Genomic DNA, 56,979 nt, shown 5'->3' on the forward strand with positions numbered 1-56,979 from the left:
TGAGTACGGCGGAACACGTGAAATTCCGTCGGAATCTGGGAGGACCATCTCCCAAGGCTAAATACTCCCTAGTGATCGATAGTGAACCAGTACCGTGAGGGAAAGGTGAAAAGCACCCCGGAAGGGGAGTGAAAGAGATCCTGAAACCGTGTGCCTACAAATAGTCAGAGCCCGTTAATGGGTGATGGCGTGCCTTTTGTAGAATGAACCGGCGAGTTACGATCCCGTGCGAGGTTAAGCTGAAGAGGCGGAGCCGCAGCGAAAGCGAGTCTGAATAGGGCGTTTAGTACGTGGTCGTAGACCCGAAACCAGGTGATCTACCCATGTCCAGGGTGAAGTTCAGGTAACACTGAATGGAGGCCCGAACCCACGCACGTTGAAAAGTGCGGGGATGAGGTGTGGGTAGCGGAGAAATTCCAATCGAACCTGGAGATAGCTGGTTCTCCCCGAAATAGCTTTAGGGCTAGCCTTAAGTGTAAGAGTCTTGGAGGTAGAGCACTGATTGAACTAGGGGTCCTCATCGGATTACCGAATTCAGTCAAACTCCGAATGCCAATGACTTATCCTTAGGAGTCAGACTGCGAGTGATAAGATCCGTAGTCAAGAGGGAAACAGCCCAGATCGCCAGCTAAGGTCCCAAAGTGTGTATTAAGTGGAAAAGGATGTGGAGTTGCTTAGACAACTAGGATGTTGGCTTAGAAGCAGCCACCATTTAAAGAGTGCGTAATAGCTCACTAGTCGAGTGACTCTGCGCCGAAAATGTACCGGGGCTAAATACACCACCGAAGCTGCGAATTGATACCAATGGTATCAGTGGTAGGGGAGCGTTCTAAGTGCAGTGAAGTCAGACCGGAAGGACTGGTGGAGCGCTTAGAAGTGAGAATGCCGGTATGAGTAGCGAAAGACGGGTGAGAATCCCGTCCACCGAATGCCTAAGGTTTCCTGAGGAAGGCTCGTCCGCTCAGGGTTAGTCAGGACCTAAGCCGAGGCCGACAGGCGTAGGCGATGGACAACAGGTTGATATTCCTGTACCACCTCTTTATCGTTTGAGCAATGGAGGGACGCAGAAGGATAGAAGAAGCGTGCGATTGGTTGTGCACGTCCAAGCAGTTAGGCTGATAAGTAGGCAAATCCGCTTATCGTGAAGGCTGAGCTGTGATGGGGAAGCTCCTTATGGAGCGAAGTCTTTGATTCCCCGCTGCCAAGAAAAGCTTCTAGCGAGATAAAAGGTGCCTGTACCGCAAACCGACACAGGTAGGCGAGGAGAGAATCCTAAGGTGTGCGAGAGAACTCTGGTTAAGGAACTCGGCAAAATGACCCCGTAACTTCGGGAGAAGGGGTGCTTTCTTAACGGAAAGCCGCAGTGAATAGGCCCAAGCGACTGTTTAGCAAAAACACAGGTCTCTGCGAAGCCGTAAGGCGAAGTATAGGGGCTGACACCTGCCCGGTGCTGGAAGGTTAAGGAGAGGGGTTAGCGTAAGCGAAGCTCTGAACTGAAGCCCCAGTAAACGGCGGCCGTAACTATAACGGTCCTAAGGTAGCGAAATTCCTTGTCGGGTAAGTTCCGACCCGCACGAAAGGTGTAACGATTTGGGCACTGTCTCAACCAGAGACTCGGTGAAATTATAGTACCTGTGAAGATGCAGGTTACCCGCGACAGGACGGAAAGACCCCGTGGAGCTTTACTGTAGCCTGATATTGAATTTTGGTACAGTTTGTACAGGATAGGCGGGAGCCATTGAAACCGGAGCGCTAGCTTCGGTGGAGGCGCTGGTGGGATACCGCCCTGACTGTATTGAAATTCTAACCTACGGGTCTTATCGACCCGGGAGACAGTGTCAGGTGGGCAGTTTGACTGGGGCGGTCGCCTCCTAAAGTGTAACGGAGGCGCCCAAAGGTTCCCTCAGAATGGTTGGAAATCATTCGTAGAGTGCAAAGGCATAAGGGAGCTTGACTGCGAGACCTACAAGTCGAGCAGGGACGAAAGTCGGGCTTAGTGATCCGGTGGTTCCGCATGGAAGGGCCATCGCTCAACGGATAAAAGCTACCCCGGGGATAACAGGCTTATCTCCCCCAAGAGTCCACATCGACGGGGAGGTTTGGCACCTCGATGTCGGCTCATCGCATCCTGGGGCTGTAGTCGGTCCCAAGGGTTGGGCTGTTCGCCCATTAAAGCGGTACGCGAGCTGGGTTCAGAACGTCGTGAGACAGTTCGGTCCCTATCCGTCGTGGGCGTAGGAAATTTGAGAGGAGCTGTCCTTAGTACGAGAGGACCGGGATGGACGCACCGCTGGTGTACCAGTTGTTCTGCCAAGGGCATAGCTGGGTAGCTATGTGCGGAAGGGATAAGTGCTGAAAGCATCTAAGCATGAAGCCCCCTCAAGATGAGATTTCCCATAGCGTAAGCTAGTAAGATCCCTGAAAGATGATCAGGTTGATAGGTTCGAGGTGGAAGCATGGTGACATGTGGAGCTGACGAATACTAATAGATCGAGGACTTAACCATATAATATGTAGCAATGTTATCTAGTTTTGAAGGAATATGCCTTCATAGTTTGGTGATGATGGCAGAGAGGTCACACCCGTTCCCATACCGAACACGGAAGTTAAGCTCTCTAGCGCCGATGGTAGTTGGGACCTTGTCCCTGTGAGAGTAGGACGTCGCCAAGCAACTAAAAACACGAGTCATTTGATTCGTGTTTTTTTGTGTTTTCTTTTATAATCTATAGTAATAAAAAAATGTGTTTAAATAATTATTATTTTGATTAAATACAAGGGACTGTGGCTAGGATAGTGAATAAGCAAAAGAGTTGCAAATTTTATTAATACGTATATAATTAAAGTCAAAGATAGTCAAAGTCAATAAAGGTGGCGGATAAATGAGAAATATATCTGATATCATTGAGCAATATCTAAAGCAAGTTATTGACTTAAGTAATAATAATGTGATTGAAATCAAAAGAAATGAGATTGCGGATCGATTCGAGTGCGTACCATCTCAAATCAATTATGTAATCAATACCCGCTTTACGTTAGAAAGAGGATTTGTAGTAGAAAGTAAACGTGGTGGGGGAGGTTACATTCGCATTATAAAAGTCAAACTGCATGACGATATAGACATTATTGATCAAATGCTTCATATGATTGATCATAGTGTTGCGCAAGGGAATGCAGAGAGTATGATTATACGTTTAATAGAAGAGGGAATCATAACAAATCGTGAAGCTAAACTTATGTTAAGTGTACTAGATCGTTCTGTGTTATCAATGGATGTTCCTTCTCGAGATGAACTTAGGGCTCGAATATTATGCGCAATGTTAAGAACACTGAAATATAAATAAATACGGCTTTTGTAAAAAAATAACTAAGAGATAATGCAGTTAAATATTGTAGAGGTTTTGAAAAAAGAACACGCACTTTTATTTAAACGAATAAAGGAAAGTGAACAATCTAGTAATGTATGAAAAGTACTATGAGATAGATCGTTCCTGTTGTAAAGGTGGGATAGTGATGACTTGTCAAAACTGTAATATAAGACCAGCAACTTTACATTATACAAAAGTAATCAACGAAAAGAAGACGGAAGTTCATCTTTGTGAGCAATGTGCAGAACAAAGTGGCTATACGTCTTTCTTTCAATCAACGCAGTCAAACTTTTCATTCCATGATTTATTTGCTGGGTTATTACACGGTGAATCAACAATGTTTGAAGAAGGACAAAAGGGGCTTTCGAATACAAGTATATTAAGGTGTCCAGATTGTAAGATGACATATGAGCAATTTACAAAGGTGGGACGCTTTGGATGTGCTTCTTGTTACGATACATTTAAGGAACATTTAAAGCCGTTATTAAAACGTCTTCACGGCGGACATACAGATCATTGTGGAAAAATTCCGGAACGTATAGAAGGAAATATTCACTTAAAGAAAGAATTAGATGAACTAAAACTCATTCTGAAACAATACGTACAGAAAGAGGAGTTTGAGAAAGCTGCTGAAGTAAGGGATAAAATTCGAGGTCTTGAAAATCAGCTTAGTGAGCATAGAGAGGGGGAATAGTTCTATGTCACTGGACAAAATTATGAATGAAGCGATTAGTCCATGGATGAAGGGGGATGGCCCTGATTCTGATATTGTTTTAAGTAGTCGAATACGTTTGGCTCGTAATTTTAAAAAATATCAATTCTCTACTATGCAAAACGAAGAAGAAGCTAAACAGATTCATGAATTATTTAAAAAGGAATTTATAAATAAAACGGTAGAACCTTTTGGAGAGTTTGAACTATTAAAAATGAATGAATTAACGCCTCTTCAAAGGAGAGTATTAGTTGAAAAGCATTTAATTAGTCCTAACCTTGCAGGAACAGAATATGGAGCATGCCTATTGTCAGAAAGCGAACATATTAGTGTTATGCTTAATGAGGAAGACCATATTAGGATTCAGTGCTTATTTTCAGGGTTGCAGTTATCAGAGGCCCTTCAAAGTGCCAATCAAATAGATAATTGGATAGAGGAAGAGGTTGAATATGCTTTTGATGAATCACTTGGATATATAACGAGCTGCCCTACTAACGTTGGTACCGGATTGAGGGCGTCTGTAATGATTCACTTACCGGGACTCGTTTTAACGAAAAGAATTAGCCGTATTATACAAGTAATTCAAAAATTAGGGTTAGTAGTAAGAGGAATATACGGTGAAGGTAGCGAAGCGTTAGGTAATATATTTCAAGTGTCAAATCAAATGACGTTAGGAAAATCTGAAGAAGATATTATTGCAGATTTAAAGAGTGTCATTCAACAGATCATACAGCAAGAAAAAATGGCTAGAGAATTAATTGTACAAAATTCAAGTATTGAGCTTGAAGATAAAGTTTATCGCTCTTATGGCATACTAGCAAACAGTCGGTTAATTCAATCTGCAGAAGCTGCTACTTGCTTATCAGATGTACGACTGGGTATTGATTTAGGATATATAAAAGGTGTATCGAGAAATATTTTGACTGAGCTAATGGTTCTTACACAACCAGGCATTTTACAACAATATGCAGGAGGACCTTTAGGACCAGAAGAAAGAGATTATCGAAGAGCAACCTTAATCCGTGAGCGATTACGTATTGAAAAAAACTAAGCGCAAGTAGGAGGCGATTTCTATGATGTTTGGAAGATTTACAGAAAGAGCACAGAAAGTATTAGCTTTATCTCAAGAGGAAGCAATTCGTATCGGGCATAATAATATTGGAACAGAACATATTTTACTTGGGCTTGTACGCGAAGGGGAAGGAATTGCAGCAAAGGCGTTAATTGCTCTTGGATTAAGTCCAGAGAAAGTTCAAAAAGAGGTAGAAGCGTTAATTGGACGCGGAACAGAAGCTTCTCAAACTGTACATTATACACCGCGTGCTAAAAAGGTTATTGAATTGTCCATGGATGAAGCTCGTAAATTAGGTCATTCTTACGTTGGAACAGAACATATCTTACTTGGTTTAATCCGTGAAGGTGAAGGTGTAGCAGCACGTGTTTTAAATAACTTAGGTGTTAGCCTAAATAAGGCAAGACAACAAGTATTGCAACTTCTTGGAAGTAATGAAGCAAGTTCAGGTCACCAAGGTGGTTCTTCAACAAATGCAAATACACCGACACTGGATAGCTTAGCGCGTGATTTAACAGTTGTTGCACGTGAAAATCGTCTGGATCCTGTTATCGGGCGTGGTAAAGAAATTCAACGTGTAATTGAAGTTTTAAGCCGTAGAACAAAAAACAATCCTGTATTAATTGGAGAGCCTGGTGTGGGTAAAACGGCAATTGCAGAAGGATTAGCACAACAAATTGTAAATAATGAAGTTCCTGAAACATTAAGAGATAAGCGTGTTATGACACTAGATATGGGTACAGTTGTAGCTGGAACGAAATATCGTGGTGAATTTGAAGATCGTTTAAAGAAAGTTATGGATGAAATCCGTCAAGCTGGAAACATTATTCTATTTATTGATGAACTTCATACATTAATTGGTGCAGGTGGAGCAGAAGGTGCAATTGATGCATCGAACATTTTAAAACCATCTTTAGCACGCGGAGAGTTACAATGTATTGGGGCGACAACTTTAGATGAATATCGTAAATATATTGAAAAAGACGCGGCTTTAGAGAGACGTTTCCAACCAATTCACGTTGATGAGCCAAGTCTAGACGAATCAATTCAAATCTTGAAAGGTTTACGTGATCGTTACGAGGCACATCATCGTGTATCTATTACAGATGATGCGATTGATGCAGCTGTAAAGCTTTCAGACCGTTATATTACAGATCGTTTCTTACCAGATAAAGCAATTGATTTAATTGATGAAGCTGCTTCAAAGGTTCGCTTGCGCTCTTATACAACACCACCAAATTTAAAAGAGCTTGAAGTAAAGCTTGAGGAAATTAGAAAAGAAAAAGATGCAGCTGTACAAAGCCAAGAATTTGAAAAAGCTGCTTCCTTACGTGATATGGAACAACGTTTACGTGAAAAGTTAGAAGATACAAAGCGTCAGTGGAAAGAGAAACAAGGACAAGAAAATTCAGAAGTAACAGTAGAAGATATCGCAAATGTCGTTTCCACATGGACGCGTATTCCGGTTTCTAAACTTGCACAAACAGAGACAGATAAATTATTAAACTTGGAATCAATTTTACATGATCGTTTAATTGGGCAGGATGAAGCAGTTGTAGCCGTAGCGAAAGCTGTTCGCCGTGCTAGAGCGGGATTGAAAGATCCGAAACGTCCGATTGGTTCATTTATTTTCTTAGGACCAACAGGTGTAGGTAAAACGGAGCTAGCAAGAGCATTAGCAGAATCTATGTTCGGTGATGAGGATGCAATGATTCGCATCGACATGTCTGAGTACATGGAGAAGCATTCTACCTCTCGTTTAGTTGGATCTCCTCCAGGATATGTTGGATATGAAGAAGGTGGACAGCTAACAGAAAAGGTTCGCCGTAAGCCATATTCAGTTGTTCTATTAGATGAAGTAGAGAAAGCTCATCCTGATGTGTTTAACATTTTACTACAAGTATTAGAAGATGGTCGCTTAACGGATTCTAAAGGGCGTACAGTTGATTTCCGTAATACAATTGTTATTATGACATCTAACGTTGGTGCCGATGCGTTAAAACGTAATAAACATCTTGGATTTAACGTACAAGATGAGAGCCGCGATTATTCAGATATGAAAGGTAAAGTAATGGATGAACTGAAAAAGGCATTTCGTCCAGAATTCTTAAACCGTATTGATGAAATTATCGTGTTCCATATGCTTGAGAAAAAACATATTCAAGAGATTGTAACACTTATGGTGAATCAGTTAGTGAAGCGCTTAAAAGAGCAAGAGATTGAATTGCATTTAACAGAAGGAGCGATTTCAGCCATTGCTGATAAAGGCTTTGACCGAGAATACGGTGCTCGTCCGCTTCGTAGAGCAATTCAGAAACATGTAGAAGATAGACTATCGGAAGAACTTTTAAAAGGTGCTATTGAGAAAGGACAAAAAGTTATCTTTGATGTTGAAGGGGAATCATTTGTCATTCATAGTGCTGAAAAGGTAAAATAAGTATAGACAAACTAAGAGGGCTACGAGATAGCCCTCTTTCTTATACGAGAAGGATAAAATGTTTATAGATGAAAGTGAAGTGAAATATAAAACGATATGGCTAAAAAGAAAACAAAATTCACATGTCAAGAGTGTGGTTATCAGTCACCAAAATATATGGGGAAATGCCCTGGTTGTGGTCAATGGAATACGCTTGTTGAAGAGATGGAACCGGTTGTATCATCAAGACGCCTTAATTATGCCAATGCAATTCAATCGGAAGTAACAAAACCAAGACGCCTAACAGAAGTAGAAACAAAATCCGAGGCACGTATTGAAACGAAATTCCAAGAGTTTAACCGTGTACTTGGTGGTGGGATTGTAGATGGATCCTTAGTACTGATTGGTGGAGACCCTGGGATTGGGAAATCAACATTGTTATTACAAATTTCATCGCAATTAGCAGATTCTTCATATGATGTACTATACATATCAGGTGAGGAGTCAGCAAAGCAGATTAAACTTCGTGCAGATCGTTTGCATGTAAAGGGTAGTAATCTATTTGTTGTAGCAGAAACTGATCTACAGCGAATTGCAGCGCACATTGAAGAGATGAATCCAGCTTTTGTTGTTATTGACTCTATTCAAACGATACATTTACCTGAAGTGACGTCAGCCCCAGGAAGTGTAGCGCAAGTACGTGAATGTACAGCGGAATTAATGAAACTTGCAAAAACGAAAGGAATTCCTATTTTTATCGTCGGACATGTGACAAAAGAAGGGGCAATTGCAGGGCCTCGTATGTTAGAACATATGGTCGATGCAGTTCTTTACTTTGAAGGAGATCGTCATCATACATATCGTATCTTGCGAGCTGTGAAGAATCGTTTTGGTTCCACGAATGAAATGGGTATTTTTGAAATGAAAGAGCTTGGTCTTGCGGAAGTCTTAAATCCTTCTGAAATTTTTCTTGAGGAAAGACCCGTTGGAGTCGCAGGATCAACAGTAGTTGCCTCAATGGAAGGAACAAGACCGGTTTTAGTAGAAATACAAGCATTAATCTCCCCTACTAGTTTTGGAAACCCTCGAAGGATGGCGACGGGAATTGATCATAACCGTGTATCGCTTATTATGGCAGTGCTAGAAAAAAGAACAGGTTTATTATTGCAAAACCAAGACGCATATTTAAAAGTAGCAGGTGGTTTGAAATTAGATGAACCAGCAATTGATTTAGCTGTGGCTTTAAGTATTGCTTCAAGTTTTAGAGATAAACCTACGACACCAACTGATGCAGTAATAGGAGAAGTAGGATTAACTGGAGAAATAAGAAGAGTATCAAGAATTGAACAACGTGTACAAGAAGCAGCTAAATTAGGATTTCAACGTGCTATTATTCCTAGAAAAAATTTGGGGGGATGGACAATTCCGGATGGGATTGAGGTAGTAGGTGTATCTAATTTAGGGGAAGCGCTTCGTTTGACATTAGGAGGCTAGGCTATGGAAGAAAACAAGCAACGTGTCAAAAGTATGATTAATATTTTACAGCTCGTGGCCCCAGGAACACCACTGCGCGAAGGGATAGATAATGTGCTTCGCGCACAAACAGGGGGACTAATTGTTCTTGGATATAATGAACAAATTAAAAGTATTGTTGATGGGGGATTTCACATTAATTGTGCATTCTCTCCTGCTAGTTTATACGAATTAGCAAAAATGGATGGGGCACTTATTTTAAATGAAACTGGAAGTAAAATTTTAATTGCAAATGCACAGTTAGTTCCAGAGGCATCTATTGATTCTATTGAAACAGGTATGCGCCACCGGACGGCAGAGCGTGTAGCAAAGCAGACAGGTAGTCTTGTTGTGGCTATTTCACAAAGACGTAACGTAATTACACTATATCAAGGAAATTTACGTTATACACTAAAGGATATAGGTGTTATTTTAACAAAGGCAAACCAAGCTATTCAAACGTTAGAAAAATATAAGGCTGTATGGAATGATGGTATTACGAATTTGGGCATTCTAGAATTTGAAGAAGTCGTTACAATGTCCGAGGTGGTTCATGTGTTACATAGTGTTGAAATGGTACTGCGGATTAAAAATGAAATATTGAGCTATATTCATGAGCTAGGAACAGAAGGTAGGTTAATCCGTTTACAACTTACAGAACTACTAGCTGATTTAGAGGCAGAGGCAGCGTTATTAATTAAAGATTATTATCAAGAAAAAACACAAGACCATCATCAAATTTTGAAAAAGTTACAAGATCTTGCGAATACACAACTTCTAGAGGATAGCGATTTAGTTAAATTGCTTGGCTATCCAGGACAAATGAGTTTAGAAGAAAGTGTGACGCCGAGAGGATACCGAATCACAAGCAAAATTTCGCGCGTTCCGCCACTTATCATTGAAAATTTAATTAATCGATTTAAGACTTTGCAAGGTGTTTGTCGAGCAACTATTAATGAATTGGATGATGTGGAAGGAATTGGAGAAGTCAGGGCGAAGAAAATACGAGAAGGCCTAAAAAGAATCCAAGAGCATCTCTATATGAGTAGACACAATTAAGAATATTACATTGATTCTATAATATAACGACACTAGAACATTTTTGGTATATGATATGGTATATTGGTAAATAAAACTATTTATAAAAAAACACGTCCGCTTTTGCATTCGGCGTTTTGATTAGCGAAACAATGGTTAATAATGAGTAGGAGGTGGTTGGATGTTAAAACGAATTGTACAGCTCTTCTTTCTAGTAATTGGCGGAGCGTTAGGGATTTACTTAATCCCAAAAGTTATTAATGTATTGGACATGGGTGCTGTTCCTTTATTGGAAGGATCATATGTTCGAGCAATTATTGGTGCAATTATTTTATTTTTAACAACATTTTGGCTTGTAGATTATATTGTTCAACTTATTAAGCATATTGAAGAGGCTCTTGTAAAGGCGCCTGTAGCGGATGTTTTATTTGGTACATTAGGGTTAATCTCGGGTCTTATTGTTGCATATTTAATTTTAATACCAATTCGTGAATTTACAATTCCAGTTATTAGTACAGTATTGCAAGTGTTCTTTACTCTTTTGCTTGGATATTTAGGATTCCAAGTAGGGTTTAAAAAGAGGAATGAATTGCTAGGATTATTTACATTACCACAACGTGGGAAGAAGAAAAATAATAATAGTGAGAATGAAGAAACTGAGGTAGAAGAATCTACAGCTCATTGGAAAATTCTCGATACGAGTGTAATTATCGATGGGCGTATTGCTGATATTTGCCAAACAAAGTTTTTAGAAGGAACAATTGTGATTCCACAATTCGTGTTAGAAGAACTTCAGCACATTGCCGATTCTTCTGATGCTTTAAAGCGTAATCGTGGTCGCAGAGGATTAGATATTTTAAATCGTATTCAAAAAGAGATGCCGATTCCGGTAGAAATTTATGAAGGCGATTTCGATGATATTCAAGAAGTGGATAGCAAACTTGTAAAGTTGGCGAAAATCACTGGTGGAACCGTAGTAACGAATGATTTCAACTTAAACAAAGTTTCTGAATTACAAGGGGTAACGGTGTTAAATATTAACGATTTAGCTAATGCAATTAAACCTGTTGTACTCCCAGGTGAAGAACTGAGTGTTTATGTTGTCAAAGATGGAAAAGAACAAAATCAAGGTGTTGCATATTTAGATGATGGCACGATGATTGTAGTAGAAGATGGTAGAGAATATGTAGGTTCACAACTCAATGTGCTTGTTACTAGTGTATTACAAACATCGGCTGGGCGTATGATTTTCGCCAAACGTAAATTATTAGAAAAAGCATTATAAGTAGAGGATTATTAATATGTATACATTAATTATTCCAGCAGCTGGTCAAGGTAAGCGGATGGGTGCTGGTAAAAACAAGTTGTTCTTACTTATTAATGAAGTACCGATTATTGTGCATACGTTACGTGCTTTTGAAAAAGATAAAGCGTGCAAAAGTATTATTATGGCAATTAACGAAGAAGAACGTCCGTATTTTGAAGAATTAATGCAGAAGTATCCGATTGAAAAGCCAGTACAATTTATTCAGGGCGGAGCCGAAAGACAAGATAGTGTATATAACGCCATTCAGCATACTAGTGATGTTGAGTATGTTCTTGTACATGACGGCGCGCGTCCATTTGTAACGAATAAAGTGATTCAAGATGTATTAACTGCAACGGAAAAATATGGAGCGTCCATTTGTGCGGTACCAGTGAAAGATACAGTTAAGAAAGTAGAGCGGGGTATCGTTGTCGAAACGGTAGAAAGATCTCAGCTTAAAGCTGTACAAACGCCACAAGGGTTCGCTGTTTCTCTTTTGTTAGAAGCTCATAGAAGTGCAAAACAGGGTTGTTTCCTTGGTACAGATGATGCAAGCCTCGTAGAACGTATCGGGAAGCAAGTAGGTGTAGTAGAGGGGAGTTACTATAATATTAAAGTGACGACTCCAGAGGATTTATTAATTGCTGAAAGTTTCCTTCATGTTCAAAAGAAATGACAGTGATGATTATAGCGAAGAAAAGCTCGGCAACAGCCGGGCTTTTCTTTATAAGGATAGCGATATAATATAGAATCATAAAGCTCTGTAGTTTAGCTTGAGGAGGATGTAAAAATGTTTCGAATTGGACAAGGTTTTGATGTGCATGAGTTTGCGGAAGGTAGACCGTTAATTATTGGTGGAATTACAATTCCTCACGAGAAAGGATTAATTGGTCATTCAGATGCAGACGTATTGTTACATACGATTGCGGATGCATGTTTAGGTGCAATTGCAGCTGGGGATATTGGAAAGCATTTCCCTGATACGGATCCTGCTTTTAAAGATGCTGATTCAGCTGTATTGCTGCAAAAGGTTTGGGAATTTGTACGTGAACAAGGTTACGAGCTAGGGAATCTAGATTGTACAATTATTGCTCAAAAGCCAAAGATGGCATCACATATTGAAAGTATGCGTAAACGTATTAGTGAACTATTAGAAACGTCTATTGACAATATCAATGTAAAAGCAACCACAACAGAAAAATTAGGATTTACAGGTAGAGAAGAAGGAATTGCTTCTCAAGCAGTTGTTTTATTACAGAAAAAATAATGGTTTTTAATTCGTAAGATGGATAATCACATTTTTTTGGTGTACAATTATAGAATGTGTTGACATTAAGAATGGAAGGTGTACCAATTATGGAAAAGCAAGTGAGAGTGCGCTATGCGCCAAGTCCAACAGGACACTTACATATCGGAAATGCGCGTACGGCATTATTTAATTATTTATTTGCTCGTCATCAAGATGGTAAGTTTATTATTCGTATTGAAGATACTGATGTGAAACGTAATGTTGCTGGTGGAGAAGAAAGCCAATTAAAATACTTGAAATGGCTCGGTATGGACTGGGATGAAGGTGTTGATGTTGGTGGTGAATTTGGACCATATCGTCAAACAGAGCGTTTAGATATTTATAAAAAATTATATGAAGATTTATTAGAGCGCGGTTTAGCTTACAAATGTTATATGACAGAAGAAGAGCTAGAAGCAGAGCGTGAAGGCCAAATCTCTCGTGGTGAAACACCGCGTTATGCTGGAAACCACCGTGATTTAACTGAGGAGCAAATGAAGGGATTTGAGGCTGAAGGCCGCATTCCGAGTATTCGTTTCCGTGTACCGGTTGATCGCGACTACACGTTTAAAGATATCGTAAAAGATGAAGTTGCATTCCATTCAAATGATTTCGGTGATTTCGTTATCGTGAAAAAAGATGGAATTCCAACTTATAACTTTGCGGTAGCAGTAGATGATCACTTGATGGAGATTACACATGTACTTCGTGGTGATGATCATATTTCAAATACGCCAAAACAAATGATGATTTACGAAGCTTTCGGTTGGGATATTCCGCAATTTGGTCATATGACTTTAATTGTAAACGAAAGCCGTAAAAAGCTAAGTAAGCGTGATGAATCTATTATTCAATTTATTGAGCAATATAAAGAGCTTGGATATCTTCCAGAAGCAATCTTTAACTTTATTGCACTATTAGGTTGGTCGCCAGTAGGAGAAGAGGAAATCTTCTCTCAAGATGAGTTTATCAAAATGTTCGATGCAGCTCGTTTATCAAAATCGCCTGCATTATTTGATTCTCAAAAACTAAAATGGATGAACAACCAATATATGAAAAAGCAAGACTTAGATATGGTGGTAGAGTTAAGTTTACCGCATCTAGTGAAAGCTGGACGTATAGGTGAAACTTTAAGCGAACAAGAACAAGGTTGGATTCGTGATGTAATTGCGTTATATCATGAACAAATGAGTTTTGGAGCTGAAATTGTAGAGCTTTCTGAAATGTTCTTCAAAGATCATGTTGATTATGAAGAAGAAGGACAAGAAGTATTAAAAGGTGAACAAGTACCAGAAGTACTTCGTGCATTTGCGGGTCAAGTAGAAGCACTAGAAGCGATGGAACCAGCAGCAATTAAAGCGGCTATTAAAGCAGTGCAAAAGGAAACAGGTCATAAAGGTAAAAACTTATTTATGCCAATCCGTGTTGCAACTACTGGTCAAACACATGGCCCAGAGCTTCCTAATGCTATTGCACTTCTTGGAAAAGAAAAAGTTTTAAATCGTCTTCAAAAAGTAATTGGTTAACATTTTCTAGATTTAGAAATATAATAAGTATACTTAAAACCTAATAAGGAAAAGCGACGAGAAGGAGAAGTAGAAAATCAGGCTTTTTACAGAGAGAACCACCTTTAGGCTGGAAGTGGTTTATAAGTGGATTTTTGAAATGCCCCTTCGAGTCTTCTGCTGAACAGCGAATTGTTTTGTGAAACGTCTTAGGGCGTAAAGTAAGCAGAAGCGGTGTACACCGTTATCAGAGATGAGTTTGAGGCTTTTTTTAGCCTAAACAGAGTGGAACCGCGCTTATAAGGCGTCTCTGTCAATATGACAGAGGCGTCTTTTTTTATACCGTAAAAGTGGATATGAGTATAAGTTTTATCCCTGTGTATAAAGATTTAGGGGGATAAGTAGGGAGTAAAGGGAGAGTTAGTTCACTCGAAAAAGCAGCCCATAAAGGGGAGGGAACATCGATGTTTAAGAGGCTTCGGGAAGATATTGAAGTCGTTTTTGAACAGGATCCAGCGGCAAGAAGTTATTTCGAAGTCATTTTGACTTACTCTGGATTACATGCAGTTTGGGCCCATCGAATTGCACATGCTTTTTATAAAAAGAATTTCTTCTTTATTGCACGTTGGATCTCACAAGTTAGTCGTTTCTTTACTGGTATTGAGATTCATCCAGGAGCAACAATTGGCCGTCGTTTTTTCATAGACCATGGAATGGGGGTTGTAATTGGAGAAACGTGCGAAATTGGTGATAATGTAACGATTTATCAAGGTGTTACATTAGGTGGTACGGGTAAAGAAAAGGGGAAGAGGCATCCTACAATTCAGGATAATGTATTAATTGCAACAGGTGCTAAAGTACTAGGTTCTATTACAGTTGGAGAGAATTCTAAAATTGGAGCAGGGTCTGTCGTATTAAAAGAAGTGCCTGCACATTCTACAGTTGTAGGTATACCTGGCCGAGTCGTTATTCAAAATGGAGTAAAGATCGGTCAAGAATTAAATCATTCTGACCTTCCAGACCCAATTTTTGATAAGTTAAAGGTCATGGAAGTAGAACTTGATAAATTGAAAAAACAACTTGAAGTAAAGGTAGAAAGGAAGGATAAAAATGACTATTCACATTTATAATACGTTAACGCGTCAAAAGGAAGAGTTTACTCCATTAGAAGAAAATAAGGTAAAGATGTATGTGTGCGGACCTACAGTTTATAACTATATTCACATTGGGAATGCAAGACCACCTATGGTATTTGATACGGTACGACGTTATTTAGAATATAAAGGGTATGATGTGCAGTATGTATCTAACTTTACTGACGTAGATGATAAATTAATTAAAGCAGCAAATGAATTAGGTGAAGATGTGCCTACAATTGCGGACTGTTTCGTTGAAGCGTATTTTGAAGATGTAACGGCACTAGGTTGCAAACATGCAACAGTTCATCCGCGTGTAACGGAAAATATGGATATCATTATTGAATTTATTCAAGAACTTGTGAATAAAGGATATGCATATGAATCAGAAGGTGATGTGTACTTTAGAACGAAGGAATTCGAAGGGTACGGTAAATTATCGCATCAACCAATCGCAGACTTACGTCACGGTGCGCGCATTGAAGTAGGAGAAAAGAAACAAGACCCTCTTGATTTTGCTTTATGGAAAGCTGCGAAAGAAGGAGAAATCTTCTGGGAAAGCCCTTGGGGGAAAGGTCGTCCAGGCTGGCATATTGAATGCTCTGCAATGGCACGTAAATACTTAGGAGATACAATTGATATTCATGCTGGTGGTCAAGATTTGGCATTTCCTCATCATGAGAATGAAATTGCGCAGTCTGAGGCGTTAACAGGAAAAACATTTGCACGTTATTGGATGCACAATGGATATATTAATATTAATAATGAGAAGATGTCTAAGTCACTGGGGAACTTCATTTTAGTTCACGATATCATTAAGCAATATGATCCGCAGCTAATTAGATTCTTTATGCTATCGGTACATTACCGTCACCCAATTAATTTCAGTGAAGAGTTATTACAAAGTACAAATAACGGACTAGAAAGAATTAAAACGGCTTACGGTAACTTAAAACACCGTATGGAAAGTAGTACTGAGTTAACAGATCATAATGAGAAATGGTTAGCAGAACTGGAAAAATTCCAGACTGCATTTGAAGAAGCGATGAATGATGACTTCAACACTGCTAATGCAATCACTGAGTTATATAATGTAGCAAACCATGCAAATCAATATTTACTGGAAGAACATACGTCTACAGTTGTAATTGAAGCATACGTAAAACAACTTGAAATATTATTTGATATTTTAGGATTAGAATTAGCGCAAGAAGAGTTGCTTGATGAAGAAATTGAGGTACTTATTCAAAAGCGCATTGAAGCACGTAAAAATCGGGATTTTGCATTATCAGATCAAATTCGCGATGATTTAAAAGACCGTAATATTATTTTAGAAGATACCGCTCAAGGTACAAGATGGAAAAGAGGATAAGAATGATTGATGCAAAGCAATTAAACAGCTTAGCGTTAGCATATATGGGTGATGCGGTATATGAACAATATATCCGCTATCACCTACTTCAAAAAGGTAAAGTTCGTCCTAATCAATTGCATCGATTAGGGACAAGCTTTGTTTCGGCAAAAGCACAGGCGAAAGTTGTTTATCATTTATTAGAGATAGCATTTTTAACAGAGGAAGAAGAGGCGGTACTAAGAAGAGGGCGTAATGCAAATTCAGGTACTGTCCCGAAAAATACGGATGTACAAACATATCGATATAGTACAGCCTTTGAAGCACTAATTGGCTATCACCACTTATTAAATAATCGTGAAAGATTAGACGAAATTGTATATAAGGCAATTGCTGTTTTAGAAGAGAAGGAAGGGGGCACATCATCATGAGTAGTGAATATATTATTGGCCGTAACCCTGTAATTGAAGCGTTACGATCAGGAAGAGATATTAATAAAATTTGGATCGCAGAAGGTGCTGCCAAAGGACAAGTACAAATTGTACTGGCACTAGCGAAAGAAAATAAGGTTATTTTACAACATGCACCAAAGAAGAAGTTAGATCAATTAGTTGAGGGGAACCATCAAGGTGTAATTGCTCAAGTGGCTGCGTATCAATATGCTGAGCTAGAAGATCTATTTAAAGTAGCGGAGAAGCGTAATGAAGATCCATTCTTCTTAATTTTAGATGAAATTGAAGACCCGCATAACCTAGGTTCTATTATGCGTACTGCGGATGCAACAGGAGCTCATGGAATTATTATTCCGAAGAGAAGAGCTGTGGGACTTACAGCATCAGTTGCGAAGGCATCGACTGGAGCAATTGAATATATTCCTGTTGCACGTGTAACGAATTTATCTCGTACAATCGATGAATTAAAAGAACGTGGACTTTGGATTGCTGGTACAGATGCAAAAGGGAAAACGGATTACCGTAATTTAGATGGTAAAATGCCGATTGGATTAGTAATTGGAAGTGAAGGAAAAGGTATGAGTCGTATTATTGGTGAAAAATGTGATTTCCTAATTACTTTACCGATGGTCGGTAAAGTTACATCCTTAAATGCTTCAGTAGCCGCAAGTTTGTTAATGTATGAGGTATATCGTAAGCGTCACGAAATTGGTAAATAAAAAATGAACGATATTTTAATCGTTGACGGTTACAACATTATCGGAGCTTGGGGAGATTTGAAGAAACTACGGGATGTAGATTTGCAATCATCAAGGGATGCACTGATTGATAAGATGGCGGATTACCAAGGATACACAGGTACAAAGGTAATGATAGTCTTTGATGCTTATACAGTCCAAGGTATTGAAAAAAAGATGAAACAATCGCGTGTGGAAGTCATATTCACGAGGAAGAATCAAACTGCAGATGAAAAGATAGAGCAGCTTGCGATTGAACTTAGAAATATAAATACGCAAATATATGTTGCGACTTCTGATTATACGGAACAATGGGTTATATTTGCGCAAGGTGCTCTTCGGAAATCTGCACGTGAATTAGAGTTGGAAGTACAAGCGATGGAGCAACAAGTAAGAAGGCGTACACAAGACACAAAAGAAAAGCAACCCGCCATGCGAAAGATATTTAGTAAAGATATTACAGAAAAATTAGAAAAATTAAGAAGAGGAGAGCGTTGAAGCATTGACGCTCTTTATCTTTTTACTGTATAATATTGCTAAATAAATAGCGGTCGGAGGGATCAAGGTGGAAGCAGGCTTCGTAAGTGTAGGCGACGTTACATTTCGTGATTTAGAGGATGAGGCAATCGTTGAGTTAGTTCGAAAAGGTAATACTGACGCTCTAGAATATTTGATTCACAAATATAAGAACTTTGTTCGCGCGAAATCAAGATCTTATTTCTTAGTGGGTGCCGATCGAGAAGATATTGTTCAAGAAGGTATGATTGGATTGTTTAAAGCGATTCGTGATTATAAAGAGGACAAGCTGTCTTCATTCAAAGCATTTGCTGAACTGTGTATCACTCGACAAATTATTACCGCTATTAAAACAGCAACAAGGCAAAAACATATTCCGTTAAATTCATATGTGTCTTTAGATAAGCCGATTTATGATGAGGAATCTGATCGGACATTATTAGATGTTATTTCGGAAGCAAAGGTAACGGATCCTGAAGAAATGATTATAAGTCAGGAAGAATATACAGACATAGAATCTAAAATATCTGAATTATTAAGCGATTTAGAAAGAAAAGTGCTTTCTTTATATCTAGATGGTCGTTCTTATCAAGAGATTTCGGAACAGTTAAATAGACATGTGAAATCTATTGATAACGCTTTACAGAGGGTGAAGCGGAAATTGGAACGATATATGGAAATGAGAGAGAGTACCACTTTAAATTCATAACAAATGCTACAGGTGTAAAAAATCACCTGTTTTCTTTTTGTAGAGAGTGCAAAAGGCATGTCATTGACATTGTCTTTTGTTGTATGATACATTTTTAGGGACATAATGTTACAAGGTTGGTGTAACTAATGAGGAAAAAAGTTGTACTCTCATGTGAAGAGTGTAAAAATCGAAACTACTCTACGATGAAAGATACGAGCTCAGTAGAGCGACTTGAAATAAAGAAGTTTTGTAAAACATGCAATCAGCATACAGTTCACAAGGAAACAAAATAAATAATTGAAATAATACACTGGAGGTCCCGTAGATGCGTTTAACGAACTTTTTCGGCGATGTAGGTCGCGAAATGAAAAAAGTAAGTTGGCCTAAAAAAGATGAATTACTCCGTTCAACAGCGACTGTTATCGCTACAGTTGTCTTCTTTGCGATTTTCTTCGCAGTGGTTGATATGGGCATTTCTTCTTTAATTCGGTTAATTCTTGGTTAATTCTTGAATAAGAAGCACTTATCCATGATATAATGTTATTTATAAGAACTGTGTAAAAGCCCGGTGAACGGGTTTTTTCATTTGCGCAAAAAAATGTACGTCAGGGAGGGAAGGACGCTCGTCCTAAATGAATGGAAAAAAGTTGGTATGTTGTCCATACTTATTCTGGATATGAAAATAAAGTAAAAGCAAACCTAGAGAAACGTGTAGAATCAATGGGTATGCAAGATAAAATTTTCCGTGTTGTTGTCCCGGAAGAAGTAGAAGTAGAAATGAAAAACGGTAAAGAAAAATTAATGAAAAGAAAAGTGTTCCCAGGTTATGTATTAGTAGAATTAATCATGACTGATGACTCTTGGTATGTTGTACGTAACACGCCAGGTGTAACTGGGTTCGTTGGTTCTTCTGGTTCTGGATCTAAACCATCACCTCTATTAGAAGAGGAAGTTGTTACCATTATGAAGCATATGGGAATGGACAATGAAGTGGTTGATTTCGACTTTGAACTTCATGAAACAGTGCGTGTAAATGAGGGACCATTCGCAGATTATACAGGTGCTATTGAAGAAATTGATGTGGAGAAGAAAAAGGTTAGCGTGCTTGTGGACATGTTTGGTCGCGAGACTCCAGTTGAGCTTGACTTCCATCAAATTGAAAAATTATAAAATGAAACTTGAAATGAATTGTAAAAAGTGATAATATCTTTTAAGTCAGTACGTCTTCGTTATCGGAGACGTTTTTTGAAAGATTTTATCCTTACAGATAAAATATGACGTGGGAGGGCAAATCACTGTCCAATTGACCACATCACGGACTTAAGGAGGTGTGTCTCGTGGCTAAAAAGGTAATTAAAATGGTAAAGCTTCAAATTCCTGCAGGTAAAGCTAACCCAGCTCCACCAGTTGGTCCAGCATTAGGACAAGCAGGTGTTAACATCATGGGCTTCTGTAAAGAGTTTAACGCTCGTACAGCTGATCAAGCTGGTCTTATCATCCCTGTTGAAATTACGGTATTTGAGGACCGTTCATTCACTTTCATTACTAAAACTCCTCCTGCTGCTGTTCTTCTTAAGAAAGTAGCTGGTATTGAGTCTGGTTCTGGTGAACCAAACCGTAATAAAGTGGCAACTGTTAAGCGTGATAAAGTACGCGAAATCGCTGAAACTAAAATGCCTGACCTAAACGCTGCTAGTGTAGAAGCTGCAATGCGTATGGTTGAAGGTACTGCACGCAGTATGGGCATCGTTATCGAAGACTAATTCGATTTGTTTTTTTAAAAAGGTTGCGGGTCTGGAATTCCAATTCGCAACCTTTATTATCGTAAATGATTATCGTTTTTAAATAAATGGATGGCGCGCATCCTCAGGTTATACCTGAAAATAAGCGTAAACGTGGGAGGTTATTCCGCTAAAACCACATTCGAGGAGGAAATAAAAATGGCTAAAAGAGGTAAAAAGTACGTAGAAGCTGCAAAGCTTGTTGATCGTGCAACTGCTTACTCTGCAACAGAAGCAGTAGAATTAGTAAAGAAAACAAACACAGCTAAATTTGATGCGACTGTAGAAGTTGCATTCCGTTTAGGTGTTGACCCTAAGAAAGCTGACCAACAAATCCGTGGTGCAGTTGTTCTTCCACACGGTACTGGTAAAGTACAACGTGTATTAGTATTCGCTAAAGGTGAAAAGGCTAAAGAAGCTGAAGCTGCTGGAGCTGACTTCGTAGGCGATGCTGATTACATCGGTAAAATCCAACAAGGTTGGTTCGATTTCGATGTAGTAGTAGCAACTCCTGACATGATGGGTGAAGTTGGTAAACTTGGTCGCGTATTAGGACCTAAAGGTTTAATGCCAAACCCTAAAACTGGAACAGTTACTTTCGATGTAACTAAAGCTGTTAACGAAATCAAAGCTGGTAAAGTTGAATACCGCGTTGATAAAGCTGGTAACATCCACGTTCCAATCGGTAAAGTATCTTTCGAAGATGCTAAATTAGTAGAAAACTTCGGAACAATTGCTGACACTTTACAAAAAGTTAAGCCAGCTGCTGCAAAAGGTACTTACATGAAGAACGTAACAGTTGCTTCTACAATGGGACCTGGCGTACGTGTAGACGTTTCTACATTAGCGTAAATTTTGGAAGTTGACTTCATAAAGAAGTTTTTATATAATCATTTATGTTGTGAATTTAATTAGTGTACCGTAGACAGTAGGTGTCAATAGACTTAATTCCCTACCTAGGTGTTAATATACGAAACGGAATTTTTTTTCTGTGACTATATGCCTCCATGTCTACAAGTTGGGCATGGAGGTTTTTAGTGCACTTTCGGTACATCTTCTATATAATCTACAGGAGGTGTAATAACATGAGCAAAGTAATCGAAACTAAACAACAAGTTGTAACTGAAATCGCGGACAAACTTCGCGAAAGTAAATCTACAATCGTTGTTGACTACCGTGGTTTAACAGTTTCTGAAGTAACAGAATTACGTAAAAACTTACGTGAAGCTGGCGTTGAGTTCAAAGTTTACAAAAACTCTTTAACTCGTCGTGCTGCAGAGTCTGCTGAAATGGCTGAGTTAAACGAATTCTTAACAGGACCAAACGCAATCGCGTTCAGTAACGAGGATGTAGTTGCTCCTGCGAAAGTATTAAACGACTTCGCTACAAAACATGAAGCTTTAGAAATTAAAGCTGGTGTAATCGAAGGTAAACTTGTAACACTTGATGAGGTTAAAGCTATCGCTACTCTTCCATCACGTGAAGGCTTACTTTCTATGCTTCTTAGCGTTCTTCAAGCTCCAATCCGTAACCTTGCACTTGCTACTAAAGCAGTTGCAGAACAAAAGGAAGAGCAAGGCGCTTAATTTTTTAAAAGATAATTACTTGTTATCTATAAAACAATACAAACCTATTTAAGGGAGGATATTTACAATGACTAAAGAACAAATCATTGAAGCAGTTAAATCTATGACTGTATTAGAACTTAACGACTTAGTAAAAGCTATCGAGGAAGAATTCGGCGTAACTGCTGCTGCTCCTGTAGCTGTAGCTGGTGGCGCTGGTGAAGCTGCTGCTGAGAAAACTGAATTTGACGTAGTACTTGCAAGTGCTGGCGCTCAAAAAATCAAAGTTATCAAAGCTGTACGTGAAATCACTGGTCTTGGCTTAAAAGAAGCTAAAGAATTAGTTGACAACACTCCAAAAGCAATCAAAGAAGGCGTTTCTAAAGAGGAAGCTGAAGAAATGAAAGCTAAACTTGAAGAAGTTGGCGCTGCTGTAGAAGTTAAGTAATTAACTTTTGATGCTTTAAAAAAAGCTCGCTCTCATGCGAGCTTTTTTTTTAACTGTAAAGAAAAGAGGTGGCCATATGGCAGACCATTATTTTTCTAACGACCCTTCTAGTAAAAGTGATCGTAAGCGATGGGAATTTACACTTCGTGGATCTCAATTTACTTTCTTATCTGACCGTGGGGTGTTCTCGAAAAACGAAGTGGACTTTGGTTCTCGTCTTTTAATTGAAGCGTTTCAAGTGCCAGATATTAAAGGTGATATATTAGACGTAGGTTGTGGATATGGACCAATTGGTTTATCGTTGGCGAAAGAGTTTCAAGACCGTAAAGTTCACATGGTGGATGTGAATGAAAGGGCGCTTGAGCTTGCGAAAGAAAATGCCGCTAACAATAGAATTGGAAATGTACACATTTTTCAAAGTAGCGTCTATGAAAATGTAGATGGTATGTATGCTGCTATTCTATCTAATCCTCCAATTCGTGCAGGTAAAGATATCGTGCATGAGATTTTAGTAAAGGCTGTAGAGTATTTAGTTCCAGGTGGAGAGTTGTGGATTGTTATTCAAAAGAAGCAAGGTGCACCATCTGCACTGAAGAAACTAGAGGAAGTATTTTCTGAAGTCGAAGTTGTAGAAAAGAAAAAAGGATATTATATCATAAAATCAAAAAAACGTTGACGGTTATTTTTGGCTATGTTAACATTATACAATGCCAATATATGATTTTCTGCGTTGAGAAAGATGTATATTTTTGTTTCTCTTGGAAAAGATAGTAAAATCAGCAGATTATGAAACAGAATGATGGTTTTCTTATAGAAGCCATTTTTCTTTTTTGAGCAGGTAGAAAGACTCAACGTATTTATCTTTAAGAGAAAAAAACTACGCTAATAGCAGTAGTTGTATTTATTTGTGATTTTGCACAAATTTTTTTGTGCATTTATAATACTCATGATTTGAGGGGTGAAGCAGTTGACAGGTCAACTAGTTCAATACGGACGCCACCGCCAACGAAGAAGTTATGCCCGTATTAGTGAAGTATTAGAGTTACCAAATCTTATCGAAATTCAAACCTCTTCTTATCAGTGGTTTCTTGATGAGGGTTTGCGAGAAATGTTCCAAGACATTTCTCCGATCGAAGACTTTACGGGAAATCTATCGCTTGAATTTATCGACTACAGCTTAGGTGAACCTAAATACTCTGTAGACGAATGCAAAGAGCGTGATGTGACGTATGCAGCACCACTTCGTGTAAAAGTGCGTCTAATCAACAAGGAAACTGGTGAAGTAAAAGAACAAGATGTGTTCATGGGAGATTTCCCACTCATGACAGAGACTGGAACATTCGTAATTAACGGTGCAGAACGTGTTATCGTTTCCCAGTTAGTTCGCTCTCCAAGCGTATACTATAGTGGCAAAGTGGATAAAAACGGAAAACGTGGTTTTACTGCTACTGTAATTCCAAACCGCGGAGCTTGGTTAGAGTATGAGACAGATGCTAAGGATGTTGTATATGTGCGTATTGACCGTACGCGTAAACTTCCTGTAACTGTTTTGTTACGCGCATTAGGGTTTGGCTCTGATCAAGAAATCACCGAGCTTTTAGGTGATAACGAATACTTAAGCAACACATTAGAAAAAGACAACACAGATAGCACAGAAAAAGCATTGCTTGAAATTTATGAGCGTCTACGTCCTGGTGAACCACCAACAGTAGAAAATGCTAAGAGCTTACTTGTGTCTCGTTTCTTCGATCCAAAGCGCTACGATTTAGCAAATGTAGGTCGCTATAAGATCAACAAGAAGTTACACATTAAAAACAGATTGTTTAATCAACGTTTAGCTGAAACATTAGTGGATCCAGAAACTGGTGAAATTTTAGCGGCGGAAGGAACAATCTTAGATCGTCGTACACTTGATCGCATTTTACCTTACTTAGAGAAAAACATTGGATTCAAAACAGCGAAACCAATGGGTGGAGTGGTAGAAGGCGATGTTGAGCTGCAATCTATTAAGATTTATGCTCCTGAGTCAGAAGGCGAACGCGTAATTAATGTAATTGGTAATGCAAATATTACTCGTGATGTAAAACACATCACACCAGGTGATATCCTTGCTTCTATCAGTTACTTCTTCAACCTACTATACAAAGTGGGGGATACAGATGATATCGACCATTTAGGAAACCGTCGTCTGCGTTCTGTTGGAGAACTATTACAAAATCAATTCCGTATCGGTCTTTCTCGTATGGAACGTGTTGTTCGTGAGAGAATGTCGATTCAAGATACAAATGCAATTACACCACAAGCGTTAATTAACATTCGCCCGGTTATTGCATCTATTAAAGAGTTCTTCGGAAGTTCTCAGTTATCTCAGTTCATGGATCAAACAAACCCATTAGCAGAGTTAACTCACAAACGAAGACTATCTGCATTAGGACCCGGTGGTTTAACGCGTGAGCGCGCAGGCTTTGAAGTGCGTGACGTTCACTACTCTCACTATGGTCGTATGTGTCCGATTGAAACACCAGAGGGACCAAACATCGGTTTGATTAACTCATTATCATCGTTCGCGAAAGTAAATGAGTTTGGTTTCATTGAAACACCATACCGTCGTGTTGATCCAGAATCTGGTCTTGTAACAGGGCAGGTTGATTACTTAACGGCAGATGAAGAAGATAATTATGTTGTAGCCCAAGCGAATATGAAATTATCTGAAGAAGGAGAATTCCTTAGCGAAGATATCGTAGCTCGTTTCCGTGGTGAAAACATTGTCACAAATAAAGAACGCATCGACTACATGGATGTATCTCCAAAACAAGTAGTGTCGGCAGCGACAGCTTGTATTCCGTTCTTAGAAAACGATGACTCTAACCGCGCACTTATGGGAGCGAACATGCAACGTCAGGCGGTTCCGTTAATGAATCCGGAATCTCCGATTGTAGGTACAGGTATGGAGTACGTATCAGCAAAAGACTCAGGTGCTGCAGTAATCTGTAAACATCCTGGTGTTGTTGAACGCGTAGAAGCACGTGAAGTTTGGGTACGTCGCTATGTAGAAGTTGACGGTCAAACAGTAAAAGGCGACTTAGATCGCTATAAAATGCAAAAATTCATTCGTTCTAACCAAGGAACTTGCTACAACCAACGTCCAATCGTAAGTGTTGGAAATGAAGTTGTAAAAGGTGAGATTCTTGCGGATGGTCCTTCTATGGAATTAGGTGAACTAGCACTTGGACGTAACGTGCTTGTTGGCTTCATGACTTGGGACGGTTATAACTACGAGGATGCGATCATTATGAGTGAGCGCCTTGTAAAAGACGATGTGTACACTTCTATTCATATTGAAGAATATGAGTCAGAAGCTCGTGATACGAAGCTTGGACCAGAAGAAATTACACGTGACATTCCAAACGTTGGGGAAGATGCATTACGCAACCTTGACGAGCGCGGTATCATTCGCGTTGGTGCGGAAGTAAAAGATGGAGATTTACTTGTTGGTAAAGTAACACCTAAAGGTGTAACAGAATTAACAGCTGAAGAACGTCTATTACATGCTATCTTTGGAGAAAAAGCACGTGAGGTACGTGATACATCACTACGTGTACCACACGGTGGTGGCGGTATTATCTTAGACGTAAAAGTATTCAACCGTGAAGATGGCGATGAATTGCCACCAGGCGTGAATCAACTTGTACGTGCATATATCGTTCAAAAACGTAAAATCTCTGAAGGTGACAAGATGGCCGGACGTCACGGTAACAAAGGTGTTATCTCTCGTATTTTACCAGAAGAAGATATGCCTTACTTACCAGACGGTACGCCAATTGATATCATGTTAAACCCATTAGGGGTACCATCTCGTATGAATATCGGTCAGGTATTAGAGCTTCATCTTGGTATGGCAGCAAGATACCTTGGTATTCACATTGCAACACCAGTATTCGATGGTGCTCGTGAGGAAGATGTTTGGGGCACGATTGAAGAAGCTGGTATGGCAAATGACGCGAAAACAATCCTGTATGACGGACGTACTGGTGAACCATTCGATAACCGCGTATCTGTTGGTGTCATGTATATGATCAAACTTGCGCACATGGTTGACGATAAACTTCATGCTCGTTCTACTGGACCATACTCACTTGTAACGCAGCAGCCTCTTGGAGGTAAAGCTCAGTTCGGTGGACAGCGTTTCGGTGAGATGGAGGTTTGGGCACTTGAAGCTTACGGTGCTGCTTATACTCTTCAAGAAATCTTAACAGTGAAGTCTGATGATGTTGTTGGACGTGTTAAGACGTATGAAGCAATTGTTAAAGGCGAAAATGTTCCAGAACCAGGCGTTCCTGAATCATTCAAAGTATTGATTAAAGAGCTGCAAAGTTTAGGTATGGACGTTAAAATGATGTCTAGCGACGATAAAGAAATCGAAATGCGTGATACAGAAGATGACGACGATCATCAATCAGCAGATAAATTGAATGTCGAAGTTGAGACAACTAAGGAATAATTGGGATAACCTGTAGACTAAAAGGGAGGTAGGCCCCTTGATAGATGTAAATAACTTTGAATATATGAAGATTGGACTTGCTTCACCTGACAAGATTCGTTCTTGGTCATACGGTGAAGTTAAGAAACCAGAAACAATTAACTATCGTACGTTAAAGCCTGAGAAAGATGGCTTGTTCTGTGAGCGTATTTTCGGACCACAAAAGGACTGGGAATGTCATTGCGGAAAATACAAACGTGTACGTTATAAAGGTGTAGTTTGTGATCGATGTGGCGTTGAAGTAACGCGTGCAAAAGTTCGTCGTGAACGTATGGGTCATATCGAATTAGCTGCTCCTGTATCTCATATTTGGTATTTCAAAGGTATCCCGAGCCGCATGGGACTTGTCTTAGACATGTCCCCTCGCGCGCTTGAAGAAGTAATTTATTTCGCTTCTTATGTTGTAACAGAAAGTGGAGATACACCACTTGATAAGAAGCAATTACTTTCTGAAAAAGAATACCGTGCATATCGTGATCGATATGGTAGCACATTCCAAGCTGCTATGGGTGCAGAAGCGATTAAAAAGCTACTACAAGACATTGATTTAGATAAAGAAGTAGACTTCTTAAAAGAAGAATTAAAAACAGCGCAAGGACAACGCCGTACTCGTGCTATTAAACGTCTAGAAGTATTAGAAGCATTCCGTAACTCTGGAAATCACCCATCTTGGATGATCCTAGATGTTCTTCCAGTTATCCCACCAGAACTACGCCCAATGGTACAGTTGGATGGTGGACGTTTTGCTACTTCTGACTTAAACGACTTATACCGTCGTGTAATTAACCGTAATAATCGTTTAAAACGTCTATTGGACTTGGGTGCACCAAGCATCATCGTTCAAAACGAAAAACGTATGTTACAAGAAGCTGTAGACGCATTAATCGATAATGGTCGCCGTGGCCGTCCAGTTACTGGACCAGGTAACCGTCCATTAAAATCACTATCTCACATGCTTAAAGGTAAACAAGGACGTTTCCGTCAAAACCTATTAGGTAAACGTGTTGACTACTCTGGCCGTTCTGTAATCGTTGTAGGACCGAACTTAAAGATGTACCAATGTGGATTACCGAAAGAAATGGCGCTTGAATTGTTTAAGCCTTTCGTTATGAAAGAGTTAGTTGGAAAAGGTTTAGCACACAACATTAAAAGTGCTAAACGTAAAATCGAGCGTGTACAACCTGAAGTTTGGGACGTTTTAGAATCTGTGATCAAAGAGCATCCAGTACTTCTAAACCGCGCACCAACACTTCACCGTCTTGGTATCCAGGCGTTTGAACCTACATTAGTAGAAGGTCGCGCAATTCGTCTTCACCCACTTGTATGTACTGCATACAACGCGGACTTTGACGGTGACCAAATGGCGGTTCACGTACCGTTATCATCAGAGGCACAAGCAGAAGCTCGTATTCTTATGTTAGCGGCACAAAACATCTTGAATCCAAAAGACGGAAAACCAGTTGTTACTCCATCTCAGGATATGGTATTAGGTAACTACTACTTAACACTTGAGCGTGAAGGCGCAATCGGTGAAGGTATGGTCTTCAAAGATGCAAACGAAGCGATACTTGCATACCAAAATGGATATGTACATCTGCACACACGTGTTGCAGTTGCTGCAAGTTCAGTAAATAACGTAACATTTACTGAAGAGCAAAAAGGTAAGCTTCTATTAACAACAGTTGGTAAATTAATATTTAACGAAATCTTACCAGAGTCGTTCCCTTATATTAATGAACCGACAAACTCAAACCTTGAAAAAGAAACACCAGCGGAGTATTTCGTTGAAAAAGGTGCGAACATTAAAGAAATTATTGCTAGTCGCGAAGAAGTGGCGCCATTTAGCAAGAAGATCCTTGGTAACATCATTGCGGAAGTATTTAAACGTTTCCAAATTACGGAAACATCTCGCATGCTTGACCGCATGAAAAACTTAGGATTTAAGTACTCTACAAAAGCTGGTATTACAGTTGGGGTATCTGACATTCTTGTATTAGGCGAAAAAGATGAAATTCTCCATGAAGCACAAGCAAAAGTAGATAATGTAATTAAACAATTCCGTCGCGGTTTAATCACGGAAGAAGAACGTTACGATCGCGTTATCTCTATTTGGAGTAATGCAAAAGATGTTATCCAAGGAAAACTGATGAAATCCTTGAATAAGCGCAATCCAATCTTCATGATGAGTGATTCCGGTGCCCGTGGTAACGCATCGAACTTTACTCAGCTTGCTGGTATGCGTGGTCTGATGGCCAATCCATCTGGTCGTATTATCGAACTTCCAATTAAATCAAGTTTCCGTGAAGGTTTAACAGTACTTGAGTACTTCATCTCTACGCATGGTGCGCGTAAAGGTCTTGCCGATACAGCACTTAAAACTGCCGATTCTGGTTACTTAACACGTCGTCTTGTAGACGTTGCACAAGATGTAATTGTCCGTGAAGATGATTGTGGAACAGATCGTGGTCTATTAATTGGTGCGATTAAAGAGGGTAATGAAGTAATTGAGTCATTATATGATCGTCTTGTTGGACGTTTTGCAAGAAAAACTGTAAAACATCCTGAAACAGGTGAAGTATTAGTTAGTGAAAACCAACTAATTACTGAAGATATCGCTCATATCGTTGAAAATTCGGGTGTTGAAACTGTAAACATTCGTTCAGCGTTCACGTGTAACACTCGCCACGGTGTATGTAAGAAGTGTTACGGTCGTAACTTAGCAACTGGTACAGACGTAGAAGTAGGAGAAGCGGTAGGTATTATCGCAGCTCAATCTATCGGTGAGCCAGGTACACAGTTAACGATGCGTACGTTCCATACAGGTGGGGTTGCCGGAGATGATATCACTCAAGGTTTACCTCGTATCCAAGAGATCTTCGAAGCTCGTAACCCGAAAGGTCAGGCAGTTATCAGTGAAATCGATGGTGTTATCGCAGCGATCAACGATGTTAAAGATCGCCAAGAAGTAGTTGTACAGGGTGAAGTTGAAGCTCGTACGTATGCTATTCCTTACGGTGCGCGTCTGAAAGTAACTCTAGGACAGCCAATTAGCCACGGTAAAGAGTTAACAGAAGGTTCTATTGATCCGAAAGAATTACTAAAAGTAACGGACATTACAGCAGTTCAAGAATACTTATTACGTGAAGTTCAAAAAGTATACCGTATGCAAGGGGTAGAAATTGGTGACAAACACGTAGAAGTAATGGTACGTCAAATGTTACGTAAAGTTCGTGTAAGTGATGCAGGTGAAACAGATGTATTACCAGGAACATTACTAGATATCCATCAGTTTACTGATGCGAATGCGAAGGTGTTACTGAAAGGTAAACAACCAGCAACGGCTAGACCTGTTCTACTTGGTATTACAAAAGCTTCACTTGAAACTGATTCATTCTTATCTGCAGCATCGTTCCAAGAAACGACACGTGTCTTAACTGATGCAGCGATTAAGGGTAAACGCGATGAACTTCTAGGATTGAAAGAAAATGTTATTATCGGTAAGCTTGTTCCTGCTGGAACAGGTATGAATCGTTATCGCAAAGTGGATCTTGTAAAAACAACACAAGGTGACATGAATGTAGAAAACGATGAAGTTTATGTGGAACAGTAAAATTTTCCGTCGTAAATTTTGTATAAAAACAGTTAATCCTAGTTGACATTGTATGAGTCAAAATGTTACTATAATCAAGGTTGCTCCTGAACGATGCTTTGGAGGATATTTATATGTCTTATCAAAAAGTGTCAAATGCTGAAAATGTAGTCGTTGGTCATAAACGTACATTGGAGGCAATCAAAAATGGTATAGTTAAAGAAGTTGTTATTGCAGAAGATGCTGATATGCGGTTAACCCATATAATCATTTGTACTGCCTTGCAACATAACGTACCCATAACAAAAGTTGAATCAGTTCGTAAGCTTGGAAAAGTTTCGGGGATTCAAGTAGGAGCTTCAGCAATAGGAATAATAAGTTAAAACTGTTTTTGTGAGGAGAGAGCATTTGCTCTCCCTTGCAAAAACTTTGTTTTCAACTAATAATGAACCACCTGGATATGTGGTCATACAAACATGCGAAGGGAGGATAATCAAATGCCTACTATTAACCAATTAGTGAGAAATGGTCGTACTGATAAAGTATGGAAATCTAAATCACCTGCGTTAAACAAAGGGTTCAACTCTTTAAAGAAAAAATCAACTGATATCTCTGCACCTCAAAAACGTGGTGTATGTACTCGTGTTGGTACAATGACTCCAAAGAAACCTAACTCAGCGTTACGTAAATACGCTCGTGTACGTTTAACAAACGGTATCGAGGTTACAGCTTACATCCCAGGTATCGGTCATAACCTACAAGAGCATAGCGTAGTATTAATTCGCGGTGGTCGTGTAAAGGATTTACCGGGAGTACGTTACCACATCGTTCGTGGTGCGCTTGACACAGCTGGTGTTGACAAACGTATGCAAGGACGTTCTAAATATGGTACTAAGCGACCAAAACCTGCTAAAAAATAATAACTTTAAAATGAAAGGAGGAACTCAATATGCCTCGTAAAGGACCTGTTGCGAAACGTGACGTGTTACCAGATCCAATGTACAATTCTAAGCTAGTAACACGCCTTATCAACAAAATGATGGTTGACGGTAAAAAAGGTAAATCTCAAACAATTCTTTATAACGCTTTCGATATCGTTCGTGAACGTTCAGAGAAAGACCCTATGGAAGTATTCGAGCAAGCTCTTAAGAACATCATGCCTGTTCTTGAAGTACGTGCTCGTCGTGTTGGTGGTGCTAACTACCAAGTTCCAGTTGAGGTTCGTCCAGAACGCCGTACAACTTTAGGTCTTCGCTGGTTAGTAAACTATGCTCGTCTTCGTGGTGAAAAAACTATGGAAGAGCGTCTAGCTTACGAAATCTTAGATGCAGCTAACAACGCTGGTGCATCTGTTAAGAAACGTGAAGACACTCATAAAATGGCAGAAGCTAACAAAGCATTTGCTCATTACCGTTGGTAGGATTCAACGTAAAATAAATGTAAGCATAAACCGCTTTATTTGTCGCTTATGGAAGTGTGGAGAGGGAGAATGCCTCTCCCTTTCGTTGGGCGCTCGTTTTACATAATGAGGGTACTGGACATACTGACATGTGTAACAATATAAAGTGGCTTTTTTGCTACTTAAAATAAAAAAATCCAATCCATATATGGAAGGAGCAAGACACCAAATGACAAGAGAGTTCTCTTTAGAAAACACTCGTAATATTGGTATCATGGCTCACATCGATGCTGGTAAAACAACAGCAACTGAGCGTATTCTGTATTACACAGGACGTATTCATAAAATCGGTGAAACTCATGAAGGTGCATCTCAGATGGACTGGATGGAGCAAGAGCAAGAGCGTGGTATCACAATTACTTCTGCTGCAACTACAGCTCAATGGAAAGGTCACCGTGTAAACATCATTGACACTCCAGGACACGTAGACTTCACAGTAGAAGTAGAACGTTCTTTACGCGTACTTGATGGTGCGGTAGCAGTACTTGATGCACAATCTGGTGTAGAACCACAAACAGAAACTGTTTGGCGTCAGGCTACTACTTACGGTGTACCTCGTATCGTATTCGTTAACAAAATGGATAAGATTGGTGCAGATTTCTTATACTCTGTAGGAACAATCCACGATCGTTTACAAGCAAACGCACACCCAATTCAGTTACCAATCGGTGCTGAAGATGAGTTCAATGGTATCATTGACCTTGTTGAAGAATGTGCTTACATGTACGGTAACGATTTAGGAACAGACATCGAGCGTGTTGAAATTCCTGAAGAGCACAAAGAATTAGCTGCAGAATACCGTGGAAAACTTATTGAAGCGGTAGCTGAGCTTGATGAAGAAATGATGATGAAGTACCTAGAAGGTGAAGAAATCACTGTAGAAGAGCTTAAAGCTGGTATCCGTAAGGCTACAACTTCTGTAGAATTCTTCCCGGTAATCTGTGGTTCTGCATTCAAAAATAAAGGTGTTCAAATTCTGTTAGATGCAGTTATCGATTACCTACCATCTCCATTAGATGTACCAGCTATTAAAGGTACTCTTCCGGATACAGATGAAGAAATCGAACGTAAGTCTAGCGATGAAGAACCATTCGCAGCTTTAGCATTCAAAATCATGACTGACCCTTATGTTGGTAAGTTAACGTTCTTCCGTGTGTATTCTGGTGTGTTAAACTCTGGATCATACGTGAAAAACTCAACTAAAGGTAAGCGTGAGCGTGTAGGTCGTATCCTACAAATGCACGCTAACAGCCGTGAAGAGATTTCAACAGTTTACGCTGGTGATATCGCTGCTGCTGTAGGTTTAAAAGATACTACTACTGGTGATACTCTTTGTGATGAGAAGAGTCTTGTTATCCTTGAGTCTATGGAATTCCCAGAGCCAGTTATCTCTGTAGCTATCGAACCAAAATCTAAAGCTGACCAAGATAAAATGGGTACAGCATTATCTAAGCTTTCTGAAGAAGATCCAACATTCCGTGCTCACACTGACCAAGAAACTGGCCAAACAATCATCGCTGGTATGGGTGAACTTCACCTTGATATCATCGTTGACCGTATGCGTCGTGAATTCAAAGTGGAAGCAAACGTTGGTGCTCCTCAGGTAGCATACCGTGAGACTTTCCGCGCTGCTGCGAAAGTTGAAGGTAAGTTCGCTCGTCAATCTGGTGGTCGTGGACAATTCGGTCACGTTTGGATTGAGTTTGAACCTAATGAAGAAGGTAAAGGTTTTGAATTCCAAAACAAAATCGTCGGTGGTGTAGTTCCACGTGAATACATCCCAGCTGTTGGAGCGGGTCTTGAAGACTCACTTAAAAATGGTGTACTAGCTGGTTATCCACTAGTTGACATCAAAGCTGCGTTAGTTGACGGATCTTACCATGATGTCGATTCATCTGAGATGGCGTTCAAAATCGCTGCATCTATGGCACTTAAAGCTGCGGTTTCTAAATGTAGCCCAGTAATTCTTGAGCCAATGATGAAAGTTGAAGTTGTAATTCCTGAAGAATACATGGGTGACATTATGGGCGACGTAACATCTCGTCGTGGACGTGTAGAAGGTATGGAAGCTCGCGGTAACGCACAAGTTGTTCGCGCTATGGTTCCACTTTCTGAAATGTTCGGTTATGCAACGGCATTACGTTCTAACACTCAAGGACGCGGAACATTCTCAATGACATTTGATCATTATGAAGAAGTACCGAAGTCTGTTTCTGAAGAAATTATTAAAAAAAATAAAGGTGAATAATTGATTTTTATCGATTGTTCAAGTATAACTACTTATGTAAGCTTAGAAAGTGGGACGTAAGTTTCACTTTCTAGTCTAAATATAAAATAACCTATATAAACTAAGGAGGAATTTAGAATGGCTAAAGCTAAATTCGAACGTTCTAAACCCCATGTTAACATCGGTACAATCGGCCACGTTGACCATGGTAAAACTACATTAACTGCTGCGATCACTACAGTTCTTGCAAAAGCTGGTGGTGCTGAAGCACGCGGATACGATCAAATCGACGCTGCTCCAGAAGAAAGAGAGCGCGGAATCACAATCTCAACTGCACACGTTGAGTACGAAACTGAAACTCGTCACTATGCACACGTTGACTGCCCAGGTCACGCTGACTATGTTAAAAACATGATCACTGGTGCTGCTCAAATGGACGGCGGTATCTTAGTAGTATCTGCTGCTGATGGCCCAATGCCTCAAACACGTGAGCACATCCTTCTTTCTCGTCAAGTAGGTGTTCCTTACATCGTTGTATTCTTAAACAAATGCGACATGGTAGATGACGAAGAATTATTAGAATTAGTAGAAATGGAAGTTCGCGACCTATTATCTGAATACGGATTCCCAGGCGACGACATTCCTGTAATCAAAGGTTCTGCTCTTAAAGCTCTTCAAGGAGAAGCTGATTGGGAAGCAAAAATCATTGAATTAATGACTGAAGTTGATGCTTACATCCCAACTCCAGAACGTGAAACTGACAAACCATTCTTAATGCCTATCGAGGATGTATTCTCTATCACAGGTCGTGGTACAGTTGCAACTGGTCGTGTAGAGCGCGGAATCGTTAAAGTTGGTGACGTAGTAGAAATCATCGGTCTTGCTGAAGAAAATGCTTCTACAACTGTAACTGGTGTAGAGATGTTCCGTAAACTTCTTGACCAAGCTCAAGCTGGAGACAACATCGGTGCTTTACTTCGTGGGGTTGCTCGTGAAGACATCCAACGTGGACAAGTTCTTGCTAAAACTGGCTCTGTAAAAGCTCACGCTAAATTCAAAGCTGAAGTTTTCGTATTATCTAAAGAAGAAGGTGGACGTCACACTCCATTCTTCGCTAACTACCGTCCTCAGTTCTACTTCCGTACAACTGACGTAACTGGTATCATCCAATTACCAGAAGGTACTGAAATGGTAATGCCTGGTGACAACATCGAAATGACTATCGAACTTATCGCTCCAATCGCTATCGAAGAGGGAACTAAATTCTCTATTCGTGAAGGTGGACGTACAGTAGGTTACGGTGTAGTTGCTACAATCGTTGCTGAGTAATCTTTAAATAGATTATTAAAAAACTCAAGGGATTCTCCCTTGAGTTTTTTTATTGTTTATTAATATAGAAGAAAGAGGTGTGTTTTCTGCCTTTGAATGAGTTTCTTCTATAGTATATAAAACAAGAAGTAACATCCATAAACTGTAAGTTGAATAAGAGCAGATGAAAACTTGAAATTCTTTAAAGTGCCATGTATAATAGCAAAAGTAGAGAAAAGCAGATGCAAACAAAAAGATGCTTGCATCTAGACGAATAACATTGTATAATAGACAATGTTGGTCTTTGACTGCGATGAAGTGGAAGGTTGCTGACACACCCGGCCGCTTTGCCATGGCATGGTGTGGGGAAATTTCCATGGAGAAGGTCTATTTTAGAAATAGGCGAACGAAGGAGGGAAAATAATGGCAAAAGAAAAAATTCGTATCCGTTTAAAAGCTTATGATCACCGTATTCTTGATCAATCAGCTGAGAAAATTGTAGAAACAGCTAAGCGTTCTGGGGCAACAGTTTCTGGTCCGATCCCATTACCAACTGAGAAGACTATTTACACAATTCTTCGTGCTGTTCATAAGTACAAAGATTCTCGTGAGCAATTCGAAATGCGCACACACAAACGTTTAATCGATATCGTGAGTCCTACTCCACAAACAGTAGATTCATTAATGCGTTTAGACTTACCGTCTGGTGTAGATATCGAAATCAAACTATAATTCATATAACTTAAAAATGTAGGAGGTGTAACTCATGACCAAAGGAATCTTAGGAAGAAAGATCGGTATGACTCAAGTATTTGCTGAGAACGGTGAGTTAATCCCAGTAACAGTTATCGCTGCTAATCCAAACGTTGTTCTTCAAAAGAAAACAACTGAAACTGATGGCTACAATGCAATCCAGTTAGGATTTGAAGATAAACGTGAAAAGTTAACTAACAAACCTGAACAAGGCCACACTGCTAAAGCATCTACAACTCCTAAGCGCTTCATTCGCGAAATCCGCGATGCAGACGTGGACGGATTAGAGGTTGGTCAAGAGGTAAAAGTTGAAGTTTTCGCTGCAGGTGAAATCGTTGACGTAACAGGAATTTCTAAAGGTAAAGGTTTCCAAGGTGTTATCAAACGCCACGGACAATCTCGCGGACCTATGTCTCATGGTTCTCGCTATCACCGTCGTCCAGGTTCAATGGGCCCAGTTGCTCCGAACCGTGTATTCAAAGGCAAAAAACTTGCTGGACGTATGGGTGGAGACCAAGTTACTATCCAAAACTTAGAAATCGTTCAAGTTGACACTGAGCGCAACTTATTACTAGTAAAAGGTAACGTTCCAGGTGCTAAGAAATCTCTTGTAGTTGTTCAAGGCGCTGTGAAGGTTAGCAAATAATTCACAATAGGAAGGAGGAATTCCAATGCCAAAAGTTACTGTATATAACCAAACTGGTTCACAGGTTGGTGAAATCGAATTAGCTGAAGCTATTTTCGGTATCGAACCAAATGAAGCTGTACTTTTCGAAGCTGTAATGATGCAACGTGCATCTTTACGTCAAGGTACACACAAAGTAAAAACTCGTTCTGAAGTTCGTGGTGGTGGTCGTAAACCATGGCGTCAAAAAGGAACTGGACGTGCTCGTCAAGGGTCTATCCGCTCTCCTCAATGGCGTGGTGGTGGTACGGTATTCGGACCTACACCAAGAAGCTATGCGTACAAACTTCCTAAGAAGGTTCGTCGTTTAGCAATCAAATCTGCATTAGCTACTAAAGTAGTTGAGAACAACATTGTAGTTCTTGAAGACCTAGTATTAAATGCACCAAAAACAAAAGACATGCTAGCAGTACTTAAAGGATTAACTGTTGAGAAGAAAGCTCTTATCGTAACTGCTGATGCAAACGAATCTGTAGAGTTATCTGCTCGCAATATCCCTGGAGTAACAGTAATCACTGCTGATGGCGTAAACGTTTTAGACGTGCTTCATCATGATAAGCTAATCATGACAAAAGCGGCAGTGGAAAAAGTAGAGGAGGTGCTTGCATAATGAGAGATCCTCGTGATATCATTAAGCGCCCAGTTATCACTGAACGTTCTATGGAAATGATGGCTGAAAAAAAATACACGTTCGATGTGGACGTTAAATCTAATAAAACAGAAGTTAAAGATGCTCTTGAAGCGATCTTTGGTGTTAAAGTAGAAAAAGTGAACATCATGAACTACAAGCCGAAAGCAAAACGCGTTGGTCGTCACGCTGGTTTTACTAGCCGTCGTCGTAAAGCAATCGTTAAGCTAACTGCTGACAGCAAAGAAATCGAAATCTTCCAAGGCGTTTAATTCTTACTAAAGAAGGAGGGAAATTGAGATGGGAATTAAAAAGTATAATCCAACTACTAACGGTCGTCGTAATATGACTACGAATGATTTCGCTGAAATCACGACTGACAGACCAGAAAAGTCATTACTTGCTCCTTTAAGCAAGAAGGCTGGTCGTAATAACCAAGGTAAAATTACTGTACGTCATCAAGGTGGCGGACATAAGCGTCAATACCGTATCATCGACTTTAAGCGTAACAAAGATGGAATTCCAGGACGCGTTGCTACGATCGAATACGATCCAAACCGCTCTGCGAATATCGCATTAATTAACTACGTTGACGGTGAAAAACGTTACATTCTTGCTCCTAAATCTTTAGAAGTAGGTATGGAAGTTATGTCTGGCCCAGAAGCTGACATCAAAATCGGTAACGCATTACCATTAATCAACATTCCAGTAGGTACTGTTGTTCATAATATCGAGCTTAAGCCTGGTCGTGGCGGACAATTAGTTCGTTCTGCTGGTACATCTGCTCAAGTACTTGGTAAAGAAGGTAAATACGTACTTGTACGTTTAACTTCTGGTGAAGTACGTCTTGTATTATCTGCTTGTCGCGCTTCAATCGGTCAAGTAGGTAACGAACAACACGAACTTATCAAAATCGGTAAAGCAGGTCGCTCTCGCTGGTTAGGTAAACGCCCAACAGTTCGTGGTTCTGTAATGAACCCGGTTGATCACCCACACGGTGGTGGTGAAGGACGTTCTCCAATCGGACGTAAGTCTCCAATGTCTCCATGGGGTAAACCAACTCTTGGATTCAAGACTCGTAAGAAAAACAAAGCGTCTGACAAATTCATCGTTCGTCGTCGTAAAAAATAATGGGATTGTAGTACGGTTCATTTCTAGAACCGTACGCCAATCACGAAGGGAGGCACCAAAATGGCTCGTAGCTTAAAAAAAGGACCATTTGTCGATGATCACTTAATGAGCAAAATGGAAAAATTAGTTGCATCTGAGCAAAAACAAGTTGTTAAAACTTGGTCTCGCCGTTCAACAATCTTCCCTCAGTTCATCGGACACACAATCGCTGTATATGATGGTCGTAAACACGTACCTGTGTACATCACTGAGGATATGGTTGGCCATAAGTTAGGTGAATTCGCACCAACTCGTACGTATAAAGGTCACCTTGCTGACGATAAGAAAACTAGAAGATAATGAGAGGAGGCACTTCAATGCAAGCTAAAGCAGTAGCGAGAACAGTTCGTATTGCTCCTCGTAAAGTTCGTTTAGTAGTAGACTTAATCCGAGGTAAGCAAGTGGGTGAAGCGATTGCTATCCTTAACCACACACCAAAAACTGCTTCTCCAGTTGTAGAGAAAGTTTTAAAATCTGCAATCGCAAATGCAGAGCACAATTATGAGATGGATATTAACAACCTAGTTGTTGAAAAAGTTTTCGTTGACGAAGGTCCAACGTTGAAACGTTTCCGTCCACGTGCAATGGGTCGTGCAAGCCAAATTAACAAACGCACAAGCCACATTACAGTTGTGGTATCAGAAAAGAAGGAGGGATAATCGATGGGTCAAAAGGTTAATCCAATTGGTCTTCGTGTCGGCGTTATCCGTGACTGGGAATCTCGTTGGTTCGCAGAGAAAGATTATGCTACATTATTACATGAAGACATCAAAATCCGTGAGTACATTACTGTACGCTTAAAAGATTCTGCTGTTGCTAAAGTAGAAATCGAACGTGCAGCAAATCGTGTAAATGTTACAATTCACACTGCAAAACCTGGTATGGTAATTGGTAAAGGTGGTACTGAAGTTGAAGCACTTCGTAAAGCACTTAACCAATTAACAGGCAAGCGTGTACACATCAACATTTTAGAAGTTAAGAGAGCTGATCTTAACGCTAAATTAGTAGGCGAAAACATCGCTCGTCAATTAGAAAACCGTGTATCATTCCGTCGTGCACAAAAGCAAGTTATTCAACGTGCTATGCGTGCAGGTGCTAAAGGTATTAAAACACAGGTTTCTGGTCGTCTTGGCGGAGCTGATATCGCTCGTGCAGAATCTTACAGTGAAGGAACTGTTCCACTTCATACACTTCGCGCTGATATTGACTATGCAGCAGTTGAAGCTGATACAACATACGGTAAATTAGGCGTAAAAGTATGGATCTACCGTGGAGAAGTCCTTCCTACAAAAAAGAAAGCTTCTGAGGAAGGAGGAAAATAATATGTTAATGCCAAAACGCGTAAAATATCGTAGAGAGCATCGTGGTAAAATGCGTGGTCGTGCAAAAGGTGGAACTGAAATTGCTTTCGGTGAATTCGGTTTACAAGCACAAGCTGCTTCATGGATTACAAACCGTCAAATCGAAGCTGCTCGTCGTGCAATGACTCGTTACATGAAACGTGGCGGTAAAGTATGGATTAAAATTTTCCCTTCTAAACCTTACACTGCAAAACCTCTAGAAGTACGTATGGGTTCCGGTAAAGGGGCACCAGAAGGCTGGGTAGCAGTAGTAAAACCTGGGAAAATTATGTTCGAAATCGCGGGTGTATCTGAAGAGGTAGCACGCGAAGCATTACGTCTTGCAGCTCACAAGTTACCTGTGAAATGTAAATTCGTAAAACGTGAAGAAAATGGTGGTGAATCTAATGAAAACTAATGATATTCGTGAATTAACCACTGCCGAAATCGAAACAAAAGTTAAAGCTTTAAAGGAAGAATTGTTCAATCTTCGCTTCCAACTTGCTACAGGACAATTAGAGAATCCAACTCGCATTCGTGAAGTGCGTAAAGCAATTGCTCGTATGAAAACTGTAGTTCGTGAAAGAGAGATCGGAATTAATCGATAAATTGAGGGGAGGTTTGCATAGTGAGCGAACGTAACCAACGCAAAGTTTATACTGGTCGTGTTGTGTCTGACAAAATGGACAAAACGATTACAGTTTTAGTTGAAACTTACAAAACTCATTCCTTGTACGGAAAACGTGTTAAGTATTCTAAGAAGTACAAAGCCCATGATGAGCAAAACCAAGCGAAACTTGGCGATATCGTTAAAATCATGGAAACTCGCCCGCTTTCTGCTACTAAGCGTTTCCGTTTAGTTGAAATCGTTGAAGAAGCGGTTATTATCTAAATAGACGAATCGGAATTTTTAGTCCGAAGGGAGGTTTCATAACATGATCCAACAAGAATCTCGTTTGAAAGTTGCTGACAACTCTGGTGCACGTGAACTTTTAACAATTAAAGTATTAGGCGGCTCTGGTCGTAAATATGCTAACATTGGTGACATTATCGTTGCTACGGTAAAACAAGCAACACCAGGTGGCGTTGTTAAAAAAGGTGACGTTGTTAAAGCAGTAGTAGTACGTACGAAGAGCGGAGCTCGTCGTCCGGACGGTTCTTATATCAAATTTGATGAAAACGCAGCGGTTATCATCAAAGACGATAAGAGCCCACGTGGTACTCGTATCTTCGGACCAGTAGCTCGTGAATTACGTGATAGCAACTTCATGAAGATCGTTTCTTTAGCTCCAGAAGTTCTATAATTTAAGGTATTGCCTTGCTAAGGAGGTGCAGAATTAAGATGCATGTAAAAAAAGGTGATAAAGTACAGGTAATCACTGGAAAAGACAAAGGAAAACAAGGCGTTATCCTTGTGGCTTTCCCAAAGCAAAACCGTGTTATCGTTGAGGGTGTTAACATCGTTAAAAAACACTCTAAGCCATCTCAATTAAATCCACAAGGTGGAATTATTACTAAAGAAGCACCTATTCACGTTTCTAACGTTATGGTTTTAGATCCGAAAACAGGTGAACCTACTCGCGTAGGCTTCAAAGTAGAAGATGGTAAAAAAGTTCGTATTGCAAAAAAATCTGGTGAATTATTAGATAAATAATTTTCTTAAGAAAGGAGGTCACTTCATTGAATCGCCTTAAAGAGAAGTTCCAAAAGGAAATTACTCCTGCTCTAGTGAGCAAGTTTAACTATAAATCTGTGATGGAAGTACCGAAAATCGAAAAGATCGTAATCAACACTGGTGTTGGTGACGCGGTATCTAACTCAAAAGCTTTAGACAATGCAGTAGAAGAATTAACACAAATCGCAGGTCAAAAGCCTGTTGTAACTCGTGCTAAAAAATCAATCGCTGGTTTCCGTCTTCGTGAAGGTATGCCAATCGGTGCGAAAGTAACTTTACGCGGCGAGCAAATGTATGAGTTCTTCGACAAATTAGTATCAGTTTCTTTACCACGTGTACGTGATTTCCGTGGTGTTTCTAAGAAATCATTCGATGGTCGTGGGAACTACACATTAGGTGTTAAAGAGCAACTTATCTTCCCTGAGATCGATTATGATAAAGTAAGCAAAGTCCGCGGTATGGACATCGTAATCGTTACTACAGCGAAAACTGATGAAGAAGCTCGTGAACTTTTAACACAATTCGGTATGCCATTCCAAAAATAATGGAAGCCAACGCTAAGTAGAGGAGGCGAAAACGTGGCTAAAAAATCTATGATAGCGAAACAAAAGCGTACTCCTAAGTTTAAAGTACAAGAGTATACACGTTGCGAACGCTGCGGTCGTCCGCATTCTGTATACCGCAAATTTAAGCTTTGCCGTATTTGTTTCCGTGAACTTGCATATAAAGGTCAAATTCCTGGTGTTAAAAAAGCTAGTTGGTAAAACCCACAAATGGGAAGGAGGTAAAACACATGGTGATGACAGATCCAATTGCAGACATGCTTACTCGCATCCGTAATGCGAACATGGTACGTCATGAGAAATTAGAGGTTCCTGCTTCTAAAATCAAAAAAGAGATCGCTGAACTTTTAAAACGTGAAGGTTTCATTCGTGATGTAGAATACATCGAGGATAACAAACAAGGTATCCTTCGTATTTTCCTGAAATATGGTGCAAACAATGAACGTGTAATCACTGGATTAAAACGTATCAGTAAACCTGGCTTACGCGTTTACGCTAAAGCTGATGAAGTACCACGTGTACTTAACGGATTAGGTATCGCTCTTGTTTCTACATCTAAGGGAGTAATGACAGACAAAGACGCTCGTCAATTACAAACTGGTGGAGAAGTAGTAGCATACGTTTGGTAATATATATTTAAAACGAACGGAGGTGTGACCACATGTCTCGTATTGGTAAAAAGATTCTTGAAATCCCTGCAGGTGTTACTATTACAATTGCAGAAGACAATACTGTAACAGTAAAAGGCCCTAAAGGTGAATTAACTCGTAAATTCAATGCTGATATGTCTATCAAAATTGAAGAAAATACACTAACAGTTGAGCGTCCATCTGAACAGAAGGAACACCGTGCATTACACGGTACAACTCGTGCTTTAATCGGAAACATGGTTGAAGGTGTAACTGCAGGTTTCGCACGCGGACTTGAATTAGTCGGTGTTGGTTACCGTGCTCAAAAACAAGGAGATAAACTTGTTTTAAGCGTAGGTTATTCTCATCCAGTAGAAATGACTCCGGAATCAGGTCTTGAAGTTGAAGTACCTGTACCAACTAAAATCGTAATCAAAGGTATCGACAAGCAACGTGTTGGCGAATTTGCTGCTAACATCCGTGCTGTACGTGCTCCTGAGCCTTACAAAGGTAAAGGTATTCGTTACGAAGGCGAAGTTGTTCGTCGTAAAGAAGGTAAAACTGCTAAGTAAACCCGTTAGGTGAGAGAAAGGAGTGACAAGAATGATCACTAAAGCTGATAAAAATGCGACTCGTAAGAAAAGACATGCACGTGTACGTGCTAAACTTACTGGTACTGCAGAACGTCCACGTTTAAACGTGTTCCGTTCTAATCAACATATTTACGCTCAAGTTATTGATGATGTGAATGGTGTAACGTTAGTAAGTGCATCTACTCTTGATAAAGACCTTGCTCTTAACGGTACTAGCAATACTGAAGCTGCTACGAAAGTAGGAGAATCAGTTGCTAAGCGTGCTGTAGAGAAAGGCGTTAAAGAAGTAGTATTTGATCGCGGTGGTTACTTATACCATGGCCGTGTTAAAGCTCTAGCTGAAGCTGCTCGTGAGGCTGGATTACAATTTTAATGGTCAAAGGAGGGAAAATTGATGCATCGCATTGACCCAAGTAAATTAGAACTTGAAGAACGTGTAGTTACGATAAATCGTGTCGCGAAAGTTGTTAAGGGTGGTCGTCGTTTCCGCTTTGCTGCACTAGTTGTAGTTGGCGATAAAAACGGTCATGTTGGATTCGGTACTGGTAAAGCACAAGAGGTACCAGACGCAATCCGCAAAGCTATCGAAGACGCTAAGAAAAACTTAATCGCTGTACCATTAGTTGGTACAACAATTCCACACACAATCAACGGTCACTTTGGAGCTGGTGAAGTATTCTTAAAACCTGCTGCAGAAGGTACTGGTGTTATTGCTGGTGGACCTGTTCGTGCGGTACTTGAATTAGCTGGTGTACAAGATATTCTTTCGAAATCTCTTGGTTCTAACACACCAATCAACATGATTCGCGCTACTGTGAACGGATTAAGCGAACTTAAGCGCGCTGAAGATGTTGCAAAATTACGCGGTAAATCTGTAGAAGAGCTACTAGGTTAAGGAGGGAAAACAAATGGCGAAAAAGTTAGAAATTACCCTCACTCGTAGTGTAATTGGTCGTCCACAAGATCAACGTGCGACGGTAGAAGCTTTAGGTCTTAAAAAGTTGAATTCAACTGTAGTTAAGGAAGAAACTCCTGCTATTCTTGGTATGATCAACAAAGTTTCTCACCTTATAACTGTAAAAGAAGCTTAAGGATAACTCATTAATATAAGGAGGTGCCTGGGAATGAAACTTCATGAATTAAAACCTGCAGAAGGTTCTCGTAAAGTACGTAACCGTGTCGGTCGTGGTATCGGTTCTGGTAACGGTAAAACTGCTGGTAAAGGTCATAAAGGACAAAACGCACGTTCTGGTGGCGGTGTTCGTCTTGGCTTCGAAGGTGGTCAAACTCCATTATTCCGTCGTTTACCAAAACGCGGCTTCACAAACATTAACCGTAAAGAGTTTACTATTGTAAACTTATCAACGTTAAATCGTTTTGAAGATGGTACAGAAGTAACACCTGAATTATTGCTGGAAACTGGCGTTATCAGCAAGTTAAACGACGGTGTTAAAATTCTTGCAAGCGGCGCAGTAGAGAAAAAATTAACTGTTAAAGCGCACAAGTTCTCTTCAAGTGCTAAAGAAGCAATTGAAGCAGCTGGCGGATCAGTTGAGGTGATCTAATGTTTCGTACAATCTCCAACTTTATGCGCGTTGCTGAGATAAGACGTAAAATATTATTCACTTTAGCGATGTTAATCGTATTCAGGATTGGCACGTTTATCCCAGTGCCATTTACAAATGGAGACGTACTGAAAGCACAAGATCAATTAAATGCCTTAGGTATCCTAAATACATTTGGCGGTGGCGCCTTGAAAAACTTCTCCATCTTCGCGATGGGAATCATGCCGTATATTACAGCATCCATCATCGTGCAATTATTGCAGATGGATGTTGTTCCTAAATTTTCGGAATGGTCGAAGCAAGGTGAAATGGGCCGTCGTAAACTAACGCAATTCACGCGTTACTTTACAATTGTTCTTGCGTTTATTCAGGGGTTTGGTATGTCAATCGGTTTTAACGGTATGGTAGGTGGGCAATTAATTTTGAATCCTGGTTGGAGCACTTATTTATACATTGCTACGGTACTGACTGCTGGTACTGCATTTTTAATGTGGTTAGGTGAACAGATTACAGCTAAAGGTGTAGGCAATGGTATTTCCATCCTTATCTTTGGCGGTATTGCCGCAGCGATCCCAAGTGTTATATCTCAAGTGTATCAACAACAGTTTCAAAATATCGGAGATCAATTGTTCATGAGTATCGTTAAAGTTGCATTGATCTTACTAGCTGTGCTAGCGGTTATTGTTGGTGTTATTTTCATTCAACAGGCTGTTAGAAAGATCCCAATTCAATATGCGAAGCGTGTAACAGGAGGGAATGGGAATCATGCTGGAGCACAAAACACACATTTACCGCTTAAGGTAAATAGTGCGGGTGTTATTCCAGTCATTTTTGCTGTTTCATTCTTAATTACGCCTCCAACTATTGCACAGTTCTTCCCGAAGCATGATGTATCGCAGTGGATCATTGCAAACTTTAACTATTCTCACCCAGTGGGAATGATCATATATGTTGCGCTCATTGTAGCCTTCACATATTTCTATGCGTTTGTTCAGGTTAATCCAGAGCAAATGTCAGAGAATCTAAACAAACAAGGTGGATATGTTCCAGGTATTCGTCCGGGTAAGAATACGGAACAATATCTAACAAAAATCTTGTATCGTTTGACCTTTGTAGGATCAATTTTCCTAGCAGCGATTGCAATCTTACCAGTTATCTTTACGAAATTGGGAAATCTTCCTCCATCTGCACAGATTGGTGGAACGAGTATGTTAATCGTTGTCGGCGTTGCTTTAGAAACAATGAAGCAGCTAGAAAGCCAACTGGTAAAACGCCATTACAAAGGGTTTATCAAGCAGTGAGTAAGTGGGAAGAATCGTCTTCCCTACATGCTCATGTACTCTGAGGGGGAACAAGGATGAACTTAATTTTAATGGGGCTTCCTGGTGCTGGTAAAGGTACACAAGCCGAACAGATTGTTGCCAAGTATAACATCCCTCACATTTCAACAGGAGATATGTTCCGTGCAGCTATGAAGGCTGAAACTGAAATGGGTTTACAAGCAAAATCTTTTATTGATAAAGGTGCACTTGTTCCAGATGAAGTTACAATCGGAATCGTTCGTGAACGTTTAAGTCAAGAAGACTGCGTAAGAGGTTTCTTACTAGATGGTTTCCCACGAACTGTTGCACAAGCATCAGCTCTTGAAGAGATTATGAAAGATCTTGGTAAAAAAATCGACTATGTTTTAAACATTAATGTGGATTCAGGGTTGTTATTAAAACGCCTTACAGGCCGTCGCATTTGTAAAGAGTGCGGTGCGACTTACCACTTAGAATTCAATCCGCCAGCAAAAGCTGATGTGTGCGATAAATGTGGTGGCGAATTATATCAACGCTCTGATGACAATGAAGAAACTGTAGCAAATCGTTTAGATGTAAATATTAAGCAAACAAAACCTTTGCTTGATTTCTACGAGGAGCTTGGCTACTTACAAAGCATTAATGGTGAGCAAGATATCAATAAAGTATTTGCTGATATCGATGTTCTCATCGGAGGCTTAGCGTAATGATCATCTGCAAAACTCCTCGCGAGATAGAAATCATGCGAGAAGCTGGCAGGATCGTTGCTTTAACTCATCAAGAGTTGAAACAGCACATTACTCCAGGAATTACAACGAAAGAGCTCGATCAAATAGCGGAAAAGACGATTCAAAAATATGGTGCTACGCCATCTTTTAAAGGATACAACGGATTTCCGGGGAGCATTTGTGCTTCTGTAAATGAAGAGCTTGTACACGGAATTCCAGGGAAGCGCAAGCTCGAAGAGGGCGATATCATCAGTATCGATATTGGTGCGAAATACAATGGGTACCATGGCGATTCTGCATGGACGTATCCAGTTGGAAACATTTCTGAATCTGTTCAAAAGCTACTTGATGTCACAGAAAAATCGTTGTATCTTGGTCTAGAACAAGTAAAACCAGGCGAAAGATTATCAAATATCTCACATGCGGTTCAAACCCATGCTGAAGAGAATGGGTTCTCGATCGTTAGGGAGTATGTTGGTCACGGAATCGGGCAAGACTTACATGAGGACCCTCAAATCCCGCACTATGGTCCACCAAATAGAGGCCCTAGATTAAAGCCGGGAATGGTCATCTGTGTTGAGCCGATGGTGAATCAAGGAAGACGATATGTAAAAACACTATCTGATGACTGGACAGTGGTAACGGTAGATGGTAAATGGTGTGCCCACTTTGAGCACACGATTGCTCTTACAGAAGCAGGATACGAAATCCTTACCACTTTATAAGTAGCTGGCTCTCCGGGATTTCAGAGCAGTGTAAAATGTTACTGATTTGAAGAAGGGAGAACTATTGAATGGCTAAAGATGATGTAATTGAAGTCGAAGGTACCGTTCTTGAAACGTTGCCAAATGCTATGTTCAAAGTAGAATTAGAGAATGGGCATGTCGTATTGGCTCACGTTTCTGGTAAAATCCGTATGAACTTCATTCGTATTTTACCAGGAGACAAAGTTACGGTAGAATTATCTCCGTACGATTTAAATCGTGGTCGTATTACGTACCGTTTTAAATAATATAGCACTCCGTAATCTTTAAGGAGGTTCGAGACATGAAAGTAAGACCGTCAGTTAAACCAATCTGCGAAAAATGTAAAGTTATTCGTAGACGTGGAAAAGTAATGGTTATTTGTGAAAACCCTAAACATAAACAAAAACAAGGTTAATCAGAAGGAGGTGCATTCAGAATGGCACGTATCGCAGGTGTAGATATTCCTCGAGACAAACGCGTTGTTATTTCTTTAACTTACGTATTCGGCATTGGTCGCACAACTGCTGAAAAAATTCTTACTGAAGCTGGTATTTCTTCAGAAACACGAGTTCGTGATTTAACGGAAGACGAACTAGGACGTATCCGTGATATCATCGATCGTATTAAAGTTGAGGGAGACCTTCGTCGTGAAGTATCTCTTAACATTAAACGTCTAATGGAGATCGGTTCTTACCGTGGTCTTCGTCACCGTCGTGGTTTACCAGTTCGTGGTCAAAACTCTAAAAACAATGCTCGTACACGTAAAGGTCCACGTCGTACAGTAGCAAATAAAAAGAAATAATAAGTAAAGGAGGTTGAACTAACAATGGCACGTAAAACAAACACTCGTAAAAAACGTGTGAAAAAGAATATTGAAGCTGGTATAGCTCATATTCGTTCTACTTTCAACAACACAATCGTAACACTTACAGATACTCATGGTAACGCACTTTCTTGGTCTAGTGCTGGTGCACTTGGTTTCCGTGGATCTCGTAAGTCTACTCCATTCGCTGCGCAAATGGCTGCTGAAGCTGCTGCTAAAGTTGCAATGGAACACGGTTTAAAAACTTTAGAGGTTACTGTTAAAGGTCCTGGTGCTGGTCGTGAAGCTGCAATTCGTGCTCTTCAAGCTGCAGGTCTAGAAGTAACAGCAATTAGAGATGTTACTCCAGTTCCTCATAATGGATGTCGTCCACCAAAACGTCGTCGTGTGTAATTTTTCTGTATAGAATTTTCCCTTTTGTCTATAATGGATATGATGCATTATCGAGAAATTTCGTACAGAAACATCGCTTGTTGTGCACAATCGGGAACTGCCTAAGGGGGACTTTCGGTTAGACAGGGGGTATCCCTTTGTTTAACCGGGGTTTCGACGTTTTGAAGGAGGGTTTAGTTAATGATTGAAATCGAAAAGCCGAAAATCGAAACGGTTGAACTTAACGAAGATGCTAAATATGGTAAATTCGTAATTGAACCGCTTGAGCGTGGATATGGTACTACTTTGGGTAACTCCTTACGTCGTATTCTTTTATCCTCACTCCCTGGTGCCGCTGTTACTGCTATCCAAATCGATGGCGTATTACATGAATTTTCAACAGTTGAGGGCGTAGTAGAAGACGTTACGACGATCATCTTAAACTTGAAAAAGTTAGCTCTTAAAATCTACTCTGAAGAAGAGAAGACGTTGGAAATTGATGTGCAGGGCGAAGGTATTGTCACAGCTGCTGATATTACTCACGATAGTGATGTAGAAATCTTAAATCCAGATTTACACATTGCAACGTTAGCAAAAAATGCGCATTTCCGCATGCGTTTAACTGCAAAGCGTGGCCGTGGGTATACGCCAGCTGATGCAAATAAAAGCGAAGATCAACCAATAGGAGTAATTCCTATTGATTCTATTTATACTCCAGTATCACGTGTGACTTACCAAGTGGAAAAGACACGTGTCGGACAAGTGGCTAATTATGATAAGCTTACGCTTGATGTATGGACGGATGGAAGCATCGGGCCAAAAGAAGCTATCTCTTTAGGTGCCAAAATCTTAACTGAGCATTTAAATATCTTTGTTGGTTTAACTGATGAAGCACAAAATGCTGAGATTATGGTCGAGAAGGAAGAAGATCAAAAAGAGAAAGTTCTTGAGATGACTATCGAAGAACTAGATCTTTCTGTTCGTTCTTATAATTGCCTAAAACGTGCAGGAATTAATACTGTACAAGAGCTTGCGAACAAAACAGAAGAAGATATGATGAAAGTTCGTAACTTAGGACGTAAATCCTTAGAAGAAGTTAAACATAAACTTGAGGAATTAGGTTTAGGTTTACGTAAAGACGACTGAGGATTTAAACCCATCAACAAAGGAGGGAACTACGAATGGCATACAGAAAATTAGGCCGTACAAGTGCGCAACGTAAAGCTATGTTACGTGATTTAGCTACTGATTTAATTATCAACGAGCGCATCCAAACGACAGAAACTCGTGCAAAAGAACTTCGTTCTGTAGTGGAAAAAATGATCACTTTAGGTAAACGCGGAGATCTTCATGCTCGCCGTCAAGCTGCAGCTTTCATTCGCAATGAAGTAGCTAACGCTGAGACTGGTCAAGATGCACTTCAAAAATTATTCGCTGATGTAGCTCCACGCTATGCTGAGCGCCAAGGCGGATACACTCGTATTGCAAAAATTGGTCCACGTCGCGGAGACGCAGCACCAATGGTAATTATCGAGTTAGTATAATGATAATTAAAAGGGCAGGACAGTTCTTTTCAAGAAACTGGTCATGGCCCTTTTTTTTAAATATAAAAATAGGCTAACTTGGCGAAGGAAAGGGTGCCTTGTATTGAAAAAAGAGAAACTTCGGACAGAAAATATATCATTTCAATATCCTGGGGCAGCCACTTATGCATTAAAAGATGTCTCATTTTCTTTGTATGAGGGAGAATGGGTATCTGTTATTGGACAAAACGGTTCAGGGAAGTCTACACTTGCAAAATTATTGAATGGTTTGTTTTTGCCGGAAGCAGGGACTATTACAGTAAATGATACAATGGTTTTATCAGAGGAAACGGTATGGGATGTTCGAAAACAAATTGGGATGGTATTTCAAAATCCAGACAATCAATTTGTTGGAACGACAGTGCAAGACGACGTTGTTTTTGGCTTAGAGAATATCGGAATGCCAAGAGAGCAAATGGTAGAAAGATTAGATCAGGCCCTCAAACTTGTCCGTATGGAAGATTTTCTTAATGATGAACCTCATTCGTTATCTGGTGGGCAAAAACAACGAGTGGCAATAGCAGGCGTTTTAGCACTTCAGCCATCTATTTTGATATTAGATGAAGCAACGTCAATGCTAGATCCTCAAGGGAGACGTGAAGTAGTAGAAACGGTTAGACAACTTGTTAATCAAAAAGGTATTACCGTGTTATCAATTACGCACGATTTAGAAGAAGCGGCACAATCAGACCGTATCATTATTTTAAATAAGGGAGAAATATTAGAGGAAGGGACTCCAAAACAAATCTTCAAGTCCTCTCATATGCTCCAAGAAATTGGATTAGATGTACCATTTTCAGTGAAAATAGCAGAATTATTAAAAAGAAATGAAATTCTCTTGCAAAATACGCATCTTACAATGGAAAGCTTGGTGAACGAACTTTGGAGATTACATTCCAAAAAGTAGAACATCGTTATCAATATAAAACTCCATTTGAAAGACGCGCACTTTATGATGTAGACGTGTCGTTTCCAAGTGGGGGCTATTATGCCATTATCGGTCATACTGGTTCAGGTAAGTCGACGATGATTCAACATTTAAATGGTTTATTGCAGCCGACGAATGGCACAGTTCAAATTGGTGAACACTTCATTTCGGCAGGAAAGAAAGAAAAAAAGCTAAAGCCACTACGTAAAAAGGTAGGGGTTGTCTTTCAATTCCCAGAACATCAGTTGTTTGAAGAGACTGTGGAGAAAGATATTTGTTTCGGCCCTACTAATTTTGGGGTATCTGTAGAAGAAGCGAAACAAAAGGCAAGAGAGGCAATTGAACTTGTAGGGTTAGAGCCAGCACTGTTAACACGTTCACCGTTCGAGTTAAGTGGTGGGCAAATGAGGCGTGTTGCGATAGCGGGCGTATTGGCAATGGAACCCGAAGTGCTTGTATTAGATGAACCTACAGCAGGGCTAGATCCAAAAGGGCAGAATGAACTTATGGAGATGTTTTATAAGCTACATAAGGAAAAAGGTCTTACAGTTATCCTAGTAACACATAATATGGAGGATGCTGCTAAGTATGCGGAGCAGGTTGTAGTCATGCATAAAGGAACGGTCTTTTTGCAAGGAAGTGCAGAGGAAGTATTTTCACATGCTGATGAACTAGAGAAAATTGGCGTGGATCTTCCTATGTCTTTAAAGTATAAACGTGCAATTGAAGAGAAGTTTGGCATTTCAATCCCAAAGGCTACCTTATCTTTAGAGGATCTTACTCATGAAGTTGTGCAGGTGTTACGAAAAGGTGGTCATGAATCATGCAGCAGTTGATTATTGGAAGGTATATTCCAGGGAATTCTCTTATTCATCAACTTGATCCACGTACGAAGCTGCTGATTGTCTTTTTATATGTATTTGTTGTTTTCTTAGCAAATAATGCGATTTCATATGGATTTTTATTTTTATATGCACTCATTGCTTTATTTTTTGCAAAAGTGCCGATTCGTTATGTACTTTCGGGCTTAAAACCAATTCTATGGATTTTTCTTTTTACATTTTTCCTGCATATTTTTACAAATAAAGAAGGGGAAGTACTATTCCAGCTTGGTTGGTTTTCAATACATGAAAAAGGATTAGAGCAAGGGATATACATTTCTATACGATTCTTCGTCATTATTTTAATGACGACATTATTAACGTTAACGACGACACCTATTGAGATTACAGATGGTTTGGAGACGTTATTAAAGCCGTTGAAGCGTATAAAAGTTCCTGTTCATGAAATCGCATTAATGATGTCAATTTCTCTTCGTTTTATTCCGACATTAATGGATGAAACGAGTAAAATAATGAAGGCACAATCGTCACGTGGTATTGATTTCGCAGGAGGACCGATAAAAGATAGGATGAAAGCTATTATCTCACTACTGGTTCCTCTATTTATCAGTGCTTTTAAGCGTGCTGAGGACTTAGCAATTGCTATGGAGGCTCGTGGATATCAAAGTGGCGAAGGACGTACTAAATTTAGGCAACTACGCTGGAAAACAAGCGATACAGTAACGATTATAAGCTTATTTTGTTTAGCTTGTATTTTGGCATGGGTGCGATCGTAATGGAGAATAGAGAAATGGATAGAATAAAATGTACGGTTGCATATGATGGCATGCATTTTTGTGGTTATCAAATTCAGCCGCAGCATCGTACTGTTCAACAAGAGATTGAAAAAGCTTTGCAGAAATTGCATAAAGGAGAACTTGTTCGTGTTCAGGCATCGGGTAGAACGGATTCTACCGTTCACGCCAAAGGACAAGTCATACACTTTGATACACCTTTGTCTCTTGAAGAGTGGCAATGGGGTAATGCATTAAACACAATGTTGCCAGATGATATTGTTATCAGACAGGTAGAGAAAAAAACAGAAGAGTTTCATGCACGTTACGGTGTTGAGAGAAAAGAATATCGTTATCGTGTGTTATTATCAAAGACTGCGGATGTATTCCGTAGAAATTACGTATATCAATATCCATATCCGCTCGAAATTAACTCTATACGAAAAGCGATTCCTTATTTTATTGGAACGCATGACTTCACTTCTTTTTGTTCGGCAAAAACTGACAAAAAAGATAAAGTGAGAACAATTTATGAAATTGAGCTAATCGAGCAAGACGATGAATTAATTTTTCGTTTTGTAGGTAATGGATTTTTATATAATATGGTCAGAATTATTGTTGGTACGTTACTGAGCGTAGGGCAAGGAAAGCTTGATCCAGATAGCATTCCAGAGATTCTAGCGAAACAAAATCGTCAGTTTGCTGGAAAGATGGCTCCTGGTCATGGGCTTTACTTATGGCAGGTAAACTATAACAACTAATCCTGGTGTAACATTTGCTTGACATTAGAAACTCAAAAGTATATCATAACATATGGTATTGTTTCTAAAACCACGATTAGCCCCGGAAGGAAATCGTGTTTAAGATAAACAATAGATTTTTTCTATGGAAAAGATAACGAGGAGGGAAACACATGCGTACGACTTTTATGGCAAAAGCTAACGAAGTTGAGCGTAAATGGTATGTGGTTGATGCTGAAGGTCAAACTTTAGGTCGCCTATCTACGGAAGTAGCATCTATTTTACGCGGTAAAAACAAACCTACATTTACACCACACGTTGACACGGGTGATCATGTAATTATTATTAACGCTGAGAAAATTCATTTAACAGGTAATAAATTAAACGATAAAATTTACTACCGTCACACTAACCACCCAGGTGGACTTAAACAAAGAACAGCTCTAGAAATGCGTACAAACTACCCTGTACAAATGTTAGAGCTTGCAATTAAAGGCATGCTTCCAAAAGGACGCTTAGGCCGTCAAGTTTCTAAGAAACTAAACGTGTATGCTGGAGCAGAGCATCCACACCAAGCACAAAAACCAGAAGTTTACGAACTTCGCGGATAATTAATTAAAGGAGGGCTTACTTTGGCACAGGTTCAATACTATGGCACTGGACGTCGTAAGAGTTCAGTAGCGCGCGTACGCCTAGTTCCAGGCGAAGGACGCGTTATCATTAACGGTCGTGATTTTGAAAACTATATCCCATTTGCTGCATTACGTGAAGTAGTGAAACAACCTCTAGTTGCAACAGAAACTTTAGGTAACTACGATGTACTTGTAAACGTAAATGGTGGTGGATACACTGGTCAAGCTGGTGCTATTCGTCACGGTATTTCTCGCGCTTTATTAAAAGCTGATCCAGAATACCGTCTAACACTAAAACGTGCAGGTCTATTAACTCGTGACGCACGTATGAAAGAGCGTAAAAAATACGGTCTTAAAGGCGCACGTCGTGCACCTCAGTTCTCAAAACGTTAATTTTTGCGAACTACAAACCCCAACCATTTTGGTTGGGGTTTTTTTATGTTTCATTCCTCTTTTGGAATTTTTGTAGTTTGGAATATTTTAGTGCTATCCTCTCGCGTATGCTTCTTCTTTAGAAGTTTAGACTAATACGTATTAGGGAGGTTTATAAGTACTATGAATGTCATTGTCAGCTTACAAGAAAAACAAAAAGAAAAGCAGCTGAAATATGAACGGAAGATGCTGCGAGAATTATCATTAAAAACATTACGTTCAAATATTAGAGATGCCTTTCAGATGCAGGAACTTCATCGTCAGTATGAAGATTACTGTATTGAATTAGGGATAGAATCGTATTTATTAGGAGCGAGATACAGTAAGTTTGGTTATTATGGCGAATCATTCTTTGATGTGAAATATAGAGCCTTAGAAGAAGAGCAACAATTAACGGAAACACTATTTCAATTTTTAACGAGCATGACTATGAGGGAAATTAAGTTACAAGATGAGGAATTACTTTTTGAATCTTGTCAGCAGTTTATTGGCTTATGGTGGCAGGAAGGATATGAAAAAGGTGAAAGAAGATATCGATTAAAGCTTCATTAAGACAAGCATAAACTTTCCTCTTGTCCCATATAAGTAATTAGAGGGACTAGCTGGAGGAGGAAAGGTATGAAGAGAATTCGAATTATCTCTTTTGCACTCGCTGCGGTTGTTTTGTTTTTTTTAGTCAAACAAGAATTTCAAATTACAAAATCGTGGCGAGCTTGGAATTTACCCTTATCAGGGAAAGTGATTGTATTAGATGCTGGGCATGGTGGACCAGACGGAGGGGCTGTTGGTGGAAAAGATATTATAGAAAAAGATATTACGCTTGAGATTACAAAGAAGGTACAAGATTATTTACAAGAACAAGGTGCACTAGTTATTTTAACACGTGAGGGAGATTATGATTTAGCTCAGAAAGATACAAAATCATATAGTAGACGTAAAGCAGAAGATTTAAAAAAACGTGTAGAGATTATTAATAAACCTGATGTAGACTTTTTTGCGAGTATTCATTTAAATGCTTTGACTAGTAGTGGATCGAAAGGCGCACAAACGTTCTATTACCGTTCTTCGATTGAAAATGAACGTGCTGCAAAATTTATACAAGCTGAATTGAGAACGAGTTTAGAGAATACGAATCGTTCTGCTAAAACAATTTCTCATGTGTATTTATTAAAGTATGCGAAAACACCAGGTGCTTTAATTGAAGCTGGCTTTTTATCGAATGTAAACGAAAGGTATATGTTAAATTCGGAGAAATATCAGCAAAAGGTAGCGGCTGCAGTATATCGTGGTATATTACGCTATTTCACGGAAAAAGGAAATCCTCCAGAATAAGGAGGATTTTTTGCGTTTCTCTCGTTAACGAAGTTTTCCGAAAATATGTTATACTGGAAATGTAAACGCATTTATTTAAAAAATAAAGAGAGATACATTTAATTAACATTACGTTATTTTTCATACAGGGGG

Annotated in this window: 69 protein-coding genes, 2 rRNA genes and 2 other annotated features (1 of these 73 only partly in view); all 71 genes read left to right on the forward strand. The window is 39.7% G+C overall.

What is annotated here, in order from left to right; all coding sequences use genetic code 11:
• Positions 1-2,506 (forward strand): 23S ribosomal RNA (locus KZZ19_RS00500) (it extends 415 nt beyond the left edge of the window).
• Positions 2,507-2,554: 48 nt separating this feature from the next.
• Positions 2,555-2,670: ribosomal RNA gene (rrf, locus tag KZZ19_RS00505) — 5S ribosomal RNA — on the forward strand.
• A gap of 209 nt (positions 2,671-2,879) precedes the next feature.
• Positions 2,880-3,341 (forward strand): transcriptional regulator CtsR, encoded by a 462-nt coding sequence (gene ctsR, locus KZZ19_RS00510; protein WP_001244563.1) that lies wholly within the window; start codon positions 2,880-2,882, stop codon positions 3,339-3,341.
• A 169-nt stretch (positions 3,342-3,510) separates the two neighbouring features.
• Positions 3,511-4,059, forward strand: a complete 549-nt coding sequence (locus KZZ19_RS00515) for a UvrB/UvrC motif-containing protein (protein ID WP_237982898.1) — start codon at positions 3,511-3,513, stop codon at positions 4,057-4,059.
• A 4-nt stretch (positions 4,060-4,063) separates the two neighbouring features.
• Positions 4,064-5,128 (forward strand): protein arginine kinase, encoded by a 1,065-nt coding sequence (locus tag KZZ19_RS00520; protein ID WP_098343377.1) that lies wholly within the window; start codon positions 4,064-4,066, stop codon positions 5,126-5,128.
• Positions 5,129-5,150: 22 nt separating this feature from the next.
• A complete protein-coding gene (clpC, locus tag KZZ19_RS00525; RefSeq protein WP_098343376.1) occupies positions 5,151-7,586 on the forward strand; it encodes an ATP-dependent protease ATP-binding subunit ClpC in 2,436 nt (811 codons plus the stop codon).
• A 96-nt stretch (positions 7,587-7,682) separates the two neighbouring features.
• On the forward strand, positions 7,683-9,059 hold the full coding sequence (radA, locus tag KZZ19_RS00530; protein WP_001085204.1) for a DNA repair protein RadA: 1,377 nt from the start codon (positions 7,683-7,685) through the stop codon (positions 9,057-9,059).
• A 3-nt stretch (positions 9,060-9,062) separates the two neighbouring features.
• Entirely contained in the window at positions 9,063-10,136 is a 1,074-nt protein-coding gene (gene disA / locus KZZ19_RS00535; RefSeq protein WP_000392165.1) for a DNA integrity scanning diadenylate cyclase DisA, read from the forward strand.
• Positions 10,137-10,296: 160 nt separating this feature from the next.
• Positions 10,297-11,400: a PIN/TRAM domain-containing protein gene (locus KZZ19_RS00540; RefSeq protein ID WP_088094803.1), complete on the forward strand. Its 1,104-nt coding sequence runs from the start codon at positions 10,297-10,299 to the stop codon at positions 11,398-11,400.
• 16 nt (positions 11,401-11,416) lie between these two features.
• On the forward strand, positions 11,417-12,097 hold the full coding sequence (ispD, locus tag KZZ19_RS00545) for a 2-C-methyl-D-erythritol 4-phosphate cytidylyltransferase (RefSeq protein WP_237982314.1): 681 nt from the start codon (positions 11,417-11,419) through the stop codon (positions 12,095-12,097).
• A gap of 114 nt (positions 12,098-12,211) precedes the next feature.
• Positions 12,212-12,688, forward strand: coding sequence for a 2-C-methyl-D-erythritol 2,4-cyclodiphosphate synthase (gene ispF / locus KZZ19_RS00550; RefSeq protein ID WP_237982313.1), 477 nt, complete (start codon positions 12,212-12,214; stop codon positions 12,686-12,688).
• Positions 12,689-12,777: 89 nt separating this feature from the next.
• The gene (gene gltX, locus KZZ19_RS00555) at positions 12,778-14,235 is read left to right on the forward strand and encodes a glutamate--tRNA ligase (protein ID WP_237982312.1); all 1,458 of its coding nucleotides are present in this window, start codon (positions 12,778-12,780) and stop codon (positions 14,233-14,235) included.
• Positions 14,236-14,282: 47 nt separating this feature from the next.
• Positions 14,283-14,529, forward strand: a binding site (T-box leader).
• A 149-nt stretch (positions 14,530-14,678) separates the two neighbouring features.
• Positions 14,679-15,344, forward strand: coding sequence for a serine O-acetyltransferase (gene cysE, locus KZZ19_RS00560; RefSeq protein ID WP_000476500.1), 666 nt, complete (start codon positions 14,679-14,681; stop codon positions 15,342-15,344).
• On the forward strand, positions 15,325-16,722 hold the full coding sequence (cysS, locus tag KZZ19_RS00565) for a cysteine--tRNA ligase (RefSeq protein ID WP_237982311.1): 1,398 nt from the start codon (positions 15,325-15,327) through the stop codon (positions 16,720-16,722). The genes cysE and cysS overlap by 20 nt, the downstream gene beginning before the upstream one ends.
• A 2-nt stretch (positions 16,723-16,724) precedes the next feature.
• Complete coding sequence (locus KZZ19_RS00570) at positions 16,725-17,132, forward strand: Mini-ribonuclease 3 (RefSeq protein WP_237982310.1); 408 nt, start codon at positions 16,725-16,727, stop codon at positions 17,130-17,132.
• Positions 17,129-17,872 carry a 23S rRNA (guanosine(2251)-2'-O)-methyltransferase RlmB gene (gene rlmB / locus KZZ19_RS00575; RefSeq protein WP_000093762.1) on the forward strand — a complete coding sequence of 248 codons (744 nt, stop codon included), beginning with the start codon at positions 17,129-17,131 and terminating at the stop codon, positions 17,870-17,872. The genes KZZ19_RS00570 and rlmB overlap by 4 nt, the downstream gene beginning before the upstream one ends.
• A gap of 3 nt (positions 17,873-17,875) precedes the next feature.
• A complete protein-coding gene (locus KZZ19_RS00580; RefSeq protein ID WP_000997888.1) occupies positions 17,876-18,388 on the forward strand; it encodes an NYN domain-containing protein in 513 nt (170 codons plus the stop codon).
• Between the two features lie 67 nt (positions 18,389-18,455).
• Positions 18,456-19,115 carry an RNA polymerase sporulation sigma factor SigH gene (locus KZZ19_RS00585; RefSeq protein ID WP_000387198.1) on the forward strand — a complete coding sequence of 220 codons (660 nt, stop codon included), beginning with the start codon at positions 18,456-18,458 and terminating at the stop codon, positions 19,113-19,115.
• Positions 19,116-19,243: 128 nt separating this feature from the next.
• Positions 19,244-19,390 carry a 50S ribosomal protein L33 gene (rpmG, locus tag KZZ19_RS00590; protein WP_002070160.1) on the forward strand — a complete coding sequence of 49 codons (147 nt, stop codon included), beginning with the start codon at positions 19,244-19,246 and terminating at the stop codon, positions 19,388-19,390.
• A gap of 32 nt (positions 19,391-19,422) precedes the next feature.
• Positions 19,423-19,602 (forward strand): preprotein translocase subunit SecE, encoded by a 180-nt coding sequence (secE, locus tag KZZ19_RS00595; RefSeq protein ID WP_001241321.1) that lies wholly within the window; start codon positions 19,423-19,425, stop codon positions 19,600-19,602.
• A gap of 131 nt (positions 19,603-19,733) precedes the next feature.
• On the forward strand, positions 19,734-20,267 hold the full coding sequence (nusG, locus tag KZZ19_RS00600; RefSeq protein ID WP_000415794.1) for a transcription termination/antitermination protein NusG: 534 nt from the start codon (positions 19,734-19,736) through the stop codon (positions 20,265-20,267).
• Between the two features lie 167 nt (positions 20,268-20,434).
• On the forward strand, positions 20,435-20,860 hold the full coding sequence (rplK, locus tag KZZ19_RS00605) for a 50S ribosomal protein L11 (RefSeq protein WP_001085872.1): 426 nt from the start codon (positions 20,435-20,437) through the stop codon (positions 20,858-20,860).
• 177 nt (positions 20,861-21,037) lie between these two features.
• Positions 21,038-21,730 carry a 50S ribosomal protein L1 gene (gene rplA / locus KZZ19_RS00610; RefSeq protein ID WP_002096939.1) on the forward strand — a complete coding sequence of 231 codons (693 nt, stop codon included), beginning with the start codon at positions 21,038-21,040 and terminating at the stop codon, positions 21,728-21,730.
• Between the two features lie 49 nt (positions 21,731-21,779).
• Positions 21,780-21,924 (forward strand) — a sequence feature (ribosomal protein L10 leader region).
• 39 nt (positions 21,925-21,963) lie between these two features.
• Entirely contained in the window at positions 21,964-22,464 is a 501-nt protein-coding gene (gene rplJ / locus KZZ19_RS00615) for a 50S ribosomal protein L10 (protein ID WP_000048721.1), read from the forward strand.
• 67 nt (positions 22,465-22,531) lie between these two features.
• Entirely contained in the window at positions 22,532-22,891 is a 360-nt protein-coding gene (gene rplL, locus KZZ19_RS00620; protein WP_000159737.1) for a 50S ribosomal protein L7/L12, read from the forward strand.
• Between the two features lie 76 nt (positions 22,892-22,967).
• Positions 22,968-23,567 (forward strand): class I SAM-dependent methyltransferase, encoded by a 600-nt coding sequence (locus KZZ19_RS00625; protein ID WP_237982309.1) that lies wholly within the window; start codon positions 22,968-22,970, stop codon positions 23,565-23,567.
• Between the two features lie 291 nt (positions 23,568-23,858).
• A complete protein-coding gene (rpoB, locus tag KZZ19_RS00630; protein ID WP_000147550.1) occupies positions 23,859-27,392 on the forward strand; it encodes a DNA-directed RNA polymerase subunit beta in 3,534 nt (1,177 codons plus the stop codon).
• A gap of 37 nt (positions 27,393-27,429) precedes the next feature.
• Positions 27,430-31,041 (forward strand): DNA-directed RNA polymerase subunit beta', encoded by a 3,612-nt coding sequence (rpoC, locus tag KZZ19_RS00635; protein ID WP_000567948.1) that lies wholly within the window; start codon positions 27,430-27,432, stop codon positions 31,039-31,041.
• A gap of 113 nt (positions 31,042-31,154) precedes the next feature.
• A complete protein-coding gene (locus KZZ19_RS00640; protein ID WP_098343374.1) occupies positions 31,155-31,403 on the forward strand; it encodes a ribosomal L7Ae/L30e/S12e/Gadd45 family protein in 249 nt (82 codons plus the stop codon).
• Between the two features lie 114 nt (positions 31,404-31,517).
• Positions 31,518-31,940: a 30S ribosomal protein S12 gene (rpsL, locus tag KZZ19_RS00645; protein ID WP_001142341.1), complete on the forward strand. Its 423-nt coding sequence runs from the start codon at positions 31,518-31,520 to the stop codon at positions 31,938-31,940.
• A gap of 29 nt (positions 31,941-31,969) precedes the next feature.
• Complete coding sequence (rpsG, locus tag KZZ19_RS00650) at positions 31,970-32,440, forward strand: 30S ribosomal protein S7 (protein ID WP_088094808.1); 471 nt, start codon at positions 31,970-31,972, stop codon at positions 32,438-32,440.
• 208 nt (positions 32,441-32,648) lie between these two features.
• Positions 32,649-34,727, forward strand: coding sequence for an elongation factor G (gene fusA / locus KZZ19_RS00655; RefSeq protein ID WP_000196381.1), 2,079 nt, complete (start codon positions 32,649-32,651; stop codon positions 34,725-34,727).
• A gap of 117 nt (positions 34,728-34,844) precedes the next feature.
• On the forward strand, positions 34,845-36,035 hold the full coding sequence (tuf, locus tag KZZ19_RS00660; RefSeq protein WP_001029616.1) for an elongation factor Tu: 1,191 nt from the start codon (positions 34,845-34,847) through the stop codon (positions 36,033-36,035).
• A 402-nt stretch (positions 36,036-36,437) separates the two neighbouring features.
• Complete coding sequence (gene rpsJ, locus KZZ19_RS00665; RefSeq protein ID WP_001040595.1) at positions 36,438-36,746, forward strand: 30S ribosomal protein S10; 309 nt, start codon at positions 36,438-36,440, stop codon at positions 36,744-36,746.
• A gap of 34 nt (positions 36,747-36,780) precedes the next feature.
• Positions 36,781-37,413, forward strand: coding sequence for a 50S ribosomal protein L3 (gene rplC / locus KZZ19_RS00670; RefSeq protein WP_000160209.1), 633 nt, complete (start codon positions 36,781-36,783; stop codon positions 37,411-37,413).
• A 25-nt stretch (positions 37,414-37,438) separates the two neighbouring features.
• A complete protein-coding gene (rplD, locus tag KZZ19_RS00675; RefSeq protein WP_001127258.1) occupies positions 37,439-38,062 on the forward strand; it encodes a 50S ribosomal protein L4 in 624 nt (207 codons plus the stop codon).
• A complete protein-coding gene (gene rplW / locus KZZ19_RS00680; RefSeq protein ID WP_001205558.1) occupies positions 38,062-38,352 on the forward strand; it encodes a 50S ribosomal protein L23 in 291 nt (96 codons plus the stop codon). Before rplD ends, rplW begins: the two co-directional genes overlap by 1 nt.
• Before the next feature lie 28 nt (positions 38,353-38,380).
• Positions 38,381-39,211, forward strand: a complete 831-nt coding sequence (gene rplB, locus KZZ19_RS00685) for a 50S ribosomal protein L2 (protein WP_000511583.1) — start codon at positions 38,381-38,383, stop codon at positions 39,209-39,211.
• A 60-nt stretch (positions 39,212-39,271) separates the two neighbouring features.
• Positions 39,272-39,550 (forward strand): 30S ribosomal protein S19, encoded by a 279-nt coding sequence (gene rpsS, locus KZZ19_RS00690; RefSeq protein ID WP_000124454.1) that lies wholly within the window; start codon positions 39,272-39,274, stop codon positions 39,548-39,550.
• Positions 39,551-39,567: 17 nt separating this feature from the next.
• A complete protein-coding gene (gene rplV / locus KZZ19_RS00695) occupies positions 39,568-39,909 on the forward strand; it encodes a 50S ribosomal protein L22 (protein WP_001148024.1) in 342 nt (113 codons plus the stop codon).
• Positions 39,910-39,912: 3 nt separating this feature from the next.
• Positions 39,913-40,572, forward strand: a complete 660-nt coding sequence (gene rpsC, locus KZZ19_RS00700; RefSeq protein WP_000529958.1) for a 30S ribosomal protein S3 — start codon at positions 39,913-39,915, stop codon at positions 40,570-40,572.
• A 1-nt stretch (position 40,573) separates the two neighbouring features.
• Positions 40,574-41,008: a 50S ribosomal protein L16 gene (gene rplP, locus KZZ19_RS00705; RefSeq protein ID WP_000928969.1), complete on the forward strand. Its 435-nt coding sequence runs from the start codon at positions 40,574-40,576 to the stop codon at positions 41,006-41,008.
• A complete protein-coding gene (rpmC, locus tag KZZ19_RS00710) occupies positions 40,998-41,198 on the forward strand; it encodes a 50S ribosomal protein L29 (RefSeq protein WP_000855718.1) in 201 nt (66 codons plus the stop codon). Before rplP ends, rpmC begins: the two co-directional genes overlap by 11 nt.
• A 20-nt stretch (positions 41,199-41,218) precedes the next feature.
• Entirely contained in the window at positions 41,219-41,482 is a 264-nt protein-coding gene (gene rpsQ, locus KZZ19_RS00715; protein WP_000004106.1) for a 30S ribosomal protein S17, read from the forward strand.
• 43 nt (positions 41,483-41,525) lie between these two features.
• Positions 41,526-41,894, forward strand: coding sequence for a 50S ribosomal protein L14 (rplN, locus tag KZZ19_RS00720; RefSeq protein ID WP_000615912.1), 369 nt, complete (start codon positions 41,526-41,528; stop codon positions 41,892-41,894).
• Positions 41,895-41,932: 38 nt separating this feature from the next.
• On the forward strand, positions 41,933-42,244 hold the full coding sequence (rplX, locus tag KZZ19_RS00725) for a 50S ribosomal protein L24 (RefSeq protein ID WP_000558201.1): 312 nt from the start codon (positions 41,933-41,935) through the stop codon (positions 42,242-42,244).
• A 26-nt stretch (positions 42,245-42,270) separates the two neighbouring features.
• Complete coding sequence (gene rplE / locus KZZ19_RS00730) at positions 42,271-42,810, forward strand: 50S ribosomal protein L5 (protein ID WP_001080829.1); 540 nt, start codon at positions 42,271-42,273, stop codon at positions 42,808-42,810.
• Positions 42,811-42,843: 33 nt separating this feature from the next.
• On the forward strand, positions 42,844-43,029 hold the full coding sequence (gene rpsN / locus KZZ19_RS00735) for a 30S ribosomal protein S14 (protein ID WP_001085700.1): 186 nt from the start codon (positions 42,844-42,846) through the stop codon (positions 43,027-43,029).
• A 29-nt stretch (positions 43,030-43,058) separates the two neighbouring features.
• Positions 43,059-43,457, forward strand: coding sequence for a 30S ribosomal protein S8 (gene rpsH / locus KZZ19_RS00740; protein WP_000245511.1), 399 nt, complete (start codon positions 43,059-43,061; stop codon positions 43,455-43,457).
• Positions 43,458-43,489: 32 nt separating this feature from the next.
• Entirely contained in the window at positions 43,490-44,029 is a 540-nt protein-coding gene (gene rplF, locus KZZ19_RS00745; RefSeq protein WP_088094809.1) for a 50S ribosomal protein L6, read from the forward strand.
• 31 nt (positions 44,030-44,060) lie between these two features.
• On the forward strand, positions 44,061-44,423 hold the full coding sequence (rplR, locus tag KZZ19_RS00750) for a 50S ribosomal protein L18 (RefSeq protein WP_000628818.1): 363 nt from the start codon (positions 44,061-44,063) through the stop codon (positions 44,421-44,423).
• Between the two features lie 21 nt (positions 44,424-44,444).
• A complete protein-coding gene (gene rpsE, locus KZZ19_RS00755) occupies positions 44,445-44,945 on the forward strand; it encodes a 30S ribosomal protein S5 (protein WP_000554646.1) in 501 nt (166 codons plus the stop codon).
• A gap of 13 nt (positions 44,946-44,958) precedes the next feature.
• Positions 44,959-45,141, forward strand: a complete 183-nt coding sequence (rpmD, locus tag KZZ19_RS00760; protein ID WP_001085231.1) for a 50S ribosomal protein L30 — start codon at positions 44,959-44,961, stop codon at positions 45,139-45,141.
• A gap of 33 nt (positions 45,142-45,174) precedes the next feature.
• Positions 45,175-45,615 (forward strand): 50S ribosomal protein L15, encoded by a 441-nt coding sequence (gene rplO / locus KZZ19_RS00765; RefSeq protein ID WP_000766083.1) that lies wholly within the window; start codon positions 45,175-45,177, stop codon positions 45,613-45,615.
• A complete protein-coding gene (gene secY, locus KZZ19_RS00770; protein WP_000490118.1) occupies positions 45,615-46,916 on the forward strand; it encodes a preprotein translocase subunit SecY in 1,302 nt (433 codons plus the stop codon). Before rplO ends, secY begins: the two co-directional genes overlap by 1 nt.
• A gap of 56 nt (positions 46,917-46,972) precedes the next feature.
• Positions 46,973-47,623, forward strand: coding sequence for an adenylate kinase (locus KZZ19_RS00775; protein ID WP_001048996.1), 651 nt, complete (start codon positions 46,973-46,975; stop codon positions 47,621-47,623).
• A complete protein-coding gene (gene map, locus KZZ19_RS00780) occupies positions 47,623-48,369 on the forward strand; it encodes a type I methionyl aminopeptidase (protein WP_000582534.1) in 747 nt (248 codons plus the stop codon). Before KZZ19_RS00775 ends, map begins: the two co-directional genes overlap by 1 nt.
• A gap of 68 nt (positions 48,370-48,437) precedes the next feature.
• Positions 48,438-48,656: a translation initiation factor IF-1 gene (infA, locus tag KZZ19_RS00785; protein WP_001029884.1), complete on the forward strand. Its 219-nt coding sequence runs from the start codon at positions 48,438-48,440 to the stop codon at positions 48,654-48,656.
• Positions 48,657-48,691: 35 nt separating this feature from the next.
• Entirely contained in the window at positions 48,692-48,805 is a 114-nt protein-coding gene (gene rpmJ, locus KZZ19_RS00790; protein ID WP_000868344.1) for a 50S ribosomal protein L36, read from the forward strand.
• A gap of 21 nt (positions 48,806-48,826) precedes the next feature.
• Positions 48,827-49,192 carry a 30S ribosomal protein S13 gene (gene rpsM / locus KZZ19_RS00795; protein ID WP_000090790.1) on the forward strand — a complete coding sequence of 122 codons (366 nt, stop codon included), beginning with the start codon at positions 48,827-48,829 and terminating at the stop codon, positions 49,190-49,192.
• A 24-nt stretch (positions 49,193-49,216) separates the two neighbouring features.
• Positions 49,217-49,606: a 30S ribosomal protein S11 gene (gene rpsK, locus KZZ19_RS00800; protein WP_000101797.1), complete on the forward strand. Its 390-nt coding sequence runs from the start codon at positions 49,217-49,219 to the stop codon at positions 49,604-49,606.
• A 180-nt stretch (positions 49,607-49,786) separates the two neighbouring features.
• Positions 49,787-50,731, forward strand: a complete 945-nt coding sequence (locus KZZ19_RS00805) for a DNA-directed RNA polymerase subunit alpha (protein WP_000569644.1) — start codon at positions 49,787-49,789, stop codon at positions 50,729-50,731.
• A gap of 35 nt (positions 50,732-50,766) precedes the next feature.
• On the forward strand, positions 50,767-51,129 hold the full coding sequence (gene rplQ, locus KZZ19_RS00810; RefSeq protein ID WP_000331490.1) for a 50S ribosomal protein L17: 363 nt from the start codon (positions 50,767-50,769) through the stop codon (positions 51,127-51,129).
• Between the two features lie 103 nt (positions 51,130-51,232).
• The gene (locus tag KZZ19_RS00815) at positions 51,233-52,075 is read left to right on the forward strand and encodes an energy-coupling factor ABC transporter ATP-binding protein (protein ID WP_237982306.1); all 843 of its coding nucleotides are present in this window, start codon (positions 51,233-51,235) and stop codon (positions 52,073-52,075) included.
• Positions 52,051-52,932: an energy-coupling factor ABC transporter ATP-binding protein gene (locus tag KZZ19_RS00820; protein WP_237982305.1), complete on the forward strand. Its 882-nt coding sequence runs from the start codon at positions 52,051-52,053 to the stop codon at positions 52,930-52,932. Before KZZ19_RS00815 ends, KZZ19_RS00820 begins: the two co-directional genes overlap by 25 nt.
• On the forward strand, positions 52,920-53,714 hold the full coding sequence (locus tag KZZ19_RS00825; protein ID WP_237982304.1) for an energy-coupling factor transporter transmembrane component T family protein: 795 nt from the start codon (positions 52,920-52,922) through the stop codon (positions 53,712-53,714). The genes KZZ19_RS00820 and KZZ19_RS00825 overlap by 13 nt, the downstream gene beginning before the upstream one ends.
• Positions 53,715-53,728: 14 nt before the next feature.
• The gene (truA, locus tag KZZ19_RS00830) at positions 53,729-54,472 is read left to right on the forward strand and encodes a tRNA pseudouridine(38-40) synthase TruA (RefSeq protein ID WP_087955362.1); all 744 of its coding nucleotides are present in this window, start codon (positions 53,729-53,731) and stop codon (positions 54,470-54,472) included.
• 152 nt (positions 54,473-54,624) lie between these two features.
• On the forward strand, positions 54,625-55,062 hold the full coding sequence (gene rplM / locus KZZ19_RS00835) for a 50S ribosomal protein L13 (protein WP_001260795.1): 438 nt from the start codon (positions 54,625-54,627) through the stop codon (positions 55,060-55,062).
• Positions 55,063-55,083: 21 nt separating this feature from the next.
• Positions 55,084-55,476: a 30S ribosomal protein S9 gene (rpsI, locus tag KZZ19_RS00840; protein ID WP_000079986.1), complete on the forward strand. Its 393-nt coding sequence runs from the start codon at positions 55,084-55,086 to the stop codon at positions 55,474-55,476.
• A 162-nt stretch (positions 55,477-55,638) separates the two neighbouring features.
• Entirely contained in the window at positions 55,639-56,067 is a 429-nt protein-coding gene (locus tag KZZ19_RS00845) for a YbaK family protein (protein WP_001101006.1), read from the forward strand.
• Between the two features lie 66 nt (positions 56,068-56,133).
• Complete coding sequence (gene cwlD / locus KZZ19_RS00850; RefSeq protein ID WP_000822445.1) at positions 56,134-56,847, forward strand: N-acetylmuramoyl-L-alanine amidase CwlD; 714 nt, start codon at positions 56,134-56,136, stop codon at positions 56,845-56,847.
• The last annotated feature ends 132 nt before the right edge of the window (positions 56,848-56,979 follow it).

Origin of the sequence: Bacillus thuringiensis, from assembly GCF_022095615.2 — a bacterium.
GTDB lineage: Bacteria > Bacillota > Bacilli > Bacillales > Bacillaceae_G > Bacillus_A > Bacillus_A cereus_AG.

Bases quoted from the DNA above. Each gene is read 5' to 3' on its own strand.
- ctsR (WP_001244563.1), top strand. From the start codon at position 2,880: ATGAGAAATATATCTGATATCATTGAGCAATATCTAAAGCAAGTTATT.
- KZZ19_RS00515 (WP_237982898.1), top strand. From the start codon at position 3,511: ATGACTTGTCAAAACTGTAATATAAGACCAGCAACTTTACATTATACA.
- KZZ19_RS00520 (WP_098343377.1), top strand. From the start codon at position 4,064: ATGTCACTGGACAAAATTATGAATGAAGCGATTAGTCCATGGATGAAG.
- clpC (WP_098343376.1), top strand. From the start codon at position 5,151: ATGATGTTTGGAAGATTTACAGAAAGAGCACAGAAAGTATTAGCTTTA.
- radA (WP_001085204.1), top strand. From the start codon at position 7,683: ATGGCTAAAAAGAAAACAAAATTCACATGTCAAGAGTGTGGTTATCAG.
- disA (WP_000392165.1), top strand. From the start codon at position 9,063: ATGGAAGAAAACAAGCAACGTGTCAAAAGTATGATTAATATTTTACAG.
- KZZ19_RS00540 (WP_088094803.1), top strand. From the start codon at position 10,297: ATGTTAAAACGAATTGTACAGCTCTTCTTTCTAGTAATTGGCGGAGCG.
- ispD (WP_237982314.1), top strand. From the start codon at position 11,417: ATGTATACATTAATTATTCCAGCAGCTGGTCAAGGTAAGCGGATGGGT.
- ispF (WP_237982313.1), top strand. From the start codon at position 12,212: ATGTTTCGAATTGGACAAGGTTTTGATGTGCATGAGTTTGCGGAAGGT.
- gltX (WP_237982312.1), top strand. From the start codon at position 12,778: ATGGAAAAGCAAGTGAGAGTGCGCTATGCGCCAAGTCCAACAGGACAC.
- cysE (WP_000476500.1), top strand. From the start codon at position 14,679: ATGTTTAAGAGGCTTCGGGAAGATATTGAAGTCGTTTTTGAACAGGAT.
- cysS (WP_237982311.1), top strand. From the start codon at position 15,325: ATGACTATTCACATTTATAATACGTTAACGCGTCAAAAGGAAGAGTTT.
- KZZ19_RS00570 (WP_237982310.1), top strand. From the start codon at position 16,725: ATGATTGATGCAAAGCAATTAAACAGCTTAGCGTTAGCATATATGGGT.
- rlmB (WP_000093762.1), top strand. From the start codon at position 17,129: ATGAGTAGTGAATATATTATTGGCCGTAACCCTGTAATTGAAGCGTTA.
- KZZ19_RS00580 (WP_000997888.1), top strand. From the start codon at position 17,876: ATGAACGATATTTTAATCGTTGACGGTTACAACATTATCGGAGCTTGG.
- rpmG (WP_002070160.1), top strand. From the start codon at position 19,244: ATGAGGAAAAAAGTTGTACTCTCATGTGAAGAGTGTAAAAATCGAAAC.
- secE (WP_001241321.1), top strand. From the start codon at position 19,423: ATGCGTTTAACGAACTTTTTCGGCGATGTAGGTCGCGAAATGAAAAAA.
- nusG (WP_000415794.1), top strand. From the start codon at position 19,734: ATGGAAAAAAGTTGGTATGTTGTCCATACTTATTCTGGATATGAAAAT.
- rplA (WP_002096939.1), top strand. From the start codon at position 21,038: ATGGCTAAAAGAGGTAAAAAGTACGTAGAAGCTGCAAAGCTTGTTGAT.
- rplJ (WP_000048721.1), top strand. From the start codon at position 21,964: ATGAGCAAAGTAATCGAAACTAAACAACAAGTTGTAACTGAAATCGCG.
- rplL (WP_000159737.1), top strand. From the start codon at position 22,532: ATGACTAAAGAACAAATCATTGAAGCAGTTAAATCTATGACTGTATTA.
- KZZ19_RS00625 (WP_237982309.1), top strand. From the start codon at position 22,968: ATGGCAGACCATTATTTTTCTAACGACCCTTCTAGTAAAAGTGATCGT.
- KZZ19_RS00640 (WP_098343374.1), top strand. From the start codon at position 31,155: ATGTCTTATCAAAAAGTGTCAAATGCTGAAAATGTAGTCGTTGGTCAT.
- rpsL (WP_001142341.1), top strand. From the start codon at position 31,518: ATGCCTACTATTAACCAATTAGTGAGAAATGGTCGTACTGATAAAGTA.
- rpsG (WP_088094808.1), top strand. From the start codon at position 31,970: ATGCCTCGTAAAGGACCTGTTGCGAAACGTGACGTGTTACCAGATCCA.
- fusA (WP_000196381.1), top strand. From the start codon at position 32,649: ATGACAAGAGAGTTCTCTTTAGAAAACACTCGTAATATTGGTATCATG.
- tuf (WP_001029616.1), top strand. From the start codon at position 34,845: ATGGCTAAAGCTAAATTCGAACGTTCTAAACCCCATGTTAACATCGGT.
- rpsJ (WP_001040595.1), top strand. From the start codon at position 36,438: ATGGCAAAAGAAAAAATTCGTATCCGTTTAAAAGCTTATGATCACCGT.
- rplC (WP_000160209.1), top strand. From the start codon at position 36,781: ATGACCAAAGGAATCTTAGGAAGAAAGATCGGTATGACTCAAGTATTT.
- rplD (WP_001127258.1), top strand. From the start codon at position 37,439: ATGCCAAAAGTTACTGTATATAACCAAACTGGTTCACAGGTTGGTGAA.
- rplW (WP_001205558.1), top strand. From the start codon at position 38,062: ATGAGAGATCCTCGTGATATCATTAAGCGCCCAGTTATCACTGAACGT.
- rplB (WP_000511583.1), top strand. From the start codon at position 38,381: ATGGGAATTAAAAAGTATAATCCAACTACTAACGGTCGTCGTAATATG.
- rpsS (WP_000124454.1), top strand. From the start codon at position 39,272: ATGGCTCGTAGCTTAAAAAAAGGACCATTTGTCGATGATCACTTAATG.
- rplV (WP_001148024.1), top strand. From the start codon at position 39,568: ATGCAAGCTAAAGCAGTAGCGAGAACAGTTCGTATTGCTCCTCGTAAA.
- rpsC (WP_000529958.1), top strand. From the start codon at position 39,913: ATGGGTCAAAAGGTTAATCCAATTGGTCTTCGTGTCGGCGTTATCCGT.
- rplP (WP_000928969.1), top strand. From the start codon at position 40,574: ATGTTAATGCCAAAACGCGTAAAATATCGTAGAGAGCATCGTGGTAAA.
- rpmC (WP_000855718.1), top strand. From the start codon at position 40,998: ATGAAAACTAATGATATTCGTGAATTAACCACTGCCGAAATCGAAACA.
- rplN (WP_000615912.1), top strand. From the start codon at position 41,526: ATGATCCAACAAGAATCTCGTTTGAAAGTTGCTGACAACTCTGGTGCA.
- rplX (WP_000558201.1), top strand. From the start codon at position 41,933: ATGCATGTAAAAAAAGGTGATAAAGTACAGGTAATCACTGGAAAAGAC.
- rpsH (WP_000245511.1), top strand. From the start codon at position 43,059: ATGGTGATGACAGATCCAATTGCAGACATGCTTACTCGCATCCGTAAT.
- rplF (WP_088094809.1), top strand. From the start codon at position 43,490: ATGTCTCGTATTGGTAAAAAGATTCTTGAAATCCCTGCAGGTGTTACT.
- rplR (WP_000628818.1), top strand. From the start codon at position 44,061: ATGATCACTAAAGCTGATAAAAATGCGACTCGTAAGAAAAGACATGCA.
- rpsE (WP_000554646.1), top strand. From the start codon at position 44,445: ATGCATCGCATTGACCCAAGTAAATTAGAACTTGAAGAACGTGTAGTT.
- rpmD (WP_001085231.1), top strand. From the start codon at position 44,959: ATGGCGAAAAAGTTAGAAATTACCCTCACTCGTAGTGTAATTGGTCGT.
- rplO (WP_000766083.1), top strand. From the start codon at position 45,175: ATGAAACTTCATGAATTAAAACCTGCAGAAGGTTCTCGTAAAGTACGT.
- secY (WP_000490118.1), top strand. From the start codon at position 45,615: ATGTTTCGTACAATCTCCAACTTTATGCGCGTTGCTGAGATAAGACGT.
- KZZ19_RS00775 (WP_001048996.1), top strand. From the start codon at position 46,973: ATGAACTTAATTTTAATGGGGCTTCCTGGTGCTGGTAAAGGTACACAA.
- map (WP_000582534.1), top strand. From the start codon at position 47,623: ATGATCATCTGCAAAACTCCTCGCGAGATAGAAATCATGCGAGAAGCT.
- infA (WP_001029884.1), top strand. From the start codon at position 48,438: ATGGCTAAAGATGATGTAATTGAAGTCGAAGGTACCGTTCTTGAAACG.
- rpmJ (WP_000868344.1), top strand. From the start codon at position 48,692: ATGAAAGTAAGACCGTCAGTTAAACCAATCTGCGAAAAATGTAAAGTT.
- rpsM (WP_000090790.1), top strand. From the start codon at position 48,827: ATGGCACGTATCGCAGGTGTAGATATTCCTCGAGACAAACGCGTTGTT.
- rpsK (WP_000101797.1), top strand. From the start codon at position 49,217: ATGGCACGTAAAACAAACACTCGTAAAAAACGTGTGAAAAAGAATATT.
- KZZ19_RS00805 (WP_000569644.1), top strand. From the start codon at position 49,787: ATGATTGAAATCGAAAAGCCGAAAATCGAAACGGTTGAACTTAACGAA.
- rplQ (WP_000331490.1), top strand. From the start codon at position 50,767: ATGGCATACAGAAAATTAGGCCGTACAAGTGCGCAACGTAAAGCTATG.
- KZZ19_RS00825 (WP_237982304.1), top strand. From the start codon at position 52,920: ATGCAGCAGTTGATTATTGGAAGGTATATTCCAGGGAATTCTCTTATT.
- truA (WP_087955362.1), top strand. From the start codon at position 53,729: ATGGATAGAATAAAATGTACGGTTGCATATGATGGCATGCATTTTTGT.
- rplM (WP_001260795.1), top strand. From the start codon at position 54,625: ATGCGTACGACTTTTATGGCAAAAGCTAACGAAGTTGAGCGTAAATGG.
- KZZ19_RS00845 (WP_001101006.1), top strand. From the start codon at position 55,639: ATGAATGTCATTGTCAGCTTACAAGAAAAACAAAAAGAAAAGCAGCTG.
- cwlD (WP_000822445.1), top strand. From the start codon at position 56,134: ATGAAGAGAATTCGAATTATCTCTTTTGCACTCGCTGCGGTTGTTTTG.